Source organism: Rhodococcus sp. YH3-3 (assembly GCF_001653035.1).
In the GTDB taxonomy this organism is placed as follows: Bacteria; Actinomycetota; Actinomycetes; order Mycobacteriales; family Mycobacteriaceae; genus Rhodococcus_F; species Rhodococcus_F qingshengii.
Window position 1 is genome coordinate 99,119 of the sequence record NZ_BCWH01000005.1, and the last position, 49,762, is coordinate 148,880.

At 62.1% G+C, this 49,762-nt stretch carries 37 protein-coding genes, 2 pseudogenes, 1 CRISPR repeat array and 1 other annotated feature (1 of these 41 only partly in view); of the genes and pseudogenes, 14 read left to right on the plus strand and 25 right to left on the minus strand.

What is annotated here, in order from left to right; all coding sequences use genetic code 11:
• Both YH3_RS32785 and YH3_RS32790 read left to right on the plus strand, forming a co-directional pair.
• A protein-coding gene (locus tag YH3_RS32785; protein WP_064444902.1) for a nitronate monooxygenase family protein crosses the window boundary here: on the plus strand, positions 1-191 show its 3' portion. 790 nt of this gene lie to the left of the window's left edge; the window shows 191 of its 981 coding nt (coding positions 791-981); its start codon lies beyond the left edge, outside the window; its stop codon occupies positions 189-191.
• 183 nt (positions 192-374) lie between these two features.
• Positions 375-1,508, plus strand: a pseudogene (locus YH3_RS32790) (AMP-binding protein); the annotation flags it as partial.
• A gap of 176 nt (positions 1,509-1,684) precedes the next feature.
• On the opposite strand, the gene YH3_RS32795 reads toward YH3_RS32790, so the two are convergent.
• A complete protein-coding gene (locus YH3_RS32795) occupies positions 1,685-2,992 on the minus strand; it encodes an ISL3 family transposase (protein ID WP_064444903.1) in 1,308 nt (435 codons plus the stop codon).
• 201 nt (positions 2,993-3,193) lie between these two features.
• Between YH3_RS32795 and adh the strand changes: the two genes are divergently transcribed.
• The 3 genes from adh to YH3_RS32820 all read left to right on the plus strand — a co-directional run bounded on the left by adh (position 3,194) and on the right by YH3_RS32820 (position 7,104).
• On the plus strand, positions 3,194-4,717 hold the full coding sequence (adh, locus tag YH3_RS32800) for an aldehyde dehydrogenase (RefSeq protein ID WP_064444904.1): 1,524 nt from the start codon (positions 3,194-3,196) through the stop codon (positions 4,715-4,717).
• Between the two features lie 354 nt (positions 4,718-5,071).
• Positions 5,072-6,294, plus strand: a protein-coding gene (locus YH3_RS32810; protein WP_154100399.1) for an IS3 family transposase whose coding sequence is annotated in 2 segments (ribosomal slippage) — positions 5,072-5,378 and positions 5,378-6,294 — 1,224 coding nt in all. Because the reading frame shifts where the segments join, the coding sequence is not laid out codon by codon here.
• A 435-nt stretch (positions 6,295-6,729) separates the two neighbouring features.
• Positions 6,730-7,104: a hypothetical protein gene (locus tag YH3_RS32820; protein WP_154100400.1), complete on the plus strand. Its 375-nt coding sequence runs from the start codon at positions 6,730-6,732 to the stop codon at positions 7,102-7,104.
• Positions 7,105-7,745: 641 nt separating this feature from the next.
• Here YH3_RS32820 and YH3_RS32830 read toward each other — a convergent pair.
• From YH3_RS32830 to cas1, 4 genes are all read right to left on the minus strand, one after another.
• Positions 7,746-9,010 (minus strand): IS3 family transposase gene (locus tag YH3_RS32830; protein ID WP_230544151.1). Its coding sequence is split into 2 segments (ribosomal slippage): positions 7,746-8,707 and positions 8,707-9,010, totalling 1,266 coding nucleotides; the frame shifts between segments, so codons are not numbered across the junction.
• Positions 8,577-8,711 (minus strand) — a sequence feature (AL1L pseudoknot). Its footprint overlaps the gene before it by 135 nt.
• Positions 9,011-9,103: 93 nt before the next feature.
• A CRISPR array of direct repeats spans positions 9,104-9,426; the repeat unit is 36 nt; unit sequence GTTTCCGTGCCCGTGGGCGGTCGTGCTCCGGGTGAC.
• A 272-nt stretch (positions 9,427-9,698) separates the two neighbouring features.
• A complete protein-coding gene (locus tag YH3_RS32840; RefSeq protein ID WP_064444909.1) occupies positions 9,699-10,982 on the minus strand; it encodes an IS256 family transposase in 1,284 nt (427 codons plus the stop codon).
• Positions 10,983-11,077: 95 nt separating this feature from the next.
• Positions 11,078-11,353 carry a CRISPR-associated endonuclease Cas2 gene (cas2, locus tag YH3_RS32845; RefSeq protein WP_064444910.1) on the minus strand — a complete coding sequence of 92 codons (276 nt, stop codon included), beginning with the start codon at positions 11,351-11,353 and terminating at the stop codon, positions 11,078-11,080.
• A gap of 15 nt (positions 11,354-11,368) precedes the next feature.
• On the minus strand, positions 11,369-13,213 hold the full coding sequence (gene cas1 / locus YH3_RS32850; protein WP_064444911.1) for a CRISPR-associated endonuclease Cas1: 1,845 nt from the start codon (positions 13,211-13,213) through the stop codon (positions 11,369-11,371).
• Between the two features lie 314 nt (positions 13,214-13,527).
• Between cas1 and YH3_RS32855 the strand changes: the two genes are divergently transcribed.
• The 5 genes from YH3_RS32855 (at position 13,528) to YH3_RS32875 (ending at position 20,444) form a co-directional block, all read left to right on the plus strand.
• Positions 13,528-15,648: a hypothetical protein gene (locus YH3_RS32855; protein WP_064444912.1), complete on the plus strand. Its 2,121-nt coding sequence runs from the start codon at positions 13,528-13,530 to the stop codon at positions 15,646-15,648.
• A 226-nt stretch (positions 15,649-15,874) separates the two neighbouring features.
• A complete protein-coding gene (locus YH3_RS32860) occupies positions 15,875-17,014 on the plus strand; it encodes a hypothetical protein (protein WP_064444913.1) in 1,140 nt (379 codons plus the stop codon).
• A gap of 67 nt (positions 17,015-17,081) precedes the next feature.
• A complete protein-coding gene (locus YH3_RS32865; RefSeq protein WP_154100401.1) occupies positions 17,082-19,187 on the plus strand; it encodes a hypothetical protein in 2,106 nt (701 codons plus the stop codon).
• Positions 19,188-19,240: 53 nt separating this feature from the next.
• Positions 19,241-19,993, plus strand: coding sequence for a hypothetical protein (locus tag YH3_RS32870; protein WP_064444915.1), 753 nt, complete (start codon positions 19,241-19,243; stop codon positions 19,991-19,993).
• Position 19,994: 1 nt separating this feature from the next.
• Entirely contained in the window at positions 19,995-20,444 is a 450-nt protein-coding gene (locus tag YH3_RS32875) for a hypothetical protein (protein ID WP_064444916.1), read from the plus strand.
• 55 nt (positions 20,445-20,499) lie between these two features.
• Here YH3_RS32875 and YH3_RS32880 read toward each other — a convergent pair whose 3' ends face one another.
• The 11 genes from YH3_RS32880 to YH3_RS32930 form a co-directional block, all read right to left on the minus strand.
• Positions 20,500-22,635, minus strand: a complete 2,136-nt coding sequence (locus YH3_RS32880; RefSeq protein ID WP_064444917.1) for an RAMP superfamily CRISPR-associated protein — start codon at positions 22,633-22,635, stop codon at positions 20,500-20,502.
• Positions 22,636-22,696: 61 nt separating this feature from the next.
• Positions 22,697-23,344, minus strand: a complete 648-nt coding sequence (locus YH3_RS32885) for a hypothetical protein (RefSeq protein ID WP_064444918.1) — start codon at positions 23,342-23,344, stop codon at positions 22,697-22,699.
• On the minus strand, positions 23,341-24,912 hold the full coding sequence (locus YH3_RS32890; protein ID WP_064444919.1) for an RAMP superfamily CRISPR-associated protein: 1,572 nt from the start codon (positions 24,910-24,912) through the stop codon (positions 23,341-23,343). The genes YH3_RS32885 and YH3_RS32890 overlap by 4 nt, the downstream gene beginning before the upstream one ends.
• Complete coding sequence (locus YH3_RS32895; RefSeq protein WP_064444920.1) at positions 24,909-26,651, minus strand: hypothetical protein; 1,743 nt, start codon at positions 26,649-26,651, stop codon at positions 24,909-24,911. The genes YH3_RS32890 and YH3_RS32895 overlap by 4 nt, the downstream gene beginning before the upstream one ends.
• On the minus strand, positions 26,648-27,322 hold the full coding sequence (locus tag YH3_RS32900; RefSeq protein WP_064444921.1) for a hypothetical protein: 675 nt from the start codon (positions 27,320-27,322) through the stop codon (positions 26,648-26,650). The genes YH3_RS32895 and YH3_RS32900 overlap by 4 nt, the downstream gene beginning before the upstream one ends.
• Positions 27,319-29,115 carry a hypothetical protein gene (locus YH3_RS32905; protein ID WP_154100402.1) on the minus strand — a complete coding sequence of 599 codons (1,797 nt, stop codon included), beginning with the start codon at positions 29,113-29,115 and terminating at the stop codon, positions 27,319-27,321. Before YH3_RS32905 ends, YH3_RS32900 begins: the two co-directional genes overlap by 4 nt.
• A gap of 94 nt (positions 29,116-29,209) precedes the next feature.
• A complete protein-coding gene (locus YH3_RS32910) occupies positions 29,210-29,935 on the minus strand; it encodes a hypothetical protein (RefSeq protein ID WP_143542744.1) in 726 nt (241 codons plus the stop codon).
• A 43-nt stretch (positions 29,936-29,978) separates the two neighbouring features.
• Positions 29,979-30,938, minus strand: coding sequence for a hypothetical protein (locus tag YH3_RS32915; protein WP_064444924.1), 960 nt, complete (start codon positions 30,936-30,938; stop codon positions 29,979-29,981).
• A gap of 484 nt (positions 30,939-31,422) precedes the next feature.
• The gene (locus tag YH3_RS32925) at positions 31,423-32,304 is read right to left on the minus strand and encodes a hypothetical protein (protein WP_143542743.1); all 882 of its coding nucleotides are present in this window, start codon (positions 32,302-32,304) and stop codon (positions 31,423-31,425) included.
• Positions 32,305-32,502: 198 nt separating this feature from the next.
• Positions 32,503-32,655, minus strand: a complete 153-nt coding sequence (locus tag YH3_RS36315; protein ID WP_180279701.1) for a hypothetical protein — start codon at positions 32,653-32,655, stop codon at positions 32,503-32,505.
• Positions 32,656-33,373: 718 nt separating this feature from the next.
• Positions 33,374-33,622 carry a hypothetical protein gene (locus YH3_RS32930; RefSeq protein WP_154100403.1) on the minus strand — a complete coding sequence of 83 codons (249 nt, stop codon included), beginning with the start codon at positions 33,620-33,622 and terminating at the stop codon, positions 33,374-33,376.
• A gap of 1,214 nt (positions 33,623-34,836) precedes the next feature.
• Between YH3_RS32930 and YH3_RS32940 the strand changes: the two genes are divergently transcribed.
• Genes YH3_RS32940 through YH3_RS32950 form a run of 3 tightly spaced genes read left to right on the plus strand, consistent with a single transcriptional unit; the run spans position 34,837 to position 39,685 of the window.
• Complete coding sequence (locus YH3_RS32940; protein ID WP_064444929.1) at positions 34,837-36,150, plus strand: hypothetical protein; 1,314 nt, start codon at positions 34,837-34,839, stop codon at positions 36,148-36,150.
• Complete coding sequence (locus YH3_RS32945; RefSeq protein ID WP_064444930.1) at positions 36,147-38,615, plus strand: ThiF family adenylyltransferase; 2,469 nt, start codon at positions 36,147-36,149, stop codon at positions 38,613-38,615. The genes YH3_RS32940 and YH3_RS32945 overlap by 4 nt, the downstream gene beginning before the upstream one ends.
• Complete coding sequence (locus YH3_RS32950) at positions 38,612-39,685, plus strand: patatin-like phospholipase family protein (protein WP_082920763.1); 1,074 nt, start codon at positions 38,612-38,614, stop codon at positions 39,683-39,685. Before YH3_RS32945 ends, YH3_RS32950 begins: the two co-directional genes overlap by 4 nt.
• Before the next feature lie 15 nt (positions 39,686-39,700).
• On the opposite strand, the gene YH3_RS32955 is transcribed toward YH3_RS32950, so the two are convergent.
• From YH3_RS32955 to YH3_RS32980, 6 genes are all read right to left on the minus strand, one after another.
• On the minus strand, positions 39,701-40,441 hold the full coding sequence (locus YH3_RS32955) for a hypothetical protein (protein ID WP_154100404.1): 741 nt from the start codon (positions 40,439-40,441) through the stop codon (positions 39,701-39,703).
• A 29-nt stretch (positions 40,442-40,470) separates the two neighbouring features.
• Positions 40,471-41,511: a ComEC/Rec2 family competence protein gene (locus YH3_RS32960; RefSeq protein ID WP_064444933.1), complete on the minus strand. Its 1,041-nt coding sequence runs from the start codon at positions 41,509-41,511 to the stop codon at positions 40,471-40,473.
• A gap of 84 nt (positions 41,512-41,595) precedes the next feature.
• The gene (locus YH3_RS36320) at positions 41,596-42,033 is read right to left on the minus strand and encodes a hypothetical protein (protein WP_193777227.1); all 438 of its coding nucleotides are present in this window, start codon (positions 42,031-42,033) and stop codon (positions 41,596-41,598) included.
• Between the two features lie 265 nt (positions 42,034-42,298).
• Positions 42,299-43,117: a hypothetical protein gene (locus tag YH3_RS32970; RefSeq protein ID WP_064444934.1), complete on the minus strand. Its 819-nt coding sequence runs from the start codon at positions 43,115-43,117 to the stop codon at positions 42,299-42,301.
• 878 nt (positions 43,118-43,995) lie between these two features.
• Positions 43,996-44,814 carry a DDE-type integrase/transposase/recombinase gene (locus YH3_RS32975; protein ID WP_081377669.1) on the minus strand — a complete coding sequence of 273 codons (819 nt, stop codon included), beginning with the start codon at positions 44,812-44,814 and terminating at the stop codon, positions 43,996-43,998.
• Positions 44,815-44,993: 179 nt separating this feature from the next.
• Positions 44,994-45,410: a transposase gene (locus tag YH3_RS32980; RefSeq protein ID WP_064444968.1), complete on the minus strand. Its 417-nt coding sequence runs from the start codon at positions 45,408-45,410 to the stop codon at positions 44,994-44,996.
• 85 nt (positions 45,411-45,495) lie between these two features.
• Here YH3_RS32980 and YH3_RS32985 point away from each other — a divergent pair, with 85 nt between their 5' ends.
• Positions 45,496-46,761 (plus strand): IS256 family transposase, encoded by a 1,266-nt coding sequence (locus YH3_RS32985; RefSeq protein WP_003943361.1) that lies wholly within the window; start codon positions 45,496-45,498, stop codon positions 46,759-46,761.
• Here YH3_RS32985 and YH3_RS32990 read toward each other — a convergent pair.
• The 3 genes and pseudogenes from YH3_RS32990 to YH3_RS36995 all read right to left on the minus strand — a co-directional run.
• Positions 46,742-47,824 carry an NAD(P)/FAD-dependent oxidoreductase gene (locus YH3_RS32990; RefSeq protein WP_064444935.1) on the minus strand — a complete coding sequence of 361 codons (1,083 nt, stop codon included), beginning with the start codon at positions 47,822-47,824 and terminating at the stop codon, positions 46,742-46,744. The genes YH3_RS32985 and YH3_RS32990 overlap by 20 nt on opposite strands.
• A 16-nt stretch (positions 47,825-47,840) precedes the next feature.
• The gene (locus YH3_RS32995) at positions 47,841-49,079 is read right to left on the minus strand and encodes an MFS transporter (RefSeq protein WP_064444936.1); all 1,239 of its coding nucleotides are present in this window, start codon (positions 49,077-49,079) and stop codon (positions 47,841-47,843) included.
• Positions 49,080-49,089: 10 nt separating this feature from the next.
• Positions 49,090-49,762: pseudogene (locus YH3_RS36995) on the minus strand (flavoprotein); the annotation flags it as partial.

The following is a 49,762-nucleotide window of genomic DNA, read 5'->3' on the forward strand; positions in this document are numbered from 1 at the left end:
ACCTGGCTAGCGGTGCACGTGGTCGAGAACAGGTCTACGGTCAAGGTGATCTCGACGGCGGTCTCTGGTGGGCCAGCCAGGCACAAGGTCTGATCAATGAAGTCGCCAGCTGCGAGGAAGTCGTGTCCACGATACTCGTTGAGGCACAGCAAATTATCACGCAGGCCTTGCCTCAGCAGATAACTGCCTGAACAAACCACAGCGGCAATAATGTCCGAGGCAGTGCAGACTCCCGATACTCTGAGGTGTACTCCAGACTTGATTGCGTCGCAGCGCTGTGATCACGCCTTCATCGCAGCGTCGTGGGGCGGCGGTCACCCTTTCGAGTGGGCTGAGGATAGTTGGAGGCGACGGTGGCGGGGATCCCGTGTCGGCACAAGATCGTTCTCGGAGAAGAGGGTGATGCGAAAATTTACGTGCACGGGGTGGAGCCCGCATCGTGGAAGTTGGACGAAAATGCTACCGCGACAATCAATTACACCAGCGGAACTACCTCACGCCCCAAGGGGGTGGAGATCACCCACCGCAATATTTGGGTGAATGCGACAACATTGGCGTTGCATGCGGGAGTTACGGACCGAGACGTGTACCTGCATACGCTGCCGATGTTCCACGTGAACGGTTGGGGTATGCCGTTCGCGATGGCCGGTATGGGCGTCAAGCAGGTCGTGTTGCGTAAGATCGATGGTGCAGAGATCCTGCGTCGGGTTGCCGAACATGGGGTCACCGTGATGTGTGCTGCCCCGACCGTAGTGAACGCCGTACTCGCTGCGGCGCAGGACTGGGATGGTGAGATCCCGGGCCGGGGACGGGTGCGCATTATCAGTGGGGGTGCGCCGCCCCCGACCACAACTGTCGCCCGGATCGAGACTGAGCTGGGTTGGGAATTCATTCAGATCTACGGCCTCACGGAGACTTCTCCTCTTTTGACCATCAATCGCACCCGCTCCGAGTGGGACAGTCTGGATCCGCAGGCCCGCGCGGGCAAGCTTGTGCGTGCCGGCGCGGCCGCGTTGAGTGCCTCGTTGCGGATTGCGTCGGACGGAGAAGTGCTCGCCCGCTCCAACGGGGTGCTGAAAAGCTATTGGAACCAGCCGGATGAGACAGCAGACAAGCTTTCGGACGGCTGGTTTCATACCGGTGACGTCGGTGCGATCGGCGGTGATGGTTACCTCACCATCAGTGACCGTCTCAAGGACGTGATTATCACCGGCGGCGAAAACGTCTCCTCCGTGGAGGTCGAGGACGTGCTGTTCAGTCATTCAGCGGTTGCTGAGGTCGCGGTGATCGGTGTGCCCGACGAGAAATGGGGTGAGACTATCAAGGCTCTTGTGGTGCTGAGGCCGGAAGCACAGGCGCCCACCGCGGACGAGTTGATCGCGTATTGCAAGGAGCGTCTGGCCCGGTATAAAGCACCTACCGCGGTGGAGTTCCGAGCTGAGCTCGCTCGCACTGCCACCGGGAAGCTTCAAAAGTTCAAGCTCCGTCAGCAGCGCCAGACGAACTGAGTCTTGGGTGCCCGTCGCGCCCATATACCGGGTGAAAACGGACAGACCGCCTCTTGACCTTCTTGCGCATCGCTGACCTTGCAGACTTTTCGTCGAATGCGATGGTGGGAGATTGCCACGCGATATGCGTGGGCAGTGAGCTGCAGGCCGGGCCCCGGAAACCGGCTCTTCCGTTTCTAGAGTGCGTTGATGCGTTCCCGGAGCTGACCGGAATGGATCAGTGACCGCAAGATGTAGTGGTCGAGATTTCGGAATCCGAGTGCAATACCACGAAGGTGTTCGAGCCGACCGTTGATCGCCTCGACCGGACCGTTTGAGGCCCCGGTATCGAAATATGCCAGGATCTCCTTCCTCCGTTTCCAGAGACTACGACCGAGCTGAGCCAACTCCGCAAGCTCTGCCGGTACACCGGATTTGATGCGTTTGAGCGTTTTGAACATGGTGAGTTTCCCGGTTCGCTTGTCCGGGTCGGAATAGGCTGCGACCAGGTCCTGGTAGAGATGTTCTGTGACTTCGACGTCGATGTGCTGTTCGTCGGCGAACACAGCCTCGAGCCGCGCTTTCTGCTTGTCGGTGCGCAATACCTTGCGGGTGAGCAGAACCCTTTTGATGCCGTAGAGCGGGTCACCGGAGCGGCCGCGATGCCCGAGTGTGACCTGCTGAATCCGCTGCCGGCACACGGTCAACTTTTCCGCAGCCAAGTGCACTACGTGGAAGGGATCCATCACCGTCCGTGCCTGCGGTAATACGTCCTTCGCGGCGCGGTGGTAGCCAGTGAATCCGTCCATCGACACGATCTTCACCCGATCCCGAAACGCCTGATCGCGCGCGCCGAGCCATGTCCTGAGCGCAGCGGCGGAACGACCCGCAACCATATCGAGCAGCCTGGCGGGGCCGGCCCCGTCGATGACCGGGGTCAGATCGACGATGACAGTTACGAAACTCGGATCACCCTGTCCGCGAACATGTTTCCATTTATGCTCGTCCACCCCGAGGACTCGGACCTTGTCCAGATGCCCGGGCTGGGCGTGAACGAGGTTGTGCACTGTGGACAGGGCGAGGGAGTTGACCACGTCCCAACTCACTCCCAGTACCTTCGCCACCGCGGAGACGGACATTTTCTCGACCGCCAGGAAATGGAGAATCCAGCGGGCGGTGCGGCGGGTAGTGGAGGCTTTCGGAGCAGCGACCCGGTCTATGCGCTGGCGGAACACCGATACCGCACAGCTGTCCTGCTCGCAGACGAACCTCGGTAGCCGCACCTGCAGTCGGGTGGGATGCCCGACGACAGGCAGGTCGGTGAGGGTGCGGGTGACGTGGTCGCGGAGCTTGCCGCAATGACCGCAGGACGGGCACATCGGATCTTCGACAACCGGTCGGCATTCGATGTGGGTGAAGGCCTCGCCGATGGCGGCGCCGGTGATGGTGACACCGAGTTCGACGGTTCGGCAGATGGTATCGGCGACAAGCTCGGTAGGCTGCAAGTTGGGTCCTGGGCGGCGAGGGGATCAGGCGTCAAGAACCTTCATCCTCACACCCCAGGACCCGCTTTCACGCCACTACATCTTGTGCCTCATCGGATCACTGCCGGATCGGACTCATGCACTCCGGATCCGGAAGAGCCCGGAAACCCGTATCGAAATGTACGTAGGCACACAAATGTGCCCGAATTTAGGAGCTATGCAATGACCAAGTACGCCCGTCCAGGTACCGCCGACGCGATCATGTCCTTCCAGTCTCGATACGACAACTGGATCGGCAACGAATGGGTTGCTCCGGTCAAGGGTCAGTACTTCGAGAACCCGACACCGGTGACCGGACAGAATTTCTGTGATGTGGCTCGTTCCACCGCAGAAGACATCGAGCTCGCTCTCGACGCAGCGCACGCAGCAGCTCCGGCCTGGGGCAAGACCTCGGTCGCCGAGCGCGCGATCATCTTGAACAAGATCGCTGATCGTATGGAGGAGAACCTCGAATCCATCGCACTCGCCGAGTCGTGGGACAACGGCAAGCCGATCCGCGAGACCCTCAACGCCGACATTCCGCTCGCCATCGATCACTTCCGTTACTTCGCGGGAGCTATTCGCGCACAGGAAGGTTCGCTTTCGGAGATCAACTCCGACACCGTGGCGTACCACTTCCACGAGCCGCTCGGCGTAGTCGGCCAGATCATTCCGTGGAACTTCCCGATCCTCATGGCCGTGTGGAAGCTCGCTCCCGCCCTTGCTGCCGGCAATGCCATCGTGCTCAAGCCTGCCGAGCAGACACCCGTCTCGATCCTGCACCTCATCGGCATCATCGGTGACCTGCTGCCTGCCGGTGTGCTCAACATCGTCAACGGCTTCGGCGTCGAGGCCGGAAAGCCGCTCGCGTCGAGCCCGCGTATCAAGAAGATCGCGTTCACCGGTGAAACCACCACAGGTCGCCTGATCATGCAGTACGCGTCGCAGAACCTCATCCCCGTGACCCTCGAACTCGGTGGCAAGAGCCCCAACGTCTTCTTCTCCGACGTCCTCGCCTCCAATGACGACTACCAGGACAAGGCACTCGAGGGCTTCACGATGTTCGCCCTCAATCAGGGCGAGGTCTGCACAGCGCCGTCGCGGGCGCTGATCCAGGAAGACATCTTCGACGAGTTCCTCGCGATGGCCGCCATTCGCACCAAGGCTGTGCGCCAAGGGGATCCGCTCGACACCGACACCATGATCGGTGCCCAGGCCAGCAACGATCAGCTCGAGAAGATCCTCTCGTACATCGAGATCGGCAAGGCCGAAGGCGCCAAGGTCATCACCGGTGGTGAGCGAGCCGAACTTGGCGGAGACCTGTCCGGCGGCTACTACGTCCAGCCGACGGTGTTCACCGGCAACAACAAGATGCGCATCTTCCAGGAAGAGATCTTCGGACCCGTCGTCTCGGTCACCTCGTTCAAGGACTACGACGAGGCCATCGAAATCGCCAACGACACCCTCTACGGTTTGGGCGCCGGTGTCTGGTCCCGCGACGGCGGAGTCGCCTACCGCGCAGGCCGCGACATCCAGGCCGGTCGCGTCTGGACCAACACGTACCACCAGTACCCGGCACATGCCGCCTTCGGTGGATACAAGCAGTCCGGCATCGGCCGCGAGAACCACCTGATGATGCTCTCGCACTACCAGCAGACCAAGAACCTCCTGGTCAGCTACGCCCAGAAGGCTCAGGGCTTCTTCTGATGCAATGACCAGGTGGGAACCGAAGTCGATGTTGCGCCGCAGGCCTACCGTTGTTTTGCGGCGCAACATGTTTCGAAGGATTCTACTCGATTTGGGTCTGGCGCGTAGGACCATTTAGCGCTGGCGACAAGCACTCGACATCAATGGATGGTATTTCACTCTCTATCGGAGTGACGCTTGAGTTCGGAGCAAACGGGGCCATGGACAGCGGCGGACAGTTTGACGGTTGATGCCTATTTGTGCGTTTCAATCGACACGTCTGATTGTGCCCGAGGAGTCAAGGGGCCTTGACCCCGCGGGTTGGACACGCTTGATCCTGGTCTCAGACCAGGGAAAGCGAGAAGATCTAACCCGATGGCAAAGAAAAATTACTCCGAAGAGTTCCGCCGCGACGCAGTCGAGCTGTACCGCGACACCGGCGGCGCGACCGTAGCCGGGATCGCCGCCGATCTCGGCGTATCCCACGGCTCCCTGACCACATGGCTGAGAAATGCGGGTATCCCGATCCGCAGACCCGCCGCCACCGCTCCGGGGCCCGGCACCGGCGAGACACCCGAGCAGGAAGCCGCCAGGCTCCGCGCCGAGGTCGCACACCTACGCGCGGAGAAAACCAAGCTCGAAACTGAGCGAGACATCCTGCGGTCGGCGGCCAAATATTTCGCCGGAGAGACGAATTGGTGAACCGCTTCCAGTTCGTTGCAGACCACTCCGACACCTACCCGGTGAAGCGGTTGTGCCAGGTCATCGATATCGCCCGCTCGTCGTACTACGCATGGATCAACGCCGCCGAGAAACGAGCCGCCCGGGCCGCAGCCGACGCTGAACTCGCCGACAAGATCCGCGCCGTCCACACGGTGGACAACACCTACGGGCGGCCCCGGATCACCGCCGAGATCAATCACGGACAACCCGCCGACCAGCGGATCAATCACAAACGGATCGCACGGATCATGCGCGCCAACAACATCGAGGGCCTGCGACTGCGCCGAAAACACCGCCCCCCCACCGCCGAACCAGCCGACACTCCGTCGCCGGACCTGCTCAACCGTGATTTCACCGCGATCGCACCGAATACCCGATACGTCGGTGACATCACGTATCTGCCATGCGGGGACAATGAGTTCTTGTATTTGGCCACGGTGATCGACTGCTTCTCCCGCCGCCTGGTGGGCTGGTCGATCGCCGAGCACATGCGTACCGAACTCGTCGAAGATGCCTTAGGTGCCGCAGCACTGACCCGCGGCGGTCTTGCCGGTGCAGTGTTCCACGCCGATCGCGGAAGTCAATACACCTCAAAGGGTTTCGCGATGATCTGCGCGGATTTGGGTGTTGCGCAATCGATGGGAGCGGTGGGCACGAGCGCGGACAATGCCCTGGCCGAGTCGTTCAATGCGACACTCAAACGCGAAACGCTGCAAGGCGCAGCCCGCTGGGAATCGCCCCGGGCGGCAAGGCTCGCGGTGTTCCGGTGGATCACCCGCTACAACACCCGACGCCGGCACTCGTACTGCAACTATCTCAGCCCTGCCGACTACGAAAACGCTCACACATCCGATAGCCTGCAGAAAGCCGCGTAATCACAAACCCCGTGTCCAGTTTCCGGGGTCAAGGCCCCATCGTGGCCCCTGTATCCCCGATTTGTTGGATACTCGGCCTCAGGCTGTGATCTACAGGGACACATCCCTGACCACCTTCAAGGAGGTATCTACAGGGACACATCCCTGACCACCTTCAAGGAGGTGCAGACGACTCTTCTGACCTGTCGTGTGATCGCGGCGGATGCGAAAGTCGGGTATCCCCGTGAATGCGACCAGTCCGTCTGGTTTGATTCTCTGATGAAACGGATCTTTGCGGCACTTCTGGTGCCTACTGCAGTGCTACTCGCAGCCTGTGGGAACTCGGCTACTTCTTCGAAGACATCAACGTCATCGGCGTCCACGTCATCCAGTGCGACGACAACGAAATCGGCCGCCGCTCCAGCGGCAAGTGCTGCCGCCGCGTGCCCTAACCCCTTGCCGATCGCGGACCCCGCTTTCGCGGCTGCCGTGAGCGCCGTGCCCCTCCCCGGCGGCGCGACGGTGACTACGGGTCGGTTGAGCAAGGACAGTGGCCATCCAGGGATGCAGGCTGCTGCAATCGACATCTGCGATCCCTCGGTGAAGACGCCGGACGATCTCCGCCCGATCGCGACCGCCTATGCGAAGGCACTCAAAGCGTCGCCGCTGGGTGAGGAACTGTTTGCCGTGTACGTTGCGAGCTACCAGGTTGCCGGCAAAGACGTGAAGAACGAAGTGAAGATCAAAGACCCTGATTTTCAGTTGCATCTCTGGAACGGGAAGCCTTCCGCAGCAGCAGAGTTGAAGACCTGGGAGGTCGTCGTCGGCTGAATCGCTCTTCAGTCGGCGGCAAAGGCTCACGATCCATTTGTACGCCGATGCTCTAAGACGTGCTCATCGCGACGTACGTTTTTTCCCGGTATCGAACGTACAACGGCACTGATCAAGACAGTGACCTTGCTCGGAGACGGTGAACGACTCGTCCATGGCACGCCTCGTTCACCGGACAATACGTACTGCGCGCCTCCCAACGAAGCGCGCGCACAGGGCCACGGTGTCGTCCTCCTGCATTCCCATCCGAGTGGCAAGGGGTGGCAACGGCTCAGCGCCACAGACTGGGATACCGAGTCCGAGTACGAGTGTGTGGCATACGCGATCACAAAGATGCCGCTCCTGGGCGGAGGTGGCAGGTGGAGGGGGCACGGATGTGATCTGTGGCGAGTTCTCCTGACTCCGTGACGCGGCCACCGAAACGGCTGACAGCAGTTCGCCCTATCGGGCCGACGCCCGACTACGCCTCGGAAGCGTTGTGGTCGATAGAGTTTCGTGGGTCGATAGTGCCGGTGCATCCGTTGGGGCAGTCCACGAATCCTTCTCGGGTGGCGACGGGTGTCGGGTGTGGTTCGGCATAGAATTCGAGCACTGTGATCGTGAGGGGTTGTGAATCGCCCTGGGTCTGATGGAGGCTCTGGCTATTTGATTTCAACCAAGGCCTGCTCACCCTGCTCAGTAGCGTAGAACGTCTTCTCGTACTCTGCTGGCGGGATGTCGCCGCAGTGACCATGCAGCCGCCTGTGATTGTGCCAGTGCACCCACGACAGTGTCGCCAGTTCCACGTCGTCGATGCTGCGCCATGGACCAGGATGCGTTGGGCCGTAGATGAGTTCGTACTTGTAGTAGCCGTTCACGCTCTCGGCGAGAGCATTATCGTAGGAATCGCCCACGGTCCCGATCGACGGTATTGCACCGAGTTCGGCGAGCCGTTCGCCGTAGCGGACCGAGGTGAATTGACTGCCCGCATCGCTGTGGCAGCGCAGCCCGGTCAACCGTGTGCCGCGACTGAAGCGGGCCATCTCGATGGCGTCGAGCACTACCTGGGTGCGCATGTTCGCCGCGACGCGCCAGCCCACGATCATCCGAGAGTAAGCGTCGGTGATGAAGCAGACGTAGCCCATTCCCGCCCAGGTCGGGACGTGGGTGAGGTCGGTGACCCACAGTTGGTTCGGCTCAGTCGCAGTGAAATCCCGCCCAACCAGATCGGGGTGCCGATCCGCCCCGGCCGTTGCTCGGGTGGTACGCACCTTCTTCCCTCGCCGCACACCAGCGATCTGCTCGGCACGCATCAGCCGCGCGACCTGGTCACGGCCGACATCGATGCCCGATCTTCGGGCTGCTTTCCACAGTTTCCGCACCCCATATACCTGGTAGTTCTCCTCCCACAACCCCCGTAGCGCCGGCCGCAACCGGCTATCGGAGACCGATCTAGCTGACGGCGGTCGGCTTTTGGTGGCGTAGTAGCTGCTCGGAGGTATCTGCAAGGCCTTGCAGATACGCTCGACCCCAAGCCGCCGACCCGCGATGACATCGCCGCGATTGGCATCGATGAACGCGGTCATCTCTTGTGCTGGCGGTCGAGCTCCGCCCCGAAGAAAGACGCCGCACGCTTCAATATCTCGTTGGCGCGCTGCAGTTCTCGGATTTCCTGCTCGAGTTGCTTGATCCGATCGGCCTCGGCGGTGCTCACTCCCACAGTCAGACCGTCATCGATATCGGCCTGCTTGACCCACGACCTGACGGACTCGACCCCGTAACCCAACTGCGAGGCAACCCGCGCTGTCGTCCCATGCTCGGTCCCCAGCTCGGCCCGCAACGCCCGGACCATCCGCACCGCACCGGCCTTCTCCTCCGGCGAATACCGCCGCATCGTCGGCCTCCCTGACACCCGTTCATTCGGCATGCTTCCATCCTCGTTTCCAAGGCCAGAAGTCTCCACCGAACCCAGAGCGATTCAGAGAAATACAACCGTTTCATTCATGGACTGCCAAATATCCGTTCCGTGCCCGTAGGCGGTCGTGCTCCGGGTGACAATCTCTGACCCGCGCTATGTCAACACAGGTATCACGGTTTCCGTGCCCGTGGGCGGTCGTGCTCCGGGTGACTGTCAATTCCATGCAACCCTACACGGGGTTCAATTGTTTCCGTGCCCGTGGGCGGTCGTGCTCCGGGTGACCATGCTGTTGGCATTCGGGTAACTTCTCCCTACGGAGTTTCCGTGCCCGTGGGCGGTCGTGCTCCGGGTGACCATCGAGCAAAGTCTGACCGTCGCCATGAGGCGAGGTTTCCGTGCCCGTGCTCCGGGTGACCCTACCGGGTATTCAGCGGCCGTGAACTGCTGTTTCACGACCGTGCTGCACGCACCTCCGCACTTCGACCGCAAGGACCGGGATCACGATAACAGAAATCGATTGACCTGCGGAAATGTTTGCACGCACCTCCAGTAACTCTGAAATGACTTCGGCGTAAGGCCCAAACAAGTTGCAGACCTAAGCAACTGTGTCAGCCAGCACCTTCAGCGCCAGGTCGACGAGAGAGTTGACGCTACCGTAGGGTCTGTCCAGAAAACGGTGTAATTGATTGGTTTCTAACTACTTTCGTCCGGCAGACAGCCGTCCGTCGAACGTTATCTCGAAGGCATTCAGTGCTGCCTTCCATCGGTTGGACCAGCGCCTGCGGGCGGTGCCTTTGGGATCGAGGCTCATGATGGCCAGATACACGCATTTCAAGGCCGCGGCCTCGGTCGGAAAGTGTCCACGGGCCTTGACAGCCCTGCGGATTCGGGCGTTGACACTCTCGATGGCGTTGGTCGTGTAGATGACCTGCCGGATGGCGTTGTCGAATTGTAGGAACGGCACGAACTCAGCCCAGGCGTTAGTCCAGAGCCTGATGATCGCGGGATAGCGTTTCTCCCATTTGTCACTGAACTCTGCGAATCGGTCGAGCGCGGCCTGCTCCGACGGAGCCGTGTAGACGGGTTTGAGGTCCTTGGCGATCTCGGACCAGTCCTTGCGGGAGGCATAGGCGTAGGTGTTACGGAGAAGATGGACCACACAAGTCTGCACGATGGTCTGTGGCCACACTTGCTCGATCGAGTCAGGTAGATGCTTGAGACCGTCGCACACGACGATCAGAACATCCTGCACACCACGGTTTTTCAGCTCGGACAACACCCGAAGCCAGTACTTCGCCCCTTCCCCGTCGCCGTGCTCACCGGCCCACAATCCGAGGATGTCGCGGGTGCCGTCGACAGTCACCCCCATCGCGACGTAGATCGGCCGGTTGGCGACGTTGCCCTCGCGAATCTTGACGTGGATGCAGTCGATGAACAACACCGGGTACACAGGATCCAACGGCCGGTTCTGCCACTCGGCCATGCCTTCCATCACCCGCTCGATGATCGTCGAGATCGTCTGCTTGGACACATCAGCTCCGTACACCTCGGCCAGGTGTGCAGCGATCTCACCGGTCGTCAAACCCTTGGCCGACAATGAGATCACCATGTCCTCCACGCCCGACAGCCGACGCTGCCGCTTGGCCACGATCTTCGGCTCGAAGGAGGAATCCCGGTCACGGGGCACCTCGAGTTCGACCGGGCCGGCCTCGGTCAACACGTTCTTGGCTCGTCTGCCGTTGCGGGAGTTGCCGCTGCCCCTGCCTGCCGGGTCGCTCTTGCCGTATCCGAGGTGGTCGTCCATCTCGCCTTCGAGCGCGGACTCCACGACTAGCTTGGTCAGCTTCGACAGCAATCCACCATCTCCGGTCAACTGCAGCCCTTCGGCTCGCGCCTGCTCGACCAGCTCTTTGAGCCGCGCATCGCTGATACCCGGCTGAGCCGAGTTCGTCTCTGTCTCACGTTCAATCACGTCAGTCATAGTGGCGTATCTCCTTTCAGAGTTACACCGTTGTTCTTACAGTCCCCTACCGTACTTCCAGCTAATCGGCCGAGGAGCTGTGAACGATCGAGTGTTCAGAGGATCAGGTAGGGGATTCGTTCTTGAAGTGTGTGGCTACCGAGGATGATGGGGCGAGTCGCTGGCGGAAGTTGATAGAGGCGGACTTGATCTTCCGAGAGGTCGATCAGGTTCGCGATGTTCGACCGCAGGGTTTCGAGGTCACGGTCGTGGGTGACGTCGAGTTCGAAGACGCTTTGCTGCACTCGTGGGCCAAAGTCGAGGAGTAGGTCCGACACTCGGGCGCGGCGTCGATTGCTAGCGATGTCGTACATTGCGATCGCGTAGGTCATGTCGATTTCCTTGTCTCAGCGCCAGGGCATTGGCGTGTATTGGATGTTGGGGACTGTGACGATCCTGGCCAGGAGGCGTGCCTGTTCGCCGAGGCATTCTCGATATGGCATCGAACGCTGGTGGCGGGGGTGTCTGACTGGTGTAGACAAGCGTCGTTCGATTTCCGAGATCAGTGCATGCTTGGTCGGTGTGTCCATGCGACATCCGCCGGGTGTGGTGGCGAACCCACTTGGCGACACAGCACGGATGGCGATTAGTCGCAGTACCGCGGTGTCCACGATGAGGGTTCTGAACTCTTCCATGAGGTCGAGCGCCAGACTCGGTCGCCCGCGGTGTGGTGTGTGCAGGAAGCCGATGGTGGGGTCCAGCAATGCGAGTTCGAGCGCGCGTGTTGCTTCCGACAACAGCACGGTGTACCCGTAGGACAGCATCGCGTTGACGGGATCGGTAGGAGGTCTGCGTCGCCGACTCGTAAACGAATATTCCTCAGGTATCAGCGCCGAGAGTCCATGGAAGTACAGGCGTGCTGCGCTTCCTTCGAGCCCGAGGAGCATCGTCGATGAGGTTGCGTCGCGAGCTTTTGCTCGCAGATGGTTGAGTCTGGTTGCAGTGGCCAGTGGGACACGTTCCCTGCGCGTAGGGGTGCGACGTAGCAGCGTGACACTGTTGGCGATCTTCGCATCGACGATGAGCCTGGCGGTGTCGAGTCGATTCTCGGTGTCGTCGAGATAGTTGTACTGTGCTCGCCTGGTCGTAGGTCGGTCGTGTGGGGTGTCGAGAAAGGCTGTCAATCCGGAGTAGCGGTCGACGACGGCTATGTTCACACCGGTGCGGGCTGCGAGTGTGAGAGCACCGGTGGTGAGCATTGTGCGGTCGTTGCAGACGATCATGCGGGTTCTCGAGGCCGGATGCACTACAGGTGGATGCCGGGCGGTCGTGATGACGAACTTGGTTCCGCGGGCGCGTAGTGCGGATCCTCGTTCGGTGATGTGGACCGTGATGCGCGGCGCCGCCGCGGCGGAGGGTGTCTTGGGTTTCGGAGTTCCCGTTCTGATGGTGGCTCCGAGGAAAGGTACACCTTCGAGTGCGTCGTAGATCGCGGTCTTGGTGGGATTCAAAGTCAGTGATCTACGGTCTGCGGCAGATCTGATCCAGTCGAGGTTTTCCTGTGCGCGTTCTGGGGTTTCGGCGGCGCAGGCGATGTCGTCGGCGTATCGGACTATGTCGGCGCCGTTGGTCCAGAGTTCTTGATCGAGTCCGTCGAGGTAGATGTTCGAGATCACGGGGGACAGCGGCGATCCTTGGGCTATCCCGATCGGCGAGCACGAGGAGTCGCTGCGGTCGATGCATCGGGTGATGATCGTCATCAGGTCAGGGTCGTCGATCATCTCCGCGACGGCCCGTGTACACCCCCGTCGGGAGAGAGAATCGAAGCAGTCTGCGATGTCGGTGCGTACGACCCAGCGATTGCCGGCATCTATCCGCGCTTGCAATGCTCGGCGTGCATCTTCGACACCGACACCGGGCCTGAACGCGTAGCTGTCGGGTTGAAGCCGATGATCGACGGAGCGGGTCAGTACCGTAGCGATCGCGCGTTCGGCGACGCGGTCGGCAACCGATGGAATGCGTAGGGTCCGAGTGCCATCGGCTTTGGCAATGGTTGTTGTGCGCAATGATTTCGGTGTCCATTCCGCACTTCTCAGTGCGGTGCTGATCTCGGTGAGGTTGCTTAGCAGGTCTGCGCGGAAGTTCTCGACTTCCGGTATCAGGATCGGTTCGGCCGGCAACCTGTCGAGGGTGCGCTGCCAGGCTTCGAGGACATTCTGTTCAGCAGCAACAGCGGCCAGCAATCGTCCCACGGTGCGCCTCCTGTCCTTGGCTTCTGTGCATCGCGAATGCGCAGTGTGGTAACTCTTCGCTGAGCGAACTCAAGGACACCGGCGTCGTCTGATCCGTGTCGCTGGTCCGGACAATGCGTGATAAAACCCGAGCCGAATCGACTGGGGCTGCGCCACGCTGATCGGTGCTCGGGCGAGAATCGTGATTCAGGCGAGGCGGTTCCCGCCTTGCTTACTGGAGTTGTGGTCTAATATTCGGCTCAGCGCTGAGATTCCCATGCGCAGATCGACGAGGTGTGGCGCCGTCCCGGCATGTGTGCTGCGTCGAAAGGGTGATGGTGCCGGGTACTGCGGTGGTGACGGTGGGTTCGAGTCCGGTACCGGTGGTGTTGTCGATTCGTGCGACATCTCCGTCTCGGGTGGTGTTGATGTGCTCGGAGCGCACCAGAGTCGAGGCCGGTCGTATTGTCGAGCTTGTCGCTTCCGCCGATGTGCGGATCGATATCGTCGAATGTGGTTCGGGTACCGATTTCTCTGACTCCTACACCGCGGTGTGGGAGGGCCTGACGCGTATCGGGGTCAGTGCTCCGTTTCTTCTCGATTACACCGGCGGCACGTCGGCGATGGTCGCGATCGCCGTTGCGATACATCAGCGACTCCATATTAATGACACTGGTGCCGATCGCCCGGACCTGCGCCTCTATCAGAACGAGTCCGACGGATCGCTGCAGTCGGACAGCGGTACGAAATTTGCGCTCAGATCTGCAATGACCATTGCCGAGATGGCCAACGTGCACGGTTTCGGTGTCGACATGGCCCGACGCTCCCCGTCGCCGGCGGTCGTGTGGGATCGACCCGTGTTGTGGGAGAGAGCTTTCCTGCAGCGTGGTCATCAACGCGATGCCGTGTCCGAACCGACGGTCGAGCTTCGCCGCGCGCTCGAGGGAATGTTCGAACTCGTCGCCGACCCGGGCTGTGAACGAAGCACCGGCGGCGGCGATGAACTCTCGGTGTCGGACCAAGTGTGGTCGACGAAGGCCGATGCAGGCGGCGACGATCGGGCCGGTAAAACGATGGAACTGGCAGCACTCGCGGTCCTCGTCGGCAGGCATTGGGACGAGGTCGCATTCTCCTGCGAGGTCAGATCGATCGGCGGCAAACCCAAGCCGGTCGCCGAGTTCGATGTCATCGTTCGTCGCGGCCATCAGATCGTGGTGGTAGAGGTCAAGAGTTCACTGCGGGGAGTGGCGGAGTCAGCGGGGCGCCGGCTCGTGGCGGCGCGAACGGTGTTCGGTGGGGCGACGCGGGTTCTGTCGATCAGCCCACGCAGGAAGACTGACGACGATCCCGATGAAGTCGGTGGTCTGGAAGAGCTTGCCGGCCAATGGGAGCCGGCGCTGGCATCGTTGGGACGTTGGCACAGGTTGGTACTCGAACACGGGAAAGCGATCAAGGGCCTACGGAAAGCGGGAGCGAGAGCAGCGGCACTGTTGCCGGCACCGACGAATGCTCTCGACTTCGCGTGGCCCGCAGCCCCGTCCGATTCACTCACAATGGCCGCCGCGTTACCTGTCCCCTCCGATGGCCAGTCGGCTACCGAGCCCGACGCGGTGCGCGAGCACCCACTGGTGACGGCGGTCGGGGGCAGTCCCCTGGCCGTCGATTCGGTCCTGGCGGTGACCAGTTCCGAGACGTCGTCGATCGGCAGGCCGGATGCACTGCGCGCCTACGATTCTCGCAGAGGTGAACAGAGCTCACGGTGCACGTCGGTGCTCGAGGTTGCCGGTTTGGACGCTCGGTCGATCGATGCAGCATGCGGGCAGCTGCGCCCATCGACGTTGGCGATCACCCCCGCAACCAAGTCCGTGACCGCAGGTATGACCGCAGTGGCCGCACGCGGCGACCATGACCTGCTACACGTCGACATCGCCAGCGGTTACGCACATTCCTGGCGGCACGGGCGGTGGCCGCACCGACATCGGGCGCAGTGGGAGTCGACCTCGAATCCACAGTACGAACTGGGCGTCGACGGTTCCTGGTGGCGGCGCCTCGAATCTGCCGGTCATGTGAATATTCCTGCGTTGGAGGCTCTTCTGCACGGGCTTCACCTACCGCCGGGTGCGCGAGTGCGCTACAGCCCGATCCCCGACGTGTCGTGGTTGGTGCCGATCCTGATCACCGGTTCGTGGCGGGCGATCGGTGTAGTAGCGCCTACAAGCACGACGCATTCAGACCGGTCGATGGTGATGGGATGCGATCACCATGTGTCGTCCATGGTCGGCGATGTGGGCAGGCTGCTCATCGCCGCCCCATCCGGGGTCTCGGCGGCGCAGCAGGCCCGATCCTGGTCGGCGTTGCTCCGACAAAACCCTGCACCGTTGTTCGCGTTCTGGCGCGACCGGAATCCTAGTACCGTCGAGTTCGACGGGACCTCGATCTGGGACTGGCTGCGCTGACAGCAGGCGTGGCGCCATGCCGGTTGGATCCAACATCGCAGGCGCGCTTGACAGTCGACGATCGGTGTGTGATTCTTTTCTTCCCCTTCGGCACCCGCGTCGTGGTGATCAATTGAATACAGGACTCGGCAGACATGCAGCCACGGGTTGCTAACCGAGCAACTCACGGAAGTGGAGCACGAACCCTTACATGGGACGTTCTCGGCGACTGACGTGAGGAGTCCTGATGTCCGCAATTGCCCCCACCTGTGTTGTCGATGCCGAGCGCGAAGCGCTGTACGAGGTGTGCGCGCGCCTGGGCCGGCGAATGTTCTATGTCGATCAGGACCGCGAGTCCTACACCGATCGCGCGTACCGCCTGTGTGTTCTGGGCTGCCCGTGCCGAGCTCACCAGGGTTTGGCCTGGCCGGACAAGGACAGCGATGATTTCGTTGCCGGTCCGTCCGCTCGCCAGCGTATGACCAGGGTTTTTGCCGCCGCGACCGACGGAGGCGAGTTCCGATGGGATGAGTCGGTTCAGCGGCGCGTGTCTGATGTCATTCGAGATGCGCTCGGCGACTTGGCGCGCCGCCGAGCTGCCAGGACGTCGTTTTCCAGTAGGCCCGAGCGGCCTCTTCGTGAGCTGCCGATGTCGGTCGGTGCGAAAGAGGTCATGTTCCGGCTGATTCTCGGTGCGACCGGTTGGCGGCACAATGCTCCGCTGGCGTTCTTCACAGGCCGGTGTGACACCGCCGCCGCGGCAGCGTACGTCGCTGATTCGGTCCGGGCCTCGCGGCGCACCGCCGCTGCAGGGCCCAACCTGTTGGCATCGCTGCCGGCGGCCCAGCTTGCGGAGTTCATCCGCGAAGGACGGGCGACCATCATCGCCGTCGAACCGAATCTGTGGGCCGCGTTGATCGAGGAGTGCTGCGGATGGTCAGCGAGCCCAACCGGGTCGATCGTCGCAGAAGGTGACGACGTCGATCGTCACCGCATGTGCCGATTCGACGGCGACGCGGGCTTCATTGATCCCGCCGAGGCCGTATGTGAACCCGAGGGCGAAGTCTTTCCGCGGCCGGTGGTATTCGAGAAGGCGGCGCCGATCCACGCCGCTCTCGAATACCTGGTTGCCGCTGTCGACCAGGGCAGTGCTGTGGTGTCGGCCTGGTTGGCCGGTTCCTCCGATGTGCCGGCGTCCGAGGAGGTCGTCGAATGGCTGGATGCGACACGCTCCGGACGCAGGCGCTCGGCAGCGTTCGTTGCCTTGCGCGCTGTGCCCAAGGACGAGTTGGCGATGATGCTCGAAGACGTACGGGCGTACCTCCAGGTGTCCTATACCCCGTACTGGGATCTGCTGGTACGCCGAGCGCGTCGACAGCTCGGATAACCGTGTCCTTTGCGTGGGGCCGCGCCGATTTCGGGTGCGGCCACCGGTTTTCGGGTTAGATCGGCCTGTGAGCGCAATGATCTGCACAGTCGGATTGAATCCCACACCGGTCGCCCTCGCGGTGCTGACGAGCAAGCCGCGCCCGGACGACGTCCTGTTGGTGTGCAGCACGGCATCGCAGCCGGTGGCGGACAGGTTGATCGAGGTACTCGGGGCACTGTTGCCGGACACTGCCTTCCGTAGCTTTCCGGTCGGGTCTGGTGCCTCGTGGAGGGCGACATACGCTGCGCTGGTGGGTGAGATGCCGGAGCCGCCGTACCTTCTCGACTACACCGGCGGAACTACGTCGATGACGATGGCGGCGGTGAAACTTCACCTAGAAGATCATGAATCGGTGGCGGCCGGGGGTGCGTCGCTGCGGTCGTATATCGATGAGCAATCCGGTGAGCAGGTCTACGACTCGGGCGCGGCAACCGGCGTCGACACAGCCGTGCTCACGATCAATTTGCTGGCATTGCTTCACTGCATCGAACTATCTCTCGATACCATGCTCGGAAAGCCGAAACTGATACTCCCGCAGGATAAGCAACTCGTCGAGACATTCGTCGACGCGACGCGTTCTGCAGTCCAGAAGCAAGCGATTACAGACGAGTGGGAGGCAGCGTGGTGCGGCATCGGGCTGGGTGAGGTGTTCGCGCGATTGCGGCCCACACCGGAAGCGACGAAAAGTGAACGTGAAGGCGTTTTCGTGGAGTTGGTGTCCTTGGCTGCCGCGATCGCATCCGGTTGCTGCGAGGAGATCGCCTTCGACGTCGAAGCTCGGGAGGATGCCCAGGACGACGTGATCTCACAGTTCGATGTGATCGCCCGATCCGGCCACAGGGTGGTGTGCATCGAAAGCAAGAAGGGATATCTCGACACTCGGGACGATCTGGGCCACCGTATGAGTACGGCACTGAAGGTCTTCGGTGGTGCAGCGCGGGTACAGATTCATCTGCTCTCGACGCCTGACAACCAGCTGCCACTGACTGCCTACGAGCAGGAGGTCAACTCGTGGAAGCACGCCATTCCCGAACTCGATCGTGTGCACCTGATCCACACCTTCTCCAAGCCCTCAGCAGCCGACCTTCGCGGTCACTCCGCATCGCGTTCGACCGGGCGAGGCGTCGATCCGCTGGGCGCGATGATCGAACGCTTGCGTCTGGACCTCCCGGCTCCCTCGCCCGCGATCGGGCGTTCCGTGCCCGATCAAGGTGTTCTACCGATGACGAAGCCGGAATTCGGAACGGTGATGGTTGCGGTGGGAGGCTCCCCGATCCTGAATGGCCTCATACTCGACAACGAGTCTCGCACCGTGCACGTTGCCGGGCCCAGGCAGACAACCCAACGTGTAACTGCAGGAAGCGCAGTCGAACTCGCCGACACTACGAACTTGTCGGCCCACGCCGTGTGGCGAGCAGCCTGGACGAAACAACCCGAAGCAGTCCTACCGACGTCCTCCAAGAAGTCGGCCGCTGCAGGACTGCTGCGATACGCCCACGAATCCGGTGCCGCGATCGAACACCTGTTGCCCAGAGGCGAAAGAGAATTCGGCAATGGCATCACCTCGCCGTTGAGCGTGCCACCGCGGTGGCACGCTCTGCTCACAGACCCCGGACGCCGCCGCGCACAAGGTCCATGTGGCCTGTATCAACCCTATGGCACCGATGGGGCGGTTTGGCAGCCGGATACCTTGATCGAACGTGTTGTGCTGCAGGATCTGGCCGCCCGGTGGAGCGGTGTCGACGGGGTCACAGTGTTCCTGGCGACCGACATAGGGGTACGCGCGACTGCGCCGGTGATCGTCACCCACCGTTTCCACGCGTTCGCCGTCGGCTCCCCGTTCGGGGGGAACACGATCAAGTGGCCGCTGGCCCGGAGTCTGACCGCTCTCCAAGCCACGGTCCTCAACGCCAGATTCGGGCCCGCGGTCCGGACGTGGGTCGCACTGACGGACCGGGCCCGAGACGAGTGCGATGCCGCGCAACGAGATAGATGGTTCGCGCTGTGGGACCGATTGCACATGCTCTCGGGTGTTGAGGAAGGCGACCTGGCGGGTGCCCCGTGGACTGCCGCTGACCTCGATGCAGAAATAGCTCGCTATCTCGGAACGGCACCACCCGAACTAGCCTGACGCCCTGTCCTTGAGTGTGCCGGTACCCACCCGATACCTTTCGAGGAGTTCTCGTGAAATTTTCTCACCGCGGATCCACCCGCGATCGATCGACGTCATCGGTTTCGGCCGGTGTGCCGGAACCGTCGGTCGAGACAGCGCGTCTGTCCGCCGAACTGCACGCTGCTGTAGGAACAGTTTCGATCCCGACACGGTGGGATCGATTGCGCGCCATCATCACTGGCTACCGCGACGGTCGTCACGGGTTGTTGCCGGACCCGGACTGCGGTCACACTCAGCACACCGCACGCATTGCGGACGAGTACGTCTCGACCCTCGACAGCGAGCGGTTGACTCTCACCCGTGCGCTCAGTGCGATCGACGAACTCACCGGCCGACTCACCGTCGAGGTCACGCAGCTTCGGGGATCGGTGCAGTCCGCAGAGGAGCAGACCCTCGCCGCGCGTGAGCCGAACGCTCGGGTTGCGACAGACCTCGACGAGCGGCGCCGGGCCCGCGATCTGGCTGCCCGACAAGCTCGCCACCAGGGCTCGATTGCCGGAGATCGGAAGCGGATCGAAGTGATCGAGCGTGATCTGGCCGCGTTGGGGGTGCTGCGCGCCTACCAGATCGAGACCGCCGAACACCGAATCGATCGTGCCCGGGTGACCCGGCAGCAGATCGTCGACGTCTATTGGCGGTGGTTCGTCCGGACACATCCGGAGGAGTCCGCAGTCCGCGCCGGCTACCCCATCCCCTCTGCGGCCCGCCCCGCAGTCACCGCAACGCCTCTAGCCCATCCTTCCTCTGCCCCGAAAGGACTCTGACATGAGCCTGTTCACCTTGCGCCGCCAGAGCGATCGCACCAAGTCGGTCCGGCGGATCGACATCTCGATGAGCGCGGCACTACCCAATCTCGGCGTGCCGACGCCCACCGAGCTTCGGGCCACCGTCGAGGAATGGATCGACGGCTACCTCGAACGCGGCAGCATCGACGACGGAGGCGGGCACATCCTCGACACGTGGTTGCGGACGTGCGAAGCCGACGCCCAGACCGCGCTGGCGGAGCTGATCGATCAGCAGCGGCAGGTCGACGACACCCTCGTCGACCAGGCGAGGAAAGACGCCGACCGCGCCCAGACTCGCGTCGAGCGGATCCAGGCGCGGTCACAGCGCTACACCGACGCCGCCGCGGACTGCCGTGCCCGGGCTCTCGGCGAGGCGCCGCCGGCGCCTGCAGATCCGATGGCGGATCTCATGCTCGGCAAAATGCTCTGACGCAGCCCTTCGATGCGGAGTGACCGTGTGGGCCGGGCGACCCAGTCTCACACGGTCACGGACTGAACTCCGACGTCAGTTCCGACAGCGGTTTCGGAATCTTCTTGAGTTGGTGGTCGTCGAGAGACATCTCAGCAGTTGTCTCTGGTGGCAGTCGTTTTCGCCACTGGGCGACTGTGAAGACCTCGGCGATTGATTGTGGCCAGCTGTGGTTGTCGGGCCCGGTGGTCCATTGCTGTTTGTCGGGTTCGGCATGTTCGAGAGCGGCGCGAAACGCGTTCAGATATTTGACGACGTCGGCGCTCGTTGCGTTGTGCCACATCGGCGCATCCCATCGCCTGTAGCGGTCGGGGTGATCGAAGTACAGCGCCGGGGCGAGGTGGATCGAGCCCAGTCCCAGCGGCCGCCCGCCCCCGATCAGATGCGCATACGTCGGATTGCCGGAAGTGTTGTCGTCGGGCGTATTGCCCAGCAGTAGTACCTGCAGCAGTGCTCCGAGCTCGGCTGCGGTGAGGTTGGTGAAACGGATGCTGGTGGTGAACGTCGTTCCCGGCGCCACGGGCGTGATCGCTCTGCCCACGCCGTTGTCGGCGTTGCCAGGATTGCGGCGCTCGGTTGCGATGGCTGCCCATGTCTCCTCGTCGTTGATGACATTCTTCGGCCACCGGTGCAGATACATTTCCCGCCCCCGGTACTTCGCATCGTCATTGTCGTACGTGACCGGGTTGGCGGTTGTAGGATTCGCTCGCTGTTCCAGACGTCGGTACCACGCTTCGATTTTCGGTCCCAGTAATGCGATGTCGGCCTGCTTCGACAGGAATCGAGATTTCGGCTGTGCCCAGGCGGTCCCGAACGACACCCGCCCCTTCCTCGCTGCTACCTCGTCCGAGTCGCCGAACAAGGATTGCACGAGATCGGGTGCCTCGGCGTCGAATCCGGCGTTGCGCACGTTGGGATCAATCGTGTCGAACATCGAATTTGCGGCCTGTACTCGAAAGCCGCTGCCGCGGCCGAACCTGACCACGATTTCCTGACCATTCTCTGACTCTGTGTCAAAGAAGACCGGCACACCGTCACCCTTGAACAGAACCTCGGGAAGTGCCCGTTGGTATTCGGTCGACTGTTCGCTTACCTCACTCAACGCCAGCTCGACGGTTTTCGTGGCAACGCCGAAGCGACCGGTCTTTCTCTTTGGGTCGAAGCGACCGGTCTTTCTCTTTGGTTTGCCGCTTGTCAGGATCCATCCTGCGGTCTTCGAGTCGGGAATGGGAAACAGGTATGCGTTTCGGGAGTCGTCGTTGGCTGCATTGCGATCGTCGTCCGCGGATGAAGTGAGTCCGGTCGCATGTAAGATCATTTGGACGGCGACAGGCTTGCCGCCACCTCGGGCGGAATTCTGCTTTCCCGACTCTTCGAGGAAGCCAATGAATTCGCTGTTTCGGCACGTCGTGGGAACGGTCAGATTTGCGCGTTGTCCGTCGCGGCGGCGTACTGCCGAAGCGCACGCCCCCTCGGCGGTCAAACCGGTCGAGAACACGACTTTGCGCACAGACCGCTTTTTGTTGGCTGATGTCGTTTCCACCATGGCCCAGACAACGTGAATTCGTCTGTCGTTGCACTGTTGAAGCACCTGATTGTCGATGTCACGAGCGATGCCGTTCAGGTCGGATTTGAGGACCCGCCATGTCACTTTCGGGACCGATCGAGTTGAACTGTTGTCACCGAAAAGTGGAAGTTGAGTGCATTCGACAACGCTGTAGTTTCCCTCCGATCGCGTGAGCAATCCGATGCGTTGCTTGCCCTGCTGCGCAGATTCGCCGCGCTTTTGCAGATATTGGTTGTACAGTGCTGTTACCGTCGACGACTCTCGCACTTTGACGGGGTTGCGGTACCAGATGATTCGCTTGCTCTGCGGTCCAATTGCCGAGCCGGTCATCGCGGCGAGGTAGGAACGAACCATGCCTTTGAGCGCTGAGCCTGGGATGACCGGAATCTTGTCCAGTGTTGTTGTGTTCCCTGTGTCTTGATCGGCTGAGCCGATGAACAGCGGCGAGAGGGCGGTGATGGTGCACTCGATTCGGCCGCTGAACCTGTCGGGCACTGGGCGGTCGTGGACTGCCGCGGTGTCATCGGCGAAATGGTGGCCCGCCATCGGGGTTCGGAACCGGACGAACGTGTACGGTGCGGTCATCGTCAACTCCTCGACAGTGCTGGTGTATCAATGAGATTCGGCTGCGTTGGATAGCTGTAGTTCATGAGCTGGGTCTGTCCGCTAGCTCGCGGTCGCCGTCGATCAGGGCATCCGATTCCCCGCCGCGGTAGCGGTCCCAGCACACGGCAGCGACACGTATTGCACCGGTATCCTCGTCTCGGGAGAAATGTTCTCGCACAGTCAATGTGACTGGCGTTCGACCTCGGCGTGGTTCCGGTATTACCGCGGTGAGCCCGGTCGAGGGATCGCGCACCACCGGGAATACTGCCGGCGTTCGGAGAGCGGCCGCGGCACGTTCGATACGCAGATTACGGGTGTTGGGTTGCCCTGCGGCCATGGTGGTATCGGTGAGTGTGCGGCGTGTACCGGCGATGCGGTCGCCCTCGCGGTAGAGGATCAGTTCGTTCCCGGGCTGGAAGATCCGAACCTGGTTCCACGAAGGATTGAGCGCGCTCACCGCGTGCCCGTCGGGACCGGCCAACGTCCACGCGCCGTCGACGTGACGGCCGACGAGGTAGCCGTAGCCGAGTTCGGCGTGCAACCACCAGACCGGCCCAGCGTCCGCAGGCACCCATCCGGCACCAGCGGCGCTCATCGACCCCACGAGGTCGGCGACCTCACCGGGGGTGAGCGGGGTGATGTCGAGTCCGTCGATGATCGGCTGCAGTGCCGAATAGGTGTCGGTCATGAGATTCCCTCTGCGATGGCGTTATCGAGTGCGTGATGGGCGGCATCGCGTAGGGCGCCACCGGTGTCGATGTAGTCGCTCAGGGACTCCGAATGCCATCGGGCGGGGTGACTGTCGTGCAGTCCGGCGGGTATGTCGAGGGTTGCTGAGGTCAGTACGCGTCGTCCGTGGCCGTTGGCGGTTGCAGCGCCCATCGCCGGTCCGATGCCGTGGGTGAGATCGCGCAGGATCCAGTCCAGTAGCCCCAGGTCGGACAGTGATGCGCGGGTGATGGTGACGGTGATGGTGGAGGTTCCGCCGACGAGGACGTTTTCGAAGAAGAGGTGGTTGTCGACGGCGCCTTGGGTGAGCGGGTTGAGCCGAACGTGCGGCAGTTGTTCGGTGGTGGCGTCGTGGATCGGGGATTCGGTGACGGTGACTCGTGAGGATTTCAGCCGACGGGGTGTGCGGTTGTCGCGGGTGGAGGAGCCGAACAAATCTTCGGCGATCGTGTCGGCGTGGGCGGCGGCGGTGTCGGGGTTGTCGGCACGGTTGGCGATCGCGTGCAGAACCCACCGGGCGTGGCGTTTGAGCATCGAATGGATGGCACTGCCTGAATCGATCGGCAGTTCCTCACCCCCGTGACCGGTGGGGCGGCGCAGCGGTGATCGGGCGAGCGGCCCGTGATCGCCTTCTGCGGCTCCGTTGCCGGCTTGCACCATCGTTGCGGGCCGAATCGTCTCGTTCGGCCCCGCTGCTTCGGGTTCGAGGATTGTCTCGGCGACGGCGAGCGCTGCGGTGATGACGATGCGGCTTCGTTGATCGATGGTGCGCAGAGTTCGAATTCGTTCGGCGACACCGGGTAGGACGGTGTCGAGGTGTGCGGCGAGATCGTCTCTGCTGTCGATTTTTTCGTTCGGTTCAGACCAGTGTGGGGTGCGCTCGCGCGTGTACCAGGCTTCGAATCCGGCGGCGGTGCCGAGCTCGTGCACCTCGGCCCGCCAGTGCGAGGCCGACGTGGCGCCTCGGCCTTTGCCTGCTCGTTTGCCGAGTCGGATGCTGTCATCGTTCAGACCGTCGACAGCGCGGACGAACGCCGCAGTGATGTCGATCAGCTGGCCCACTGCGGCGCGGATGGACCAGTCGACCAGAAACACCGTGCCGGCGGGGAGCACCTCGTCGGTGAACACTGCTCCATGGTCGACGATCCCGGAAGCGGAATCGATCCGGTTTCCGCTACGCAGCGAGACGGTGGGGTACTCGCCGTCGCTGCGGTAGGCGAGCGCGTCGGTGGTGCGCACCGAACTGTCGATATCACCGCTGCCGAAGACCTGGTCGGCGTGAGTGTCGCCGAGGACGGCGGCGAGGTGATGTCGGAGAGCGCCGGCCTGGCCCGTTCCCGCCCACAAGGGGCGGCCGGTAACGGTGTCCCGTGCGATGCGGGTGTCGGCGCCGTGATCGCTGCCCGAGGATCCGATGGTGGTGTCCGAGCACAGGTGAACGCGTCCGCGGATACGGAGCACGGTGGCCGCGCGGGGCGTCGCTGAGTCGTCGATCGCGGTGCCCGCGCGGTGTTCGGTGGTGGTCACGATTGTGCCTTTCCGTTGCGCAGTGCGTGCAGCAGGTTCACCAGCACTGCATGCCGCAGTTCGATGTTGTGCTCCTTGATCCAGGCTTCGGTGTCGCGCAGGCGATCAGCGGTGCTGGAGGTGATGAGACTGTGCTCGCTCAGTGCCGCGGCCAGGGCCAGGCCGGCATGTCGATCGGTCCGCGGATCTGCTGTCTGATGGAGAATCGACGAAGAAGTGTCGTAGGACTGTTCCGACAGCTCGGACACGAGGTCGAACAGAGTCCATGAGGTGTTGTCATCCCATCGGATTCGGCAGTGAGAGAGCGCTACTGCTACTGGGCGATCGTCTGGGGTGCCCTCGCTTTCGTAGGACGCCACCCAGTGCTGCACGGCGGCGAGATCCGCCGATGCCGCATCCGGGTTCTGGCTTGGTGCGGACAGGAGTGTGTTCACCCTCGCCAGGGTGCTGTTCGACGGAATCGAGGTTGCGTGGCGTGCTAGCCATATTGCGAGATCGGCCACCGCCCTGGGGGCAGCGTTGCGGAACAGTGCAGTGCGTAGCACTTGGACGTCGGCATCGTCGTGATCGACTGTGGGCGAGGCGGTTCCGTCGCGCAATCGGACCGCAGCCGGCGTTCCGTCGATCGAGGGCTGGCGGTGCAGTTCGGCACCAACCTCGTTCCACCACAAAGTCTCCGGCGTTCGGCGCAGCAGGCCGAATCCATCAGCAATGCGTTCACCGATTCGGTCCGACAGCGCTCGATCCCACAGATCGGCGGATACCGGTGCGTCGACGACGACTGTGACGACCGAACCGGCCGCAGCGGCCCATGATTCGGGTCGAAGCCCCCGGTAGCCACGGTCGAACCCGCCGATGCGGGTCGATCCGATCGAGGGCGGCAGACCGGTGGCGATCGTGACCGAGACCGGTCGGCCGAGTGCATTGCCGAAAATGCGAGAAAGGTTCGCGGTCACCGCTGCCGGGAGCGCTGCCGGATCGTGTTCGCCGGTGTGGGTGTTGCGGACAAGCGCGGGGGTGACCAAGGCGAGATGAACCGGCTCATCTGCAGCGGTGTCGGTGGGGGCGTCGGACCACGGCTCGTTCTCGGCGTAGGTGAACGAGACCAGGGTCAGATCGCCGCCGTAGGCGGCGTGTGCGGACGACCCGATCTGCAGTCCGGGTCGGGTGAGGACGGATTCCAGTGTGTCCAAGACTTTTTCGGGGTCGGAGACGTGGTCGGCGAGGCGGAATCGGATTTCGAAAACGGTCCCCGGTTCGAGAACTGTTTCGGTGAACGGGCCGCCAGGTGCATTGCCTTTGCGGCGTTGCAAGCGCTGGTGAGTGCTTGTCGGGAGAGCGACTTGTCGAGCTTCGACATCCTCGACGATCAAGCCGGCAACAGGGCCGATTTTCGTCGCGGGGTCGCGAGTCTGCACGGTACGGGCGTCGTCGAGATCATAGGAACCCCTGCCCTGGTCGACGCTGACGATGGTGCGGGCGGCAGGGTAGGCGAGTTGATGTCCACGCAGGGAAAAATCCGGCTCTGGTGTGGGCACGGCAGGCAGTCCCGGCCCACACAGTACGGATTCTTCGGCGATGAGCAGGTCGAGTTCGGTGGGCGTGCACACCGAAGCGAGCATGCCGCGGATCGCTCGTCCGGGGAGATGGTCGAGTGTGTGGGGGGACACGGCGGGAGCGTCGGTGATCAGCGCGCGGTCGCGGAGGGCGACGACGGCGACGGCGAACAGTGCGGTCACTTCTGACTCCTGCCGAATGCGAGGTCACGGGTGTGGTCGAGGTCGCCGTCGAGACTGGCTTCGATCTGTCCGAGGCCGCGGGAGTGGCCGGTTCCGATCTGTTCGAAGGCCACACACATCAAGGCGACAGCGCGGCGGTGATCGGCGCTGACGTGTTCTCCGCGGAAGGACAACGGGGCGGTGAACGCGGTGCCCGCGCGGATTGCCCGAATCTGGTGGAACGTGCCGGGAATCGGGGCGCCGTCCTCGTCGCGTGCTGTCGAGACCAGTATCTCGGTGTAGGCATCGCGGATCCGCGACGCCATAGGCCGCGGAAGATCGGCGTCAACGGTGCTGGCTGCTTCGGAATGCACCGCATGCGCGGCGGCGGCTTGCACCGACCGTGGTAGTTCACCATGCCCGATCTGCAGCATCCGTGTGCCGGTGAGTCGGCGCGAGGATCCGAGCAGATCGCGCAGTGCAGTGATCATGTCCGGGAATGCTGCGGCGACGTCATCTGCGGCGTCGCGCAAGCGTGCTGCAAGTCGGTGCCGGGGGATGTAGGGCAGGCCGAGCACGTCGGTGGTGACGTCGAGATCGACGTCGAGAGGATCAACACTGGCCACCCCGACCACAGCCGGTGAGAGCAGCATGATCCGCAGGAAGCTCGGCGGCACCGCGCTGCCGTTCATGACGGACTCACGGCGGCCGTGAGGTCGAGATGATCGTCGAGGAGATCGATCACATCGACGATCAGGTTCGCACGATCACATTCCTGCCAGCTGTTGCCGTCGATGTTCAGCTCGGCCATCGGGGCATCCGTCAATACTTTCTCTCGGGTGTTCTTTGCCGCCAACGCGTTCTCGACGGCGTTGTTTGCCGCCAACGCGTTCTCGACGGCGTTGTTTCCCGTGCTGCGGGCAGCGGCAAGGAGATCAGTCTTGACCCAGTTTCGCCGGCTGGCCCATCCGTGGCTCTTTTCGTCGACGGAAGGTCCGCGCATGCTGCCGGGTGAATCGGCGTCAAGCAGAGTCATCACATCGCTCCAGGTGGGCGTGGAGTCGTGCGACTCGTCCGGTGCCTGTTTCGGCGCATAGCGGTAGGGTCGCAACCCTGAGCGGAGGTCGCTTCGTGCGCGGTGGGCGAGGACATCGGCGATGGCGGACGGTCCTCGATGCCAGTCCAGGACATGCCCCGTCCACTTGTTGTCGCGTCGTTGTTTCTTGGCGTTCTTGCACAATCCGGCGGCGAGATCGTGTGCCGCGGCCAACGAGTATCCGACGGGGACCACGGCGATTCCGATGCCGACGGTCAAGGACAAGCGGCCCCCGGTCCCGAACGCTGGGCCGAGGCCGGCCAGATCGGTGCGGGCGCCGGAAGTGGCGGGTTCGCCGATCCAGTTCATGGCCGCCGTCGCCAGGTCCCATGCCAGTCGCGATTCGCACACCAGCACGAGGTCGTCTCCGGCGATGACCCAGGGCCGCACCGGAAGTGACCACCGCGCCGGCGCCGCTGTCTGCCCCAGGTCTTCGCCGGGCGAGTCGAGAGTGGATCTGTCCGCCGTAAGGCAGCTCAAGGCATCGGGCTCCGCTGCCCTCGATGGTGATGGGGCCAGATGCAGCGGGAAGGACAGGGCCGTTGGTGCTCCGGCGATGCTGGGGACGCCGTCGATGACCTCGATCGCCGCGCACACCCGGTGCACCAGATGCTCGGCCAGCTCGTCCGCCAATGCTCGGAGGTGATCGGCGACCGCGGAGCGGGCGTGCAGTGTGTCCGGCGGCAGAGTCCGCAGGGCTGCGCCGAGATCGTCGACATCGATGACCAGAACGGCAACGTGACTGCTGGCCCCTTCGGTACGTCCGAGATGATCGATCTGCACAGGAAGGTCGACCGACAGGCCGTCCGGTAGTGGCGCTGATGCCAAGATCTTGCTCTGTTGCGCCTCGTGCCAGGTGCGGCCACGACGGCGGGCGGTGAGGGCTTCTGCCGCAACGGGGATTTCCGAGGCAGGTGGCAGGAAGTCAGTGGCGGGGGCGCCGGTCAACGCGCAGCGCAGCACCCCCGGCGGGACGGCACTGCCCACCCCGGGGATCCTCTTGTGCCGGGCTTGCCGGAGCAGATCCGCGGCCGCCAAGTGTGCCTGTTGTTCCTCACCGCCTCGCACGTACTGGATGGCCACGACCGGGGTGAAAGCATCGGAGACCTCGTAAAGCCATCGGGTGTAAGCCGAGACCGCGTCCTTGACCCGCTGCGGGGGCTGTTCGGGGTTGTCGAATTCGGTAGCTTCGGTGGTGAGGATCAGCGCCCCAGCCGCCCCGAACTCGACCTCGACTCCCTCGGGTAGGACGGCCGCTGCGGTGAGCACGGCACGGTCGGTGGCGTCCTCGACCTGCGCGGCTCGACCGATGGCATCGAGCAAGGTACGTGAGGCGAACACGTAACGCTGAATTCCAGCGAGATCGAAGTGAATCCACCACTGCGCCATCGAGTAGTCCTCTCGTGAATGCCAGAAGATAGACAATAGAGCCGGACTGGCGTTCAGGGGTTGCGACACGAACGCCTGTCCGTCGAACGAATGACTACACCGAGGTGCGGTGCCAGCTCGCCCCCTTCTCGCGTACCGCCGCTTCCCACACCGCCTGCACCGAGTCGGACTGCACCGGCGTCAGGGCCGATGTACCGGCGGCGACACCGGCCGCGGTGACCGACCAGCCGCTCATGTCCGGCAGTTGCGCTTGCAGTGCGGTGGCGACGTCGGAGCGTAGAGCATCGGTCTCGAGCGCGGTGGTGACCATGTCCAGCCCCACGTTGTGCACCAGATCCGAGACAACCAGCACTGTCACCGGGTCGCCGTTGGCAAGCTTGGCGGCCTGCCGCAACGCGCCGGTGACATCAGTGGCCGAATTGGTGCCATTGGCCATGACGCACTGGTTCAACGCCGCGACCTGCTGCACGACGAGAGGAATCTTCTCGTCCGCGATCTCGGCCCTGATCCCAGCGCGGTTGTCCGGCGCGGCAGTGAGATCAAGCAAGTCGATCGCCGGGACCGCGCACGCTTCACCACTGGAGTTGCTGGTGATCGGTACCACCTGCACCGACGCACAACCCTGATCGAGCACGAAACTCGACAGCAACTGCGAGGCCCGCGCGGTCACCGAGGATGCGCTGATACTCAGATCCGGCACAAACGCGCAGTACTCGGTACGCGGTGGCACCTCTTCACTGCCGCACGCGGCGGCGAAGAAGACGGCAATTCCAGCCGCGGTACCGGCGAGGATCCGCATGGGACGGGTGAACTCGGACATGGTGACCTCCAAGGGGACCAGGGGGTAAGGGATACGCACGGACTCAGGGACGGGACTGCTCGATGGCCTCGATGTCGGCCGGCGAGGGCAGCACGTTGGTCGTCGCTTCCGGTGAACCGAGCCGCTGAGCGAGGTAGACCCGTGCGTGCTCGCGGGCGTTGTCGAACCGCTGCGCCACCGCCACACGGTGTTGCTGGGCGAGTTCGCCGCGGTCCTCACGCATCGCCACGCGCGTGCGCAACGCATCCAGAGCGGCGTTGCGGGCTGTATCGGCCTTGCCTGCTTTCGCGATCCACCGATCGGCGCGGGCCTGGACAGCGGCGACGTTCCACGCCCGCATCACCAGGTGCATACCGAGACCGACTGCGACCGATACCGCTCCGAGCAACACCATCACGCCCGTGACGAACCAGAAATCACCCCACCACGCGCTCTGGTGAGCCTGCTCCCTGATCGCGTCGAGTTCGGCGCTCGGCAAGCCCTGGGCGCCCAGCAAGTCGCCGCCCGCCTGTGCCTTCGCTACCGCCACCGCAGCTGCACGGTCAGCGAGAACATCCGCACGGCGCCATGCCATGAAAATCAACGCCCCGACAGCGACGAGCAGAAACAGTGCTCCGACCGGTCCGAACGCACGCCACCCCGACGACGCCTCCGTACCGTCGTCGATTGCTTCCTTCGCCACCGCGAGTCGATGGCCGACCACGAAACACAACACCGAATACGCGGCCAACATCCCTACCGCGATCAACATCAGCAACCTTGCTGGTTGATCAGGCAGGATGTGATCGAGACTCGACCGCAGGAACGCGTACTCACCGACAGTGGCGACGCACTGCACCGTCACCAACGCTGCCGCGATCAGCGACAGCATCCACAACGGTTGGGCGAGCATACCGGCCAGCGAATTCGCATGGCGACGGCGTGATCTCAAACGGGTACCGGATCGGCCGTCGAGCAGTTGATCGAGCGGTTCCGGAGCTGAGGAACTGACAGGACTGGACATGTGCGCGACTCCTCACGAGGCGGGGGACAGATCAAGACAGCCATCCACTCATGGACAGAGACGGCGACACCTGTCCTTGAGTTACACACCATGCCCATCAGCACCCACTCCGCAGCCGACGCTCCGGCGACCGAAACTCCCTGTCCCAACGGTGATGCCACGTCGAGGCTCGATATCGAGCTCGTCAATCTCACCGGGCACGCGGTCGTTCTCATCGGAGTTCATCGACACCTCAGCATCCCCGCCTCCGGTCAGATCGCGGCGATACACCACCGGACTGTCACCATCACCGGCTACGTGAACGGGGTACCGCTACTGATCGAGCAGCAACCGGAAGTGGTGGGACTACCCGCATTTCGGCGCGGTACCGCCTTCATCGTCTCGCGCATGGTCCTCGACGCGGTAGCCGCCCGATCTGATCTGCTCTGCCCCGGTCATCTCGTCCGCGATAGTGCGGGAACGGTCATCGCGGCTGGGACCCTCGTCACCAGATCTCCCACTCTGGGACAACCGCGTGTGGAAGATCGCTCAACCTTCGTACCTGATCGATGTCGACCTGCCCCAGCCCCGACGTCGTCCGTGTGGCCACCCCGGACCACACCGCGAACCGCATGAGCGTCTGGAACCAGAGCAGGGTGGTGATCGAACCAGCACTGCATCGAATCACCGCATCGACCTCGACAGCAGGTCTCGTGCGGGTCTGCCTGCGGTTCGGATCGAACGTCAGTCGCTGCTCACTGACAGAAAAGCGTGACATGCTCACCGCCGACGTACACTCGGTGAGTTCGTCGATCACCTCCAGCGGCACCGAATCCTCAGTGGCCGCACCGCGGTCCCCCGGGGTCGAATCCGGCCGCCACACCAACATTTCATTCCACCGACGTGCCAGGCGAGCGGCCAGTCGTCCAGGATGAAACTCGGTCGCAGGGTCGCCGGTAGCAAATACCCACGGTGAGGCACTGCGCACTCGAAATTCGACGACCGGGTCGACGATGCTGCCAACCGGGTCCGGCAACAACGGATCCAAGAATACTTCCCCCAACAAGTCGCGCTGGTCGACGTCGGCGGCGAGGGTTGTCGCCACACACCGCAGCGCAGAACCGCCGAACGCGAACCGACGCCCCACAAGCGAGATCGGATCGACAGGTGCGTCGTAGCGGTCCGAGAGCCAGCACACGGTTGCCGTCATCAGCGACGCCCGCCGATCAACGGATATCGACCGCACCGTATGAGGTTTGACCACACCGTGATGAGATCCCTCGAACTCGCCCAGCAAGCTCAAGCCCACCGGCAGATACTGCGACCACCGCAACCGCGGCTGCAACAATGCGCCATCACCACTGAACTCGACCACCCAACGCTGCACCCAGACACGATAACCCGCCACCAGCGTGCGAAAACAGATCAACTCCGCAACGGTCGATTCTGTCCTTGATGCCACACGAGACGTTCAGTGTGGCTGGAAGAAAGGGGTCCGTGAGCAATTGTGTTGCTTCAGGTCGAACATCGATGGTGTGGGGGCCGATATCCAGCTCCCCACACCATCGAGATGGAGGTCAGACAGTCACTTGGACTGCTTGGTCTCGAGCGCCTTTCGGCGCAGCTCGGCAGCGAGATTACGTTTGCGCTCGTCGTCGGCACGCTTACGAATCTTCGCCTGCTCCTTCGCATATCGCACTTCGCTGACGTTCGGCATCGACGGCGGCTGATCCATCATGAGCAATCCTCTTTCAACGGGAGTATCTGCGGACACCCCCTAACTCAAGGACACGCGCAGCCGTTCGGCGCAGGATCCTCGCAGCAAACTACGAGCAGGTGATCAACCACACGAAAAACGCACTCACTTTCTGTGCATCCGTCTCGCTACGACTATCGGCAACAGCGATGACCCCCCATCATCGATGACCCCGACCCAAGAACTGATCCTGTACATGATCCTCCGAACGCTCAAACATTCGAGCGCCTCACAAAAACTTTGCCGATCGCGGAACCGCTGTGCTTGTCGGCCTTCTACTACTCGTATCTCATGGCTTGTGAGCAGCTGTTCCATGACCGTTCTGCACGGCCTCGGCTTTGCTGTCGATACCACAACTCTGGGGGTTTGGTTCGCCGTTCGAGCTCTCGTGGTGACATGGCAATCTTCCTCTCATCGGAAGACCCAACTGTCAACAACCTCCATCAGTCTTAGAGTTAGGTCGACCTTACTTGGCTGGCCTCTTGCCATGCCGAAAGGATCCGACTCGGGCGCGGATGGACTCGGTAGAGCTTGAGCCCGTCCACCTGTACCTTGGGTAAAGGTAAGGCTTGGCTTGCTAGTCGTGTCTCACCTTCCGCGCCCGAGCTTGTCTCAATGAGTTCGTCTTTGCTGGTCTTTGTCTCAAGATTCGGCGATGGCGGCAGCGACTACGACGAAACGGGCGTGCGGTGAAAGACATTCAGATCGACAGCAACGGTGAGATGCGGTGTTGGAACTGCGGCAACAAGAATTGCTTCACCGAGAAGCGCACTTTTCGGGCGAAGGCGATTGGTGTGACGGCGGGTGTTGCGACGCTGGGTGTTGCTGGTGCGGTCGCTCCGTTGGTGACGAAGAAGAAGTTGAAGTGCCAGTTGTGTTCTGAATACAACGACACTGGCCCGCGAAGCCGTTCACTGGGCCCGCGTCGAAGAAGTGGCGGAAGATTCACGAGAAAAACGGAACCTTGTGACGATCGACGCAGATCGCGGACTGTGCGTCATCAAGAGGCGTGGTAAACCGACTGACGCGCCACACAGAAAGAAGACTCCGAAGGTGCAGTTCGTGGCGTCGCCGCTGGTGTTGGGCTTGTCAAGCGAAAGACACCGTGATCCGGAGTTGACGAAGAAGATCGTATTCAAAGGCTACGACGACGATGGAACGCAGAGTTGGTTCGGGGAATGGGTATCGAAGACGAGCGACGGTGACCCTAGTTAGTCATGGCTGTCTGGATTCCTTGTTAGCTATCGACAACCTCGAAATCGGGCAATGCACCGTTCGAACCCACTGGGCGTCGGGGTCGGATGCAGAGGGCGCGATGTGCTCGGAGGATTCTGATGTATCGCCTGTGGACGCCGGCTTCCCTTCTTGGTCCTGCCGTCGTAGCGCAACGAGAGCGCGCGTTGGTGGAAGCAGGCGTTCTCGGATCCTGGAAGTACGCCTACTGTGCGGGTTGAACCCGCACAGTGTCTACTCTAAGCGGCAAATGATTTGCGTCCGTCGTCGTCGGCAAGTCCCGTTTGGGAGTTGGGAGCTGACGACGAACACTCGCATGGAAAATCGTTCCCTAGAGTGTCGCTCAGGCGCTGGGACTCGGACGGCGCTGGTGCGCGCATCTACGCAACTTCGAGTGATTGCCGCGCTGGCTGCTCGGCGAGGCGAGCTGTTGAACGCGGGGCAGGCTCAGGCAGCCGGGCATGCGCCTCCCCCTGGAATCATGGGTCGGTTGGCGGCGCCCAGGCAGAACAACTACGAATCACCCTGCTGCGCAGAGGGTTAACCCGCTGAATAGCACCTGCCCACTACTTTGGCGCCGAAACCTGGCCCGGGTGATGCGGGTCGCCAACGTATTGAACGCTGGCAGTGCAAGCGTCAATCGTGGATTGTCTCCAATGTTGCCGCGACCTTCGGTGGAGGTAAGAAGTCCGAATTCAGTCGCAACGGTGTAAATAGGGCGCATAGGAATTTGGCATCGTCAAATACGCCTTCTCGGAGGGCACTCCGGAGCGCGAAGGTGGTGCAGTCAGTCGGGATCTGGTGCTAGTAGTGCGCCGCGGGGCTTCCGCTGACATCTAATGCAGGCATGTTGCTGTCTATGTCGGTGGCCCTAGCTAGGGTGATTCTCAACTACCGATGTCGCGCCTGACGGCGTGGAGAGAGGCATATATGAGCGAATCTGAAGGACTTCCTGCTCGCGGCGTGGTTTTCTGGCCGGTGGGCACGGGAGACAGCACTACCGTGGTGATCGATGATCTGGTTGTCATGCAGGTGGACCTGCATGACATGGCGAAGGCGGATGACGATGCTACGCCGGAGGTTGCGGTGGTGGATCGTCTGGTGGAGGCGTTGCCGATCGTTGACGGGCAGCCTTACCTTGCTACTTTCGTGTTGACTCACGCAGATATGGATCACTGCCTGGGATTTGCAGACTTGCTGGACAAGGTGACGATCGGCGAGTTGTGGTCGACGCCCCGTCTGTGGCGTGAGTACAACGATCCTGACGCCCCGGATTTGTGCTCGGATGCAATCGCTTTTCGGGAGGAATCGGAGCGGCGGATCACCGCGACGTTGGAGGCTGTGAACGCTGGCGAGGTTCCTGCCAGTGGAAACCGGATTCGTGTCGTGGGGTACGACGATGAGCACAGTTCGCACGCTTACGACGGATTGCCGGATGAGTATCTGGGGTGGCCGGGGCAGTCGGTGACGGTGCTCGATGGGCACGAGCGTTCAGGTGTGTTCGAAGCGTTCATTCATGCTCCGTTCAAGGACGATGCCGCTGCGGCGCGCAACGAGACGTCCTTGTCTATACAAGTCACGCTCACCGACGAGACAGGTATTGACGGCAAGGTGTTGCTGTTCGGCGACCTGGCACATGACACGATCATGAAGATTTTCGACTACAGCGAGTACTACGACCGCGAGCAGTATCTTGCGTGGGACTTGCTGTTGGCGCCGCATCACTGCTCGAAAAAGGTGATGTACAAGAAAGACTCGGACGGCAACGACCAACTCCAGATGGACGTGCTCAACGCCTTCGAACGCAACGCACGATCCGGGGCGACGATCGTGTGCAGCAGTGCCGTCTTTCCCGCCCTGGACGAACCCGGTCAAAACCCTCCACACCGGATGGCCGCGGACCGGTACGCGGAGATCGCCGATGAAGTGATCTGCACGATGTCGTGGGTGGACGAAAACGCACCCTCGCCCGTCGTATTCGGTGTCGATGCAGAGGGCGCACGAATCATCGTCGGTGACTTGGTGAAGAGCGCCGATCGGGAAGCGGCATACGAGCTCGCTACATCCGCAAGCGGCCAGCGCTTCGCTGCAATCACGGCTGCTGCAGTTGCCGTGGGCAACGCGATCCCCAGGGCCGTTGCTGCTGCACCGAGCGCGACAGGGCCAGAGCGTGTACAGGCTGCTGTCACATCCGACCGCGGAGGCAGTCAGGCGCCGGATACGCCGGTGGGGTTCGGTCGTTGACGAAACTCGCGCGGCGTCAGCTCACCGAACTTGCGGAGGTGAGCGGCGGAGCAATCCAACTTCTGAGCGCGCACAACGGTGAGAGCGGGAACACCACTTTCCTTGTATCACTGGACACTTCAGGTATCGACAACACGGGAAGTGGTATCCGGGTTCGGTCCAGGGAGCGGTTCGAGATCGTCATCGGGCCTCAGTTTCCGTATGTCCATCCGAGTGTGTCTGTCATGCATCGTCGCTGGGCGGGCACTCCCCACGTGCAGTGGGGTCGTGTGCTGTGCCTTTACGCGGCTCCTTCGGTGGAATGGAATCCTGCCGATGGGATGCGAGGGTTGCTCGAACGATTGAACCTGTGGCTCCAGCGCGCCGCTGCCGGCGAACTCGACCCCGCCGGGCAACCGCTCCACCCTCCGGTCGCGTACAGCTCTTACCAGAACGGTTGGGTGATCGTCCGTCCCGATGTGGGTGCTCTCGCCCCCTGGGCTGACCCGGAGGCTGCCAAGGTTCGACTTCTGTATGCCTGGTGCGCGAAGCAGGGCAACAGGATCGATGTACTCGAGTGGCTGACTCCGCGACAGGTTTACGACCGGGCAGTGGCCGACGAGTTGCCTTCTCTGGACGAGCATGGGCGGGTCATGTTCGCAGCGCCTCTTGTCCTGATCAGTGACACTCTCGACATGGAATACCCGAGTACCGCAAAGGAACTCGCATCGGCTCTGAGCGACTACGGTTACTCGTACGACGAGCTGCTCAAGGCGTTCGTCAACGCACGCGCCATCAACAAGGTGATCGGTACGACCCTCGACGGAGACGAGGCTGTTCCGGCGATGATGTTGCTCGGTACCCCTGCGAGACGCGTCGACCCTGGACATCCACTAGCACACATCACGGCGTGGCATCTCGACGACTTAGGTACGCGAATCACGAACCTCCTACAGGAGATCAGCCCAGAGAATCCGGATCTGACTACCGAGGTCAGGAAAATCGCCGATGATTGGCTCGGTTTTGCCGAGGTTCACTGGATGGTCGTCTTTGAGTCGCGGCCGGAAGTGACACGACGGCGGGATACTGGTTCGCCGACGCGGTGGCTTTTCGGCAAGAAGGTTCTGATTTTGGGCTGCGGCGCGCTCGGAGCACCGATCGCAGAGCACTGTGTCCGAGCCGGGGTGGCGCAGCTGCACCTCATCGACAGAGGCGCTGTCACGCCGGGGATCCTGGTACGGCAGCCTTACGAGGACGGCGATATTGGCTACGGCAAGGCCGAACGACTCGCCCGGCGCCTCTCGCGTGTCCGTCGGGACCTTGCGGTCACTTTTTCAATCGAAAACATTCTCACCAGAACCCTCGCCGACCCCGTTAACCTGCTCGGATACGACCTCATCGTCGACGCATCCGCCGACATCGGAGTACGAACAGGTATCGAGAAGACTCGTGCAACGCTGCGAGATCGATGGCCGACAACGATCAGTGCACTGTTCGGCCACACTGCTCAACGCGGCGTTGCCGCCGTCGCCGCTCGGGGAGCCACCGGAAGTGGCCATGACCTGTTGCGCCGCTTGGCGATCGACACTGCGACCAACCCGCCCCCTGGGTGGGCGAGCATTGCAGGGGATCTGTTTCCCAACCCGCCGCGCACAGAACGGTTCTTTCCTGAACCAGGTTGCTCGGCCCCCACCTTTACCGGCTCCGCAGCCGATGTTTCGGCCCTTTCCTCGATGTTGTTTTCGGCGGCGATCGCCGCTGCGGCAGACCCGGATGCCATGCCGATGACGGTTCTTGGATGTGATCTCACACCAGAAGTGGCCGGAGTGCGGCCTGTGCCCTTGACGTGGAACAACGACCTGTCCCTGATCGATCAGACCGGAGAATACGAAGTCCGCATCAGCTCTCGCGCGTTCGCCGAGATGCGAACCGAAGCCCGTCGCGGACACCGTGTTCGAGGCGCCCACGTCGAGACCGGAGGGATGCTCTTCGGCTCCATCGACGAGGCCACACAGATTGTCTACATCGACCACGTTGCCGGCCCCTCACCGGACAGCCGTCTATCGCCGCTGTACTTCGACCACGGGACCGAGGGCACTCAGGAAGTAGTCACGAAAGTTCGCACGTCCACTGCAGAGCGAGTGGGGTTTGTCGGCATGTGGCACACCCACCCCTACGGCCGTGCCTTCCCCAGCCATACCGACGAAACCGGGATGGCCGATATCGTCGCCCCCGACGGTACCGGTCGTCGAGCGCTCATGCTCATCCTCGGTGGACGTGGACGGACCTGGTCGAACTGGCTAGAGGCAGGCGTACCTCCGGATACCTACGTCCGCGTGGTCGACCGAGCGACCGTCAGCCGGCCCGACACTGCGACGACTCAGTACCCGACCACCGCTGACGTGTGGTTCGCTGGCGGCTACGCATATCCACTCCGCCGAATGCCCGATCCCGACGAACTTCCACTCGACAAGGGCGACCTGTGACCCCGAAATTAGGACTCGCTTTCTCTGGCGGCGGCTTTCGGGCAACGGCATTCGGGCTCGGGTGCCTTCGAGCGCTCCACGACCGCGACCTTCTCCGTCATGTGTCCGTCGTGTCGGGTGTCAGCGGGGGAAGTCTCCTCGCCGCGATGTGGGCCTACGGGCCCGAGCGCTTCGACGAGTTCGACGACACCGTCGTCACCCTTCTCCGTAAGGGACTGCACAGTGAACTGATCCGCCGAGCGTGTACCCCACACGCACTATGGCAGACGACAGCAAGCGCTCTTCGGGCACTCGGACCGGGGCAGCAGCGTTCGTACTCGCGAACAGATGCGCTTGTCGAAACATTCGCTTCCCGTGAGTTCGGTGCCAAACACCTCACCGACACCACCCACCCCGGCCTCGCCACCATCATCTCTGCCACTGACATGACCACTGGCAACGCAGTCAGATTCGGCAACACGCACAGTGCCTGCTCTGCCCATGGACAGATCACCGAAGAGGTGTCCGTTGCGGAGGCAGTGGCCGCCTCCGCCGCCTTTCCCCTTCTGTTTCCAGCGCTACATCGCCGATACAGTTTCCAGCGCCGGGACGGTAGCCGCCATAGCCGAACAGTGGCGCTGACAGATGGCGGTGTCTACGACAACCTCGGTCTGGCACCGCTACTTCCGGGCCGTTCGACGCGACACAGCCCACACGTGTACGACCTCGACTACATCATCGCTGTGGACGCCGGGCGGGGCCGCGCAGAACGTACGACTGCACGGTTCATTGCCGGCAGGCTCTCACAAAGTTTCGACATCGCGCACACCAAATCGCAGGATGCCACACGCAGTCGTATCCACGCTGCAGGTACAAACGCGGAGATCGGCGGATTTCTTCACGTATACCTCGGCATGAGCGACGAACGACTACCCACACCCATCGCAGACTTGATCCCGCGGACACAGGTAGACACGTACCCGACCAACTTCTCTGCGATGGCTGAAACCGATTTAGCCGCGATCGCAGTCCGCGGCGAACAACTCGTTCGCTCACTCGTCAACACGTACACACCAGACCTCAGCGGATGACTCGTTCTATTCGAGCTATATCGGACCCGTACCGGAGGGGGCAACGTAGACATACTTGATCAACTCGTCCGCGTACGCCTCGGCGCTGAGTCGAACCCATTCCGCAGTGACAGTGCAAGAAAAGAAGATCACCGACATGGCTGCAGCGAGGAAACCGATAACGGGGGCAGTGAGGCTGAAATCGAGAGATGTGCGAATCAGGACGACGACGGCTGCAATGGAAGCGATGATGAGTAGCGCGTCGACCCAATACGCAAATCGCCTCAGCCCGTACAGGTTTCGGCGGAAACTGTACCAGATCAGGTCGTTCTTCAGTTTGGCGTAATCGTCCTTGCTGGTCGTACGAGCGATCAGCGTTCGAACGACAGTTTCGTATACATGGTCGGCATGGACAGGGTCGGCTAGCTCCTCTTCTTTGGTGGGAAGCTGGAGCTGCGCGCCGACGATAGCCTGAATGTTGGTGTGCAGGTCTTGATGCAGGACCGGGTTCTGTGCTGACGCCCATCGAAGACGGGCGGTCGCAGGCGGCCCGCCCCACGCATCCCACAGGGATGCCTCGATTTTCTTTCCGGCGTCTCGCGCAATATGAGCTGCAAGCACAGTCAGGACGAAGGTGAGAGGAAGCGGCAACAGCGTCCCGAGTCGGTGAACTGCAGGGTACCCGGCGGCGATCACAGCCGCGGTGAGAATGGCCGGGAACCACACCACAATCATGGGAAGCGTGCGAGCACGAAAATCGAAGGTGTCAAACGACATCGAGAGATCTTTTCCTTGTTCCGGTTGTACTAGTCGTCGGCTTCGTGCAGCGGCGGCAGCGCCGGCATCGTCGTCCACCCCGCCCTGCTCGCTTGATTCTGCACGCACACCGTCGTGCCCTCAGTGGCCACGACGTACCCGCCGCGGCGGGTAAGAGCATTGACGACTTTCGGAGAGGGGTGCTTGGGCGAGGCCTTCGCGGAGCTGATAGGTGCTTGAAAGATACCCACACGTGTGCCGGGCGCTCCCACAATGCGGTTGAGCAGGGTCGGGGCGAGATTACGGCGGCTGCCATGGTGAGGTGCTTGCAGCACCGCCAGGGGATAGGCGTCGAAGGAGCCGATGGCAATCTCGTACTGATCGGCTGCCGCGGACAGCGCCGGGATGCCAGCGTCACCAGTGAAAAGAATGCGATGATCATCTACGGTGAGCACGACGATCGCCGACGTATTGTTCCGCGGTCCGGTTTCACCGTCCTCACCGAGCGTCTCAATCGGAAGCGCGGGCAGAGCCCATGCGAGCAAGTCGCGTCCCTTCGTCATCAGGGATGCAGCGAGGGACCGGCGACGAGCCGCGACCCCGGACTTCACCTCTTGAAGATGTTGCTCAAGCATCTCTCGGTAGTAATCCTGTGTGGGCCCGAGGATCTGCAGCTGTCCGTCCCAGCGTTGCATGCCTGCGAACGGTTCCGATACTTTCACTCCGCGTGTTTCGGCGGCGCTGATCAGGTTGTCGACCGCCTCGAGGTTACTGAACTCGTCGATGTTCACTGCATGCTTGCGTGGGCGATGAACCAGCAGTTCACCAACTTCGAGGGTTTCGATGACGTGCTTCAGTCCGTTGATGTGGTCCGCGTCGGGATGGGTGGAGATGACGATGTCCACGTGGCGGGTTCCGTAATAAGTATCGATGTGTTCGACGAGGCTTTCACCTGTGGCGCTGTATCCACCGTCGATGACAATGACCGCAGTGCGCCCGTCGGCAAGGGTGAATTGTGCGGCGATGGCGTCGCCGCTTTTGGTTCCCAGCCCGTTCTCGCTTTCAACAGGCAGGAAATCAATTTGGTACATACGTGTCTCCTTACATAAGGGTGCTTCTCACTCGCCGCCCCATCGGCCCTGCTGGCACGGAGCATCTGGTGTGAAGGAATGCTGTCAGGGAAGGTCGATGGTCAGGTCGAATCCGGATTCGAGGGTGGCGAGCACCAGGTCTAGGCCCCACCCAGGAGCCGAGAGGTCGCTGGTTTCCGCGATGTCGACCGTTAGCGTCCCTCCACGGTCGATCAGCATCAGGGCGAGTTCGTCCTTGCCATGTCGGCAGGGGTATCGGACGCCATGGGCGTTCGGCGTTCGTACCAAGATGTCCGTACATGTCATTCGTGAATCACGGTAATCGCGCCACGTGCACGCGACGAGCGATCCGTCTTGGTTGATCGCCGTCAAGCCTACCTGGGTGTCGAGAGCTGCGACCGAGATGCTTTCTCCGAGTATCAGTTTCGTTAACGAGAAGTCGACAATCGCGGAGTAGGGAAGGAGCTTGGTTTTGGGGACATCGGTACCCCGAAGGATTCCCTCGGCCACGACAGCCCCCACCGATGATCCGACGTATAGATAACCACCCAAACTCGACCCTCCCGGGCAGACCGTCTCGTCGTGAACCGGATCGAAACGCCCTTGCCAAGGAAGCGTGCGGTGCTTCCTGATGTCGAATGTCGATGCATCTGTCAGTGGAGCAATCCCTGTCGAGTTGAAACTATTTGCCGGGTAACTGCTGTCAGTGCGATGGATGCGCCACAGTACCGTTCCCGCTGACACGATCGTGGTATGCGCGGGGGCGCCGTTGTATTCTCTCACCCGCTCACATGCCCTGTCGGGCGTAGTCGAGCACGTTGTCGACCGCGATCTCGGTGAGTTGCCCGGCTTCGAGATCCTCGAGAGGGCTGTTGCCATCGAGCAGTTCCGTGGTCGTCATCCACCAACTTGCAGCGCCGTACGGATCGTTCTCGACATGAAGTCTCAGGTTTGCGTGCCGGACCACGTCATGGATCTTGTGCCGCTCGGTATCGAACTGGAACACCGGGTACCGGTAGTTGGGTCGCGCTCCGATCGGCAGACCGATCAACTCCCCGGCTTTGCGGCGCTTCTGCGCGACGCTTCGCGGCGCATCGCTGGTCGGCGCAAGGATCCGGGCGACGCCCTTGGAATCGACGACGTCTAAGGAGTCCAGAATCGAACTTCGCGCATTTGCGACAGGCGGAGCCGCGGATGATTCTTCCCCGACGAGGGGGACGAAACCGGCCGAACTACCGTCCGGGGACGTCGAGACCCCCTCGGAAACAGCGACCGATGCGATGAGGAGCTGGGCGAGTTCCAAGCGTTCTGCGCCGGAGAGGGAAGCAACCGAAAGCTCCGCCACGGTAGTGACGATGTCACCATCAGAGGTGCCCTTCCCTGCTGGCGTATGCACGTAGAAGTTGCGCATCGATTTCAGCGTTTCCTGTACGTAGGTACTGGCCTGTGTTTGTGCAGAGTAGGCCCGCCGCATTTGTTCCAGATGCACACTGAACGTGTGAGGAAACCCCTCTGTACGGATCGCTGCGGTCAGATGCTTCACCGCGGCGATATCGATCGCGCGGTCGGCAGGCGATACCTGTGATCGCGTCGTGTCGGTACTCATTGCGTCTCCGTCTGGTTGGTGGTGCGCCGAATCGACTTAGTACCTATCGTACCTATCGTACCTGACGTACCTGAACGGCGTGATGCCTCTGGAGGAGCTTGACCTCATCTACTGGGCGGGCGTAGGAGTTCTTCTAGACGCTGTACGGCTCGATGGAGCCGTCCCGAGGTGGGGGTCGGTGTGGGGGCAGGAGGCGGTGAAACGGGCTCAGGTAGTGGATGTGACGGCTGAGCTCGGTTGCGGAGGCTGACTACCAGTGCAGCAAAACTGCACAGAGCGAGGACCAGGTTCGTCCAGATATTGACTTGAAAATATGCGCTTTCGAGACCGGATTTCGAGGTTACTGGCGTCGTGTTGGGAACGGCGAAGGTTTTTGCCGCCCCGTGGTTCCGCATCGTTGCTTCGAACGAACTACTCGATGCGTCGTTGCCGTTTGCGCTGTTTTCGCGCGACTCGGGGAAATAGCAGATGAACCCGGCTAACACGGACTCATCGGGCTTCCAACACACTGCCTGCTCACTTGTCGATCCTGAGGACGATGCTCCCGGCGACCACGTTATTCCACCGGACCTGTTAGATGAAAATTCACTGGGAGCGGGACCTGGGGCGTTACTGAATTGCCTCAGGGCTGCCGAATTGATGACAACCAAGGAGACCGAGAAAATGAAGAGGATGGCAAGTGTGAGTGGTGACTTCGCTTGCCAGAGTGCTGTGCCCACGACTTTTGCCTTTTCCTGAAGCATTTGAATATTTTCGGTGAAGCCTTCCCAATTGGTTGATTTATGGGTTGAAGAGTGACCAGTTTCATTTGACTCGTTCCCGGTGGTTGTTGGGTGCCGGCGGGGCGCTATGTGTCAAGTCAAGTGAGACAGTGACGTTCAGTTGATCTGCGATTCCGAGACCGGTTCGTTGATGAAGAATACGGTCGGCATCTCGGGCGGACTTGGCCGGCGCGAAAACCGGGCAGGGTTCGCGACGTAAGCCTCGTTCAGAGTGATCTGCCGGGCCTCGTCGACCGCGTCAGCGGTCCCGAAGTGCACCGACGCCGGCGTATGCCAGGCAATTCCCGAATGACGGTGAATATGGTTGTACTCGTTGAAGAATCCTTCCAAGAACACTCGTGCATCATCCAGTGATGCAAACGAAGTCGGGAAATCATGCAGGTATTTCAGAGTCTTGAATTGCGACTCGGAGTACGGGTTGTCGTTCGATACTCGCGGTCGTGAATGCGACCGGGTGATGCCGAGGTTGGTGAGCAGTTCCGAAACCAATCCTGAGGTCATCGAAGTGCCGCGGTCCGCGTGGACGGTGTGCGGGGCGATGCCGTTGCGCTCGATTGCTTCCGCAATGAATTCAGCTGCCAATTCAGCACTTTCGTGTGCAGCCACGATCCACGACGGGTTGTAGCGAGAGTAGATGTCGATCAGTACGTACAGGTGAAACCACACGCCCTTGGTGGGCCCGCGAAGTTTGGTGATGTCCCAGGTCCAGACCTGTGAAGGTCCGTCGGCGAGGAGTTCGGGGATCGCCTTCGGTGGATGTGTCGCTGTTCGTCGGCGTTCACGGTTTTGTCCGGCCGCGGCGGCGATCCGATACATGCTCGACAGTGAACACCAGTAGTTTCCCTCGTCGAGTTCCCGCGCCCAGATCTGACATATGGCCAGGTCAGCGTTCTTGTCGCTGTTGATGACGGTCAAAACTTTCGCTCGCTCGGATGCGGTGAGCGCTTGGCCGTTGTCCGGGATGGGTCTTGGTTTCCGGGGACCTTGAACGGGTGGTTGCTGGTGACGGTAGTGGGTGGCGCGGGATCGCCCGATCAGGATGCAGGATCGCCTGGTGGGGATTTCGGCGGCTCGCAGGTCGGCGAATGTGCTGTTCAGTGCGTCTTCGGTAAGGGCGGTGTGTCCGTGCTCTCGGAGATGGATTCCAAGAGCACGTGAAGTTTTCCCATGATCTCGAGCGCGGCCTCCGTCTGCGTCAATTGCTTTGCCAGACGAGCGTTCTCGCGTGTCAGTCGGGCCATTTCCTTACGTGTCGCGGCGTCGGTGTCGGGATGGGCGACCGCTTTCGATCGAGACTTCCCGGCCGCTGCGGTTCTGGCTTGGGCCCATTCTCGGAGTTGAGATTGGTACAAACCTTCGCGGCGCAGGACTGCAGATTTCTCTCCGTGTGGGGCGTTGTTGTATTCGTCGAGGATGCGGTTGCGGTATTCAGTGGTGAAGGTTCTGCGGGTCGGTTTCGGGGCAGGATCCGCCGGCGAATCTGACGGTGTTTCGGGGTTCGGGCTGCTCATCGGTGGTGCTCGTTTCATGCCCTCAGTGAGTGATCTCGGTTGCCTCCGAGTGTCTCACTAAATCCTGACAGAGAGGGGATCGACGATGACCGAAACACTTGATCCCATGGCAGAGACTGAGGTGGATCAGAAGCAGTTGGCCGAGCAGCTCCTGGCTCAGGCCAAGGAGCAGGGCGTGGAGTTGATGGGCCCGAACGGACTCCTCAATCAACTCACCAAAAACGTCCTAGAGACCGCGTTAGACGCGGAGATGACCGAGCACCTGGGCTACGAGAAGCACGATGCCGCCGGCCGCGGCAGCGGCAACTCGAGGAACGGTACCCGTTCGAAGACGGTGCTCACTGAGATCGGGCCGGTGGAGATCGAAGTGCCACGCGACGTCGATTCTTCGTTCGACCCGCAGATTGTTAAGAAGCGTCAGCGACGCTTGACGGGTATCGATGAGATCGTATTGTCATTGACGGCAAAGGGTTTGACGACCGGCGAGATATCCGCGCACTTTCAAGATATTTACGGAGCGTCGGTGTCGAAGGACACGATCTCGCGGATCACCGACAAGGTCGTCGGGGAAATGACGGAGTGGCAGAACCGGCCACTTGATCGGGTGTATCCGGTGATGTTCATCGATGCGGTGCACGTGAAGGTTCGCGATGGGCAGGTCACCAACCGGCCGATGTATGTCGCGATCGGCGTCACCGTCAATGGCGAACGCGACATCCTCGGGATCTGGGCCGGCGAGGGCGGAGAGGGCGCAAAGTTCTGGCTCTCGGTCCTGACCGAGATCAAGAACCGTGGTGTGGCGGACGTCTGCATCGTTGTGTGCGACGGACTCAAAGGATTGCCTGAAGCGATCAACACCGTCTGGGAACTCGCTGTGGTGCAGACGTGCATTATTCATCTGATACGCAACACTTTTCGCTTTGCCTCTCGTAAATATTGGGATGCGATGGCGCGTGATCTCAAACCTGTCTACACCGCTCCGTCGGAGTTTGCGGCCAGGGAACGATTCGCTGAGTTCACGCAGAAATGGGGGCAGCAGTATCCAGCGATTATCAAGATGTGGGACAACGCGTGGAGTGAGTTCGTTCCGTTCCTGGACTACGACGTCGAGATCAGGCGCGTCATCTGCTCGACGAACGCGATCGAGTCTGTCAACGCTCGCTACAGGCGCGCAGTACGGGCGCGTGGGCACTTCCCGACTGAGCAGGCGGCGCTCAAATGCTTGTACTTGGCCACGCGTGCTCTGGACCCGACAGGGAAAGGTAAGGCACGATGGGCAATGAGGTGGAAGCCCGCGCTCAATGCGTTTGCGATCACCTTCGAAGGACGCATCACCCTGAACGGTAACTAACCGACATCAAGGTCGGATCCACCGTTAATCGGACACTCCCGACCACGTAGTGCGCATCGCGGCCTACCCCACGTAGGGATGCGGACGAGAGGCTTCGTTGCCATTCCAGTCCCACGTACCCGAGCCCTGGGTGGGTGGTGGACAGGCCCTTCCGGTGGCGGGGATGGCCAGTGTCGGTGAGTGCCCCGAGTTCTGCGAGGTAGTCCAGGTTGGGGGTGTATCCCGTGGCGAGGATGACCGCGTCGACGGTTGTTGTGGTGCCGCCGGGCCAGAAGGCTTGGTTTCCTTCGAGTTTGGTGAACATGGCGCGGCGTTGCGGTGTGCCGGCGGTGAGCGCGGCGCGGTAGCGGCCGGTGTCGAACACCGGCGACGTCGGTGGCCGCGAGAGAAGATGCCCGATCGGGAGGGCGTCGATTCCGGTGTACTTGAACCAGAAGTGCATGTCTCGGCGTAGGGGTCGTTGCGGCGCGAATGTCACGGGGTTTCGGCTGGCCAGGATCACATCGGCTGTTTCGGCGAGCTCGGCAGCGATCTGTACTGCGGAGTTCCCGGCTCCGACCACGATGACGTTCTGCCCGGCGTAGGCGGTGGGTTCGCGGTAGTCGGCGGCGTGCACAACAGTCCCGGTGAAGGCATCCAACCCTTTCAGTGCGGGACTGTGTGGAGTTTCGAATCCTCCTGTGGCGGCAATGATTCGAGGTGCGGTGAAGGCGGATCCGCTGTCGGTCCGGACGGTGAACTGGCCGCCGCTGGTGGTGACGGTATCGGCTCGTTCGTTGACGTGAATGTCCACATCGAGGGTCTTTGCGTAGCGGCGGAGGTAGTCGACGACTTCGTCGCGTCCGGGATAGCGGTCACCGTCGCCGCCGAACGGTAGACCGGGGAGGGAGCTGTACTTTGCTGGTGAGAACAAAGTGAGGCTGTCGTAGTACTGCGGCCAGGAGCCGACGGGTTCGCTACCCGCTTCGATGATCGCGGTGTCGAGCCGCTGGCGGCGCAGATGATGGGCTGCGGCCAGGCCGGACTGACCGCCACCGACGACAATCGCGTCGTAGTACGTCATGAGAATTGTCTTTCGGTCAGGAAGTGATCGGAATCGTTGTGGTGGTGCGGAGGGCGGGGATGGTTGCTGCGCTGATCACGGCGCCGACGAGGGCAATCGCTCCGAGGACGAGGTAGGCGTGGGCGTAGCTTCCGGTCCAGGTGGAGAGCACGGTGCCGGCCCACGGAGCCAGGGCCATGACGATGACGATCGGTGCGGACATCAGCCCGTTGAGGCGCCCGTAGTGTTCGCCGCCCCAGCGGTCGGTGATGGCGGTGGCCTGGATCAGGGTGAAGATGCCGCGGACCAGTCCGGCGCCGATGGCGATGCCGATCAACGCCGCCGTAGAGCTCGCCAGACCTAACCACGCGGTGCTCAGACCGGCAACGGCGATGACCGATACCGTGCGTACGCGGACACTGGTCTTCGCTGCGAGTGGTAGGTAGAAGATGCGGCCGATGACCTGGCCGGCGCCGCCCAGCCCGAGCGTGAGTGCGGCGAGGCTGGGACTGAAACCGCGTTCGATCAGTAGCGGTACGAGGTTGAAGACGCCGGCGGATGCGGCGAAAGCGGCTGCCGCGAGGGCGACGATCAGAGCAAGGAATGGGAGGCTGCGTGAGGTGCGGTGGTAGTCGCCGGGCTGCGCGTGGGGCAGGCGGATGGGGTCGGGCCACCCGCCACGCAAACCCCAGATGTGTCCGGGGATGGTGATCACAGCCAGTATGGCGGCGAGCACCAGGTAGGTTGTGCGCCAATCGAATCGATCGGCCAGAGCGACAGACAGTGGCGCGAACACCGTGCTGGCCAGACCCGCGGCGAGGGTGAGAATCATCAGTGCTTTGACGTAGTTGTCGCCGTACCAGCGGGTCAGGGCGGCGAATGCCGGTGGATACAGCACCGCGCCCATCGCGATGCCGGCGAACACCCACCCTGCGAAAAACAGGGGGAGGGTGCGAGCTGTCGCGATGAGCACCAGTGCGGGTACAGCGAGGACGGATCCGGCGGTCATGATCCAGCGGGGCCCGTGGCGATCGAGGATCCGTCCGACAGGGATGCCGACGACGGCGGCGACGAGTTGGCTGACCGAGAACGCCGCCACAATCACCGAGGTCGACCACCCGGTATCGCGGGAAATGGCTACCGACAGAACAGGAAACGCGTAGTACAGGATTCCCCAGCTGGTGATTTCGGTCAGACACAGCGCCACCAGGACCCGCCGCAGCCCCGACGGGTCGAGGCTGACGGGGCGCTGCGGCGGATCCTCGATGGTCGTCATCGGCTGTGCCTTATCCGCAGGAGTTGGAACTACCGGAGGGGCTGGACAGTGAAATCAGCTCCGGAGCAGGTGCGGCGCAGCAGCCGCCCTCGGATTCCGCGGTGTCGGGTTCGTCGAAAACACCTGCGCCGCCGCAGACTCCGGTTTCCGGGAGGATCAACTCCACCCGAGCAGCGGCCTCGTGGTCACCGGCGAGTTCTGCGGCGATGCTGCGGACCTGCTCGTAGCCGGTCATCGCCAGGAACGTCGGCGCACGCCCGTAGCTCTTCATCCCCGCCAGGTACACGCCGGGCTCGGGGTGGCGAAGTTCTTTCGCGCCGTGTGGATAGACCGTGCCGCAGGAGTGGACGTTCGGGTCGATCAGAGGCGCCAGCTGTGTCGGTGCCTGCAGGATGGGGTCGAGGCCGAGTCGGATTTCCGAGAGCCAGGACAGGTGGGGGCGGAATCCGGTCAAGGTGACGACGTTGTCGACGTTCTCGATCCGGGCGCCGGTATCGGACACCAGTGCGAGCTGACCCTTGTCGGCGGATTCGACAGCTGCGGTGCGGAAACCGGTGACCACGGTGAGAAGTCCGTCGTCGACGGACTTCTTCGCACGGAGTCCGAGGGCGCCGCGGGCGGGCAGCTCGTCCGATTCGCCGCCGCCGAACGCGGAACCGATAGCGCCGCGGCGAACCGCCCAC

Excerpts from the sequence above, each read along its gene's own strand:
- adh (WP_064444904.1), top strand. The coding sequence starts at position 3,194 with ATGACCAAGTACGCCCGTCCAGGTACCGCCGACGCGATCATGTCCTTC.
- YH3_RS32840 (WP_064444909.1), bottom strand. The coding sequence starts at position 10,982 with ATGACTGACGTGATTGAACGTGAGACAGAGACGAACTCGGCTCAGCCG.
- cas2 (WP_064444910.1), bottom strand. The coding sequence starts at position 11,353 with ATGACCTACGCGATCGCAATGTACGACATCGCTAGCAATCGACGCCGC.
- YH3_RS32855 (WP_064444912.1), top strand. The coding sequence starts at position 13,528 with ATGGTGCCGGGTACTGCGGTGGTGACGGTGGGTTCGAGTCCGGTACCG.
- YH3_RS32860 (WP_064444913.1), top strand. The coding sequence starts at position 15,875 with ATGTCCGCAATTGCCCCCACCTGTGTTGTCGATGCCGAGCGCGAAGCG.
- YH3_RS32875 (WP_064444916.1), top strand. The coding sequence starts at position 19,995 with ATGAGCCTGTTCACCTTGCGCCGCCAGAGCGATCGCACCAAGTCGGTC.
- YH3_RS32880 (WP_064444917.1), bottom strand. The coding sequence starts at position 22,635 with ATGACCGCACCGTACACGTTCGTCCGGTTCCGAACCCCGATGGCGGGC.
- YH3_RS32885 (WP_064444918.1), bottom strand. The coding sequence starts at position 23,344 with ATGACCGACACCTATTCGGCACTGCAGCCGATCATCGACGGACTCGAC.
- YH3_RS32900 (WP_064444921.1), bottom strand. The coding sequence starts at position 27,322 with ATGAACGGCAGCGCGGTGCCGCCGAGCTTCCTGCGGATCATGCTGCTC.
- YH3_RS32905 (WP_154100402.1), bottom strand. The coding sequence starts at position 29,115 with ATGGCGCAGTGGTGGATTCACTTCGATCTCGCTGGAATTCAGCGTTAC.
- YH3_RS32910 (WP_143542744.1), bottom strand. The coding sequence starts at position 29,935 with ATGTCCGAGTTCACCCGTCCCATGCGGATCCTCGCCGGTACCGCGGCT.
- YH3_RS32915 (WP_064444924.1), bottom strand. The coding sequence starts at position 30,938 with ATGTCCAGTCCTGTCAGTTCCTCAGCTCCGGAACCGCTCGATCAACTG.
- YH3_RS36315 (WP_180279701.1), bottom strand. The coding sequence starts at position 32,655 with ATGATGGATCAGCCGCCGTCGATGCCGAACGTCAGCGAAGTGCGATAT.
- YH3_RS32940 (WP_064444929.1), top strand. The coding sequence starts at position 34,837 with ATGAGCGAATCTGAAGGACTTCCTGCTCGCGGCGTGGTTTTCTGGCCG.
- YH3_RS32955 (WP_154100404.1), bottom strand. The coding sequence starts at position 40,441 with ATGTCGTTTGACACCTTCGATTTTCGTGCTCGCACGCTTCCCATGATT.
- YH3_RS32960 (WP_064444933.1), bottom strand. The coding sequence starts at position 41,511 with ATGTACCAAATTGATTTCCTGCCTGTTGAAAGCGAGAACGGGCTGGGA.
- YH3_RS32970 (WP_064444934.1), bottom strand. The coding sequence starts at position 43,117 with ATGAGTACCGACACGACGCGATCACAGGTATCGCCTGCCGACCGCGCG.
- YH3_RS32980 (WP_064444968.1), bottom strand. The coding sequence starts at position 45,410 with ATGAGCAGCCCGAACCCCGAAACACCGTCAGATTCGCCGGCGGATCCT.
- YH3_RS32985 (WP_003943361.1), top strand. The coding sequence starts at position 45,496 with ATGACCGAAACACTTGATCCCATGGCAGAGACTGAGGTGGATCAGAAG.
- YH3_RS32990 (WP_064444935.1), bottom strand. The coding sequence starts at position 47,824 with ATGACGTACTACGACGCGATTGTCGTCGGTGGCGGTCAGTCCGGCCTG.
- YH3_RS32995 (WP_064444936.1), bottom strand. The coding sequence starts at position 49,079 with ATGACGACCATCGAGGATCCGCCGCAGCGCCCCGTCAGCCTCGACCCG.